61 protein-coding genes and 1 riboswitch (1 of these 62 running past the window's edge) are annotated in these 54,934 nt (G+C 56.0%); of the genes, 51 read left to right on the forward strand and 10 right to left on the reverse strand.

Annotated elements, in window-relative coordinates; translation table 11 throughout:
• From KQX66_RS17215 to KQX66_RS17230, 4 genes are all read left to right on the forward strand, one after another.
• Positions 1–12, forward strand: partial view of a J domain-containing protein gene (locus tag KQX66_RS17215; RefSeq protein ID WP_216794037.1) — the end only. Its footprint begins 1,323 nt before the window's first position; 12 of the gene's 1,335 nt are visible here — the last part of the coding sequence; its start codon lies off the left edge, out of view; it ends in the stop codon at positions 10–12.
• Between the two features lie 46 nt (positions 13–58).
• Positions 59–706: a DUF1266 domain-containing protein gene (locus tag KQX66_RS17220; RefSeq protein WP_216794038.1), complete on the forward strand. Its 648-nt coding sequence runs from the start codon at positions 59–61 to the stop codon at positions 704–706.
• Between the two features lie 144 nt (positions 707–850).
• A complete protein-coding gene (locus KQX66_RS17225) occupies positions 851–3,073 on the forward strand; it encodes a heavy metal translocating P-type ATPase (protein ID WP_216794039.1) in 2,223 nt (740 codons plus the stop codon).
• Between the two features lie 23 nt (positions 3,074–3,096).
• Positions 3,097–3,783 (forward strand): sulfite exporter TauE/SafE family protein, encoded by a 687-nt coding sequence (locus tag KQX66_RS17230; RefSeq protein WP_216794040.1) that lies wholly within the window; start codon positions 3,097–3,099, stop codon positions 3,781–3,783.
• A gap of 120 nt (positions 3,784–3,903) precedes the next feature.
• Here the strand turns inward: KQX66_RS17230 and KQX66_RS17235 are convergent, their stop codons facing one another.
• Complete coding sequence (locus KQX66_RS17235) at positions 3,904–4,332, reverse strand: FixH family protein (protein WP_216794041.1); 429 nt, start codon at positions 4,330–4,332, stop codon at positions 3,904–3,906.
• A 92-nt stretch (positions 4,333–4,424) separates the two neighbouring features.
• On the opposite strand from KQX66_RS17235, the gene KQX66_RS17240 reads away from it, so the two are divergent.
• The 7 genes from KQX66_RS17240 to hrpB all read left to right on the forward strand — a co-directional run bounded on the left by KQX66_RS17240 (position 4,425) and on the right by hrpB (position 10,135).
• Complete coding sequence (locus tag KQX66_RS17240; RefSeq protein WP_216794042.1) at positions 4,425–4,772, forward strand: c-type cytochrome; 348 nt, start codon at positions 4,425–4,427, stop codon at positions 4,770–4,772.
• Positions 4,773–4,972: 200 nt separating this feature from the next.
• Entirely contained in the window at positions 4,973–5,161 is a 189-nt protein-coding gene (locus KQX66_RS17245) for a hypothetical protein (RefSeq protein WP_036676228.1), read from the forward strand.
• Positions 5,158–5,382 (forward strand): YwbE family protein, encoded by a 225-nt coding sequence (locus KQX66_RS17250; RefSeq protein WP_216794043.1) that lies wholly within the window; start codon positions 5,158–5,160, stop codon positions 5,380–5,382. The genes KQX66_RS17245 and KQX66_RS17250 overlap by 4 nt, the downstream gene beginning before the upstream one ends.
• A 63-nt stretch (positions 5,383–5,445) precedes the next feature.
• Positions 5,446–5,844: a YmaF family protein gene (locus KQX66_RS17255; protein ID WP_216794044.1), complete on the forward strand. Its 399-nt coding sequence runs from the start codon at positions 5,446–5,448 to the stop codon at positions 5,842–5,844.
• A 274-nt stretch (positions 5,845–6,118) separates the two neighbouring features.
• Positions 6,119–6,769, forward strand: a complete 651-nt coding sequence (locus KQX66_RS17260) for a chromate transporter (protein WP_306665880.1) — start codon at positions 6,119–6,121, stop codon at positions 6,767–6,769.
• Between the two features lie 15 nt (positions 6,770–6,784).
• Positions 6,785–7,321, forward strand: coding sequence for a chromate transporter (locus KQX66_RS17265; RefSeq protein WP_216794045.1), 537 nt, complete (start codon positions 6,785–6,787; stop codon positions 7,319–7,321).
• A 330-nt stretch (positions 7,322–7,651) separates the two neighbouring features.
• On the forward strand, positions 7,652–10,135 hold the full coding sequence (gene hrpB / locus KQX66_RS17270; RefSeq protein WP_216794046.1) for an ATP-dependent helicase HrpB: 2,484 nt from the start codon (positions 7,652–7,654) through the stop codon (positions 10,133–10,135).
• Between the two features lie 106 nt (positions 10,136–10,241).
• On the opposite strand, the gene KQX66_RS17275 is transcribed toward hrpB, so the two are convergent.
• Positions 10,242–10,568, reverse strand: a complete 327-nt coding sequence (locus KQX66_RS17275) for a hypothetical protein (RefSeq protein ID WP_216794047.1) — start codon at positions 10,566–10,568, stop codon at positions 10,242–10,244.
• A 261-nt stretch (positions 10,569–10,829) separates the two neighbouring features.
• On the opposite strand from KQX66_RS17275, the gene KQX66_RS17280 reads away from it, so the two are divergent.
• From KQX66_RS17280 to KQX66_RS17295, 4 genes are all read left to right on the forward strand, one after another.
• Positions 10,830–11,981 (forward strand): nitric oxide synthase oxygenase, encoded by a 1,152-nt coding sequence (locus KQX66_RS17280; RefSeq protein WP_216794048.1) that lies wholly within the window; start codon positions 10,830–10,832, stop codon positions 11,979–11,981.
• Between the two features lie 11 nt (positions 11,982–11,992).
• Positions 11,993–12,709, forward strand: a complete 717-nt coding sequence (locus KQX66_RS17285; RefSeq protein WP_216794049.1) for a hypothetical protein — start codon at positions 11,993–11,995, stop codon at positions 12,707–12,709.
• Between the two features lie 93 nt (positions 12,710–12,802).
• A complete protein-coding gene (locus KQX66_RS17290; protein ID WP_216794050.1) occupies positions 12,803–13,357 on the forward strand; it encodes a cysteine hydrolase family protein in 555 nt (184 codons plus the stop codon).
• A gap of 21 nt (positions 13,358–13,378) precedes the next feature.
• Positions 13,379–14,821 (forward strand): nicotinate phosphoribosyltransferase, encoded by a 1,443-nt coding sequence (locus KQX66_RS17295; protein ID WP_216794051.1) that lies wholly within the window; start codon positions 13,379–13,381, stop codon positions 14,819–14,821.
• Positions 14,822–14,910: 89 nt separating this feature from the next.
• On the opposite strand, the gene KQX66_RS17300 is transcribed toward KQX66_RS17295, so the two are convergent.
• Positions 14,911–15,624 (reverse strand): hypothetical protein, encoded by a 714-nt coding sequence (locus KQX66_RS17300; RefSeq protein WP_216794052.1) that lies wholly within the window; start codon positions 15,622–15,624, stop codon positions 14,911–14,913.
• 368 nt (positions 15,625–15,992) lie between these two features.
• Between KQX66_RS17300 and KQX66_RS17305 the strand changes: the two genes are divergently transcribed.
• From KQX66_RS17305 to KQX66_RS17330, 6 genes are all read left to right on the forward strand, one after another.
• The gene (locus tag KQX66_RS17305; RefSeq protein ID WP_216794053.1) at positions 15,993–17,414 is read left to right on the forward strand and encodes a hypothetical protein; all 1,422 of its coding nucleotides are present in this window, start codon (positions 15,993–15,995) and stop codon (positions 17,412–17,414) included.
• Positions 17,415–17,691: 277 nt separating this feature from the next.
• Positions 17,692–19,278, forward strand: coding sequence for a PucR family transcriptional regulator (locus tag KQX66_RS17310; protein ID WP_216794054.1), 1,587 nt, complete (start codon positions 17,692–17,694; stop codon positions 19,276–19,278).
• Between the two features lie 209 nt (positions 19,279–19,487).
• A riboswitch (cyclic di-GMP riboswitch) is annotated at positions 19,488–19,575 on the forward strand.
• A gap of 202 nt (positions 19,576–19,777) precedes the next feature.
• Positions 19,778–20,044, forward strand: coding sequence for an HPr family phosphocarrier protein (locus tag KQX66_RS17315; protein ID WP_054975354.1), 267 nt, complete (start codon positions 19,778–19,780; stop codon positions 20,042–20,044).
• A complete protein-coding gene (locus KQX66_RS17320; protein WP_216794055.1) occupies positions 20,041–20,508 on the forward strand; it encodes an MEKHLA domain-containing protein in 468 nt (155 codons plus the stop codon). Before KQX66_RS17315 ends, KQX66_RS17320 begins: the two co-directional genes overlap by 4 nt.
• Positions 20,509–20,642: 134 nt before the next feature.
• Positions 20,643–21,317, forward strand: a complete 675-nt coding sequence (locus KQX66_RS17325; RefSeq protein ID WP_216794056.1) for a response regulator transcription factor — start codon at positions 20,643–20,645, stop codon at positions 21,315–21,317.
• Between the two features lie 53 nt (positions 21,318–21,370).
• Positions 21,371–21,775, forward strand: a complete 405-nt coding sequence (locus KQX66_RS17330) for a class I SAM-dependent methyltransferase (RefSeq protein ID WP_216794057.1) — start codon at positions 21,371–21,373, stop codon at positions 21,773–21,775.
• Positions 21,776–21,839: 64 nt separating this feature from the next.
• Here KQX66_RS17330 and KQX66_RS17335 read toward each other — a convergent pair whose 3' ends face one another.
• Positions 21,840–22,916, reverse strand: coding sequence for a helix-turn-helix transcriptional regulator (locus KQX66_RS17335; RefSeq protein ID WP_216794058.1), 1,077 nt, complete (start codon positions 22,914–22,916; stop codon positions 21,840–21,842).
• A 141-nt stretch (positions 22,917–23,057) separates the two neighbouring features.
• Between KQX66_RS17335 and KQX66_RS17340 the strand changes: the two genes are divergently transcribed.
• From KQX66_RS17340 to KQX66_RS17350, 3 genes are read left to right on the forward strand one after another with little or no spacing between them, the layout of a single operon-like run.
• Positions 23,058–23,570, forward strand: a complete 513-nt coding sequence (locus KQX66_RS17340) for a substrate-binding domain-containing protein (RefSeq protein WP_216794059.1) — start codon at positions 23,058–23,060, stop codon at positions 23,568–23,570.
• A 29-nt stretch (positions 23,571–23,599) separates the two neighbouring features.
• Complete coding sequence (locus tag KQX66_RS17345) at positions 23,600–24,325, forward strand: class I SAM-dependent methyltransferase (RefSeq protein WP_216794060.1); 726 nt, start codon at positions 23,600–23,602, stop codon at positions 24,323–24,325.
• Positions 24,326–24,343: 18 nt separating this feature from the next.
• Positions 24,344–25,435 (forward strand): saccharopine dehydrogenase family protein, encoded by a 1,092-nt coding sequence (locus KQX66_RS17350; RefSeq protein ID WP_216794061.1) that lies wholly within the window; start codon positions 24,344–24,346, stop codon positions 25,433–25,435.
• Positions 25,436–25,535: 100 nt separating this feature from the next.
• Here the strand turns inward: KQX66_RS17350 and KQX66_RS17355 are convergent, their stop codons facing one another.
• Positions 25,536–25,958 carry a TetR/AcrR family transcriptional regulator gene (locus KQX66_RS17355; RefSeq protein WP_216794062.1) on the reverse strand — a complete coding sequence of 141 codons (423 nt, stop codon included), beginning with the start codon at positions 25,956–25,958 and terminating at the stop codon, positions 25,536–25,538.
• 132 nt (positions 25,959–26,090) lie between these two features.
• On the opposite strand from KQX66_RS17355, the gene KQX66_RS17360 reads away from it, so the two are divergent.
• From KQX66_RS17360 to KQX66_RS17390, 7 genes are all read left to right on the forward strand, one after another.
• A complete protein-coding gene (locus KQX66_RS17360) occupies positions 26,091–26,825 on the forward strand; it encodes a metallophosphoesterase (protein ID WP_216794063.1) in 735 nt (244 codons plus the stop codon).
• Positions 26,822–27,685, forward strand: a complete 864-nt coding sequence (locus tag KQX66_RS17365; protein WP_216794064.1) for a GNAT family N-acetyltransferase — start codon at positions 26,822–26,824, stop codon at positions 27,683–27,685. Before KQX66_RS17360 ends, KQX66_RS17365 begins: the two co-directional genes overlap by 4 nt.
• Positions 27,686–27,917: 232 nt before the next feature.
• Entirely contained in the window at positions 27,918–29,168 is a 1,251-nt protein-coding gene (locus KQX66_RS17370; protein WP_216794065.1) for a threonine synthase, read from the forward strand.
• Position 29,169: 1 nt separating this feature from the next.
• Entirely contained in the window at positions 29,170–29,835 is a 666-nt protein-coding gene (locus KQX66_RS17375) for an amino acid ABC transporter permease (RefSeq protein WP_216794066.1), read from the forward strand.
• A complete protein-coding gene (locus KQX66_RS17380) occupies positions 29,816–30,502 on the forward strand; it encodes an amino acid ABC transporter permease (protein WP_216794067.1) in 687 nt (228 codons plus the stop codon). Before KQX66_RS17375 ends, KQX66_RS17380 begins: the two co-directional genes overlap by 20 nt.
• Positions 30,483–31,250 (forward strand): amino acid ABC transporter ATP-binding protein, encoded by a 768-nt coding sequence (locus KQX66_RS17385; RefSeq protein WP_308647245.1) that lies wholly within the window; start codon positions 30,483–30,485, stop codon positions 31,248–31,250. The genes KQX66_RS17380 and KQX66_RS17385 overlap by 20 nt, the downstream gene beginning before the upstream one ends.
• Positions 31,247–32,131 (forward strand): transporter substrate-binding domain-containing protein, encoded by an 885-nt coding sequence (locus KQX66_RS17390; RefSeq protein WP_216794068.1) that lies wholly within the window; start codon positions 31,247–31,249, stop codon positions 32,129–32,131. The genes KQX66_RS17385 and KQX66_RS17390 overlap by 4 nt, the downstream gene beginning before the upstream one ends.
• A gap of 75 nt (positions 32,132–32,206) precedes the next feature.
• Here the strand turns inward: KQX66_RS17390 and KQX66_RS17395 are convergent, their stop codons facing one another.
• Positions 32,207–33,016, reverse strand: a complete 810-nt coding sequence (locus tag KQX66_RS17395; protein ID WP_216794069.1) for an inositol monophosphatase family protein — start codon at positions 33,014–33,016, stop codon at positions 32,207–32,209.
• A gap of 348 nt (positions 33,017–33,364) precedes the next feature.
• On the opposite strand from KQX66_RS17395, the gene KQX66_RS17400 reads away from it, so the two are divergent.
• The 4 genes from KQX66_RS17400 to KQX66_RS17415 all read left to right on the forward strand — a co-directional run bounded on the left by KQX66_RS17400 (position 33,365) and on the right by KQX66_RS17415 (position 37,642).
• Entirely contained in the window at positions 33,365–34,369 is a 1,005-nt protein-coding gene (locus KQX66_RS17400; protein ID WP_216794070.1) for a 2-oxoacid:acceptor oxidoreductase family protein, read from the forward strand.
• A gap of 38 nt (positions 34,370–34,407) precedes the next feature.
• A complete protein-coding gene (locus KQX66_RS17405) occupies positions 34,408–36,711 on the forward strand; it encodes a thiamine pyrophosphate-dependent enzyme (protein ID WP_216794071.1) in 2,304 nt (767 codons plus the stop codon).
• A gap of 89 nt (positions 36,712–36,800) precedes the next feature.
• Positions 36,801–37,100, forward strand: coding sequence for a hypothetical protein (locus KQX66_RS17410; protein WP_216794072.1), 300 nt, complete (start codon positions 36,801–36,803; stop codon positions 37,098–37,100).
• A gap of 20 nt (positions 37,101–37,120) precedes the next feature.
• The gene (locus tag KQX66_RS17415) at positions 37,121–37,642 is read left to right on the forward strand and encodes a hypothetical protein (RefSeq protein ID WP_216794073.1); all 522 of its coding nucleotides are present in this window, start codon (positions 37,121–37,123) and stop codon (positions 37,640–37,642) included.
• A gap of 87 nt (positions 37,643–37,729) precedes the next feature.
• Here KQX66_RS17415 and KQX66_RS17420 read toward each other — a convergent pair whose 3' ends face one another.
• A complete protein-coding gene (locus KQX66_RS17420) occupies positions 37,730–38,209 on the reverse strand; it encodes a free L-methionine (R)-S-oxide reductase MsrC (RefSeq protein WP_216794074.1) in 480 nt (159 codons plus the stop codon).
• A gap of 134 nt (positions 38,210–38,343) precedes the next feature.
• On the opposite strand from KQX66_RS17420, the gene KQX66_RS17425 reads away from it, so the two are divergent.
• The 3 genes from KQX66_RS17425 (at position 38,344) to KQX66_RS17435 (ending at position 41,042) form a co-directional block, all read left to right on the forward strand.
• Positions 38,344–39,033, forward strand: coding sequence for a response regulator transcription factor (locus KQX66_RS17425; protein ID WP_216794075.1), 690 nt, complete (start codon positions 38,344–38,346; stop codon positions 39,031–39,033).
• A complete protein-coding gene (locus tag KQX66_RS17430) occupies positions 39,030–40,397 on the forward strand; it encodes a HAMP domain-containing sensor histidine kinase (RefSeq protein ID WP_216794076.1) in 1,368 nt (455 codons plus the stop codon). The genes KQX66_RS17425 and KQX66_RS17430 overlap by 4 nt, the downstream gene beginning before the upstream one ends.
• Positions 40,398–40,559: 162 nt before the next feature.
• Entirely contained in the window at positions 40,560–41,042 is a 483-nt protein-coding gene (locus KQX66_RS17435) for a C40 family peptidase (protein ID WP_216794077.1), read from the forward strand.
• Positions 41,043–41,110: 68 nt separating this feature from the next.
• Here KQX66_RS17435 and KQX66_RS17440 read toward each other — a convergent pair whose 3' ends face one another.
• Positions 41,111–42,028: a DMT family transporter gene (locus KQX66_RS17440; RefSeq protein ID WP_216794078.1), complete on the reverse strand. Its 918-nt coding sequence runs from the start codon at positions 42,026–42,028 to the stop codon at positions 41,111–41,113.
• 206 nt (positions 42,029–42,234) lie between these two features.
• On the opposite strand from KQX66_RS17440, the gene KQX66_RS17445 reads away from it, so the two are divergent.
• From KQX66_RS17445 to KQX66_RS17465, 5 genes are all read left to right on the forward strand, one after another.
• Complete coding sequence (locus KQX66_RS17445) at positions 42,235–42,759, forward strand: ADP-heptose synthase (protein WP_216794079.1); 525 nt, start codon at positions 42,235–42,237, stop codon at positions 42,757–42,759.
• A 176-nt stretch (positions 42,760–42,935) separates the two neighbouring features.
• Positions 42,936–43,469 carry an FAD-dependent oxidoreductase gene (locus KQX66_RS17450; RefSeq protein WP_216794080.1) on the forward strand — a complete coding sequence of 178 codons (534 nt, stop codon included), beginning with the start codon at positions 42,936–42,938 and terminating at the stop codon, positions 43,467–43,469.
• 315 nt (positions 43,470–43,784) lie between these two features.
• A complete protein-coding gene (locus KQX66_RS17455) occupies positions 43,785–44,564 on the forward strand; it encodes a (S)-benzoin forming benzil reductase (protein ID WP_216794081.1) in 780 nt (259 codons plus the stop codon).
• A gap of 27 nt (positions 44,565–44,591) precedes the next feature.
• On the forward strand, positions 44,592–45,170 hold the full coding sequence (locus KQX66_RS17460; protein WP_216794082.1) for a hypothetical protein: 579 nt from the start codon (positions 44,592–44,594) through the stop codon (positions 45,168–45,170).
• A 48-nt stretch (positions 45,171–45,218) separates the two neighbouring features.
• Positions 45,219–45,458: a YkuS family protein gene (locus KQX66_RS17465; RefSeq protein WP_216794083.1), complete on the forward strand. Its 240-nt coding sequence runs from the start codon at positions 45,219–45,221 to the stop codon at positions 45,456–45,458.
• 705 nt (positions 45,459–46,163) lie between these two features.
• On the opposite strand, the gene yxiS is transcribed toward KQX66_RS17465, so the two are convergent.
• Complete coding sequence (gene yxiS / locus KQX66_RS17470) at positions 46,164–46,472, reverse strand: protein YxiS (RefSeq protein ID WP_216794084.1); 309 nt, start codon at positions 46,470–46,472, stop codon at positions 46,164–46,166.
• A 63-nt stretch (positions 46,473–46,535) separates the two neighbouring features.
• Between yxiS and infC the strand changes: the two genes are divergently transcribed.
• The 8 genes from infC to KQX66_RS17510 all read left to right on the forward strand — a co-directional run bounded on the left by infC (position 46,536) and on the right by KQX66_RS17510 (position 53,523).
• Positions 46,536–47,015 (forward strand): translation initiation factor IF-3, encoded by a 480-nt coding sequence (infC, locus tag KQX66_RS17475; protein WP_216794085.1) that lies wholly within the window; start codon positions 46,536–46,538, stop codon positions 47,013–47,015.
• Positions 47,016–47,133: 118 nt separating this feature from the next.
• Complete coding sequence (locus KQX66_RS17480; RefSeq protein WP_216794086.1) at positions 47,134–47,946, forward strand: class I SAM-dependent methyltransferase; 813 nt, start codon at positions 47,134–47,136, stop codon at positions 47,944–47,946.
• A gap of 37 nt (positions 47,947–47,983) precedes the next feature.
• A complete protein-coding gene (locus tag KQX66_RS17485) occupies positions 47,984–48,865 on the forward strand; it encodes a phosphotransferase family protein (protein ID WP_216794087.1) in 882 nt (293 codons plus the stop codon).
• 241 nt (positions 48,866–49,106) lie between these two features.
• A complete protein-coding gene (locus tag KQX66_RS17490) occupies positions 49,107–49,835 on the forward strand; it encodes an MBL fold metallo-hydrolase (protein ID WP_216794088.1) in 729 nt (242 codons plus the stop codon).
• Positions 49,836–49,839: 4 nt separating this feature from the next.
• Positions 49,840–50,436, forward strand: a complete 597-nt coding sequence (locus tag KQX66_RS17495; protein ID WP_216794089.1) for a TetR/AcrR family transcriptional regulator — start codon at positions 49,840–49,842, stop codon at positions 50,434–50,436.
• A gap of 115 nt (positions 50,437–50,551) precedes the next feature.
• Positions 50,552–51,118 (forward strand): metal-dependent hydrolase, encoded by a 567-nt coding sequence (locus KQX66_RS17500; protein ID WP_216794090.1) that lies wholly within the window; start codon positions 50,552–50,554, stop codon positions 51,116–51,118.
• A gap of 480 nt (positions 51,119–51,598) precedes the next feature.
• Positions 51,599–52,498, forward strand: a complete 900-nt coding sequence (gene rarD / locus KQX66_RS17505) for an EamA family transporter RarD (protein WP_216794091.1) — start codon at positions 51,599–51,601, stop codon at positions 52,496–52,498.
• Between the two features lie 125 nt (positions 52,499–52,623).
• Positions 52,624–53,523, forward strand: a complete 900-nt coding sequence (locus KQX66_RS17510; RefSeq protein WP_216794092.1) for an aldo/keto reductase — start codon at positions 52,624–52,626, stop codon at positions 53,521–53,523.
• A gap of 4 nt (positions 53,524–53,527) precedes the next feature.
• Here KQX66_RS17510 and KQX66_RS17515 read toward each other — a convergent pair whose 3' ends face one another.
• Positions 53,528–54,682 carry an MFS transporter gene (locus tag KQX66_RS17515; protein ID WP_253957223.1) on the reverse strand — a complete coding sequence of 385 codons (1,155 nt, stop codon included), beginning with the start codon at positions 54,680–54,682 and terminating at the stop codon, positions 53,528–53,530.
• Positions 54,683–54,934 lie beyond the last annotated feature (252 nt).

Here is a 54,934-nt window from a genome sequence, read left to right on the forward strand (position 1 = left end):
TTGTTTCGTTAGAATTTTCCCATTAAAGAAATAAGAAAGGAGGTCCGTTTGCTTCGTCATGGATTACTACGATCCCGAGGTTCGCGCTCAATTGGCGCTGTATGGCCACGCCATGTCTTCCTTGTGCATGAAAGGACAGATGGCTTTCTCGCTGGCCAAAAATATGCAGGCGGTGTTCGAAAACAAGCGGCGTCTTCAAAGCGCGTTAGAGTTATGGGAAATTGAAGATTCCGCCGCATTGAAAGCCGAGCTTCAGTGGCTGTTCGAAACCGGGGTGCGGAAAGAGTTCGAAGCTTGCCAAATGCTGCTATCGGGTCTTGCCGACACGGAACGAAGCGGCTATTTGCAGTCGCTTCCGACGGGTGAGGTTCATACGGGCAGGCTGCACGTCGCCGCCTATTATTTATCGCGTCTGCCCGTGAAGGGGATTGCGGCATTCGATTATTCTTGGTGCGTCTATTTGTGCTGCGCCGGCTATCGTCGCGGTTATTTGTCCGAAGAAGACCAATGGAGAATCGTCGCTATGTGTGTCAGACACGCTCGTATCGCTTATGCCAGCTGGAAGGACTATATCATTGGTTTTGCGGCAGGCGCCGACTTTCATCAAGCTTCTCCTTCCTTAGACCATGTGAAAAAATACAAGGATTTTTTCATGAAGCTGCTTACGGCACCGGAAAGTCCTTTGAGGCAGGTCAACTTGAGGTAGGCTCAAAAACGATTCAGCGCGGCTGCTCTCCGTTTCTTTTCACAGGGGGCGGCCGCGTTTCTTTGTCATGAAAACCGCCGCTCGTCCATATAGATTAACGATGACCGGCTGCTGGAGCCTCGATCGGAATGGAGTGAGACGCGAATGAGCGGACAAACGGATTTGAGCCGGATTACGCTGCATGTTACCGGTATGACGTGCGCGGCTTGCGCCGGGCGTATCGAGAAGGCGGTCGGCAAACTGGAAGGCGTGGCGGAGGTCAGCGTCAATATTGCTTTGGAGCGGGCGGTCGTCTTGCTGGATGCGAAGCGGGTCCGGGCAGAGCAAATCGAAGCGCGAATCGCGCAGCTCGGATTTGGCGTCCGCCTGCTGAATTCGGACAATAGGAAGTCAGCCGCCGAAAGCGGTGAAGAAATTCGTCGCAGCCGGGCAATGTTCCTGCTTTCGCTTGCTTTTACGCTGCCTTTCTTCTGGGCGATGGTCCCGCATCATGTTGTTTCATCCTCGTCCTGGGTACCCGGGCTATTGGCGAACCCCTGGTTTCAGCTTGCGCTAGCCGTTCCGGTGCAGTTCGTTTTCGGTCTCCCTTTTTATATCCGGGCCTACGAAGCTTTGAAAAACGCAAGCGCGAATATGGATGTGCTGATAGTTCTGGGCACTTCAACCGCCTTTTTTTATAGTCATTATTTGTTGTTTCATCCTGGGCAAGCCATGATGGGGAGCGGGCACCATAGCCCGTACTATTTCGATACGAGCGCCATGATTATTACGATCGTATGGCTTGGCCGGTGGATCGAAGCGTCCGCCCGGAAGCGCACGGCGGATAGCCTCTCCCAGCTTCATGCGATGCAGACGGATACGGCCTGCATGCTGACTCCGGACGGCGAACGCCGGCTCCCGGTAAGCACGCTGAAAGAAGGCGACCTGCTCCGCGTTCGTCCCGGCGAGCGGGTGCCTCTCGACGGTATCGTCGAGCAGGGAATATCCGCGGTGGACGAATCGCTAATCACCGGGGAAAGCATGCCTGTGAACAAACGAAAAGGAGACCGCGTCATCGGCGGAACCTTGAACGGTTCCGGCGTGCTGGAAATCCGCGTCCTGCGAACCGGCGGTCAAAGCACAGTAGCCCGGATGATTCGGATGGTGGAAGAAGCACAGAATGGGAAAGCGCCGATTCAGCGCGTTGCCGACAACATTGCCGCTGTGTTTGTTCCGGTCATTGCCGTTACGGCCGTGTGCACCTTTTTGTACTGGTACGGATTAGGCGAGCCGGGTGCTGCGGGCGGGGCTTTGGAGAAGGCCATTGCCGTGCTGCTGATTGCTTGTCCATGCGCCTTGGGACTGGCGACGCCGGTATCCATTCTCGTCGCATCGGGCCGAGCGGCTCAGAAGGGGATCGTTTACAAGGGAGGGGCTGCACTGGAGCGGCTTCATCAAACGGATATTCTTCTGTTCGATAAAACGGGGACGGTGACGCTCGGGACGCCCAAGGTGACCGATGTAATTGCCGCAGAGGGCGAAACGCAGGCCACACTGCTGAGCAAGCTCGCGGGCGCGGAGCAGCTCTCCGAGCATCCGCTCTCGCGTGCGGTTGTCGAGGAGGCCGAGAGGCGGGGATTGCGGGTGCCCGAGTGCGGCAGCTTCATGGCCGTTCCTGGCTGCGGGGTTCGGGCAGAGGTGCACGGACGCGGGATTGTCGCAGGGACACGGCGTTGGCTGCAGGAGCAGGGCATCCCTTTTGCGGAAACGGAAAAGGTTGCCGGTCCGCTGCGCAGCCAAGGGAAACAGCTGATCTATGTGGCGGTGGACGGCCGTCCGGCCGGGGTCGTCGCTCTCGCCGATACGCTTCGGCCGACAGCGGCATCGGCGCTGCGGCAGCTCAAAAAGCAGGGAATGGACATCCGGCTGGTAACCGGAGATCATGATGCGGCGGCTAAAGCGGTTGCGGAGCGGCTTGGGAATGTTCGGTATTATGCGGATATGCTTCCGGACCAAAAGCTTGGGCTCGTCCGACGGCTACAGAGCCAAGGGAAGCAGGTAACCATGGTCGGTGACGGTGTAAACGACGCGCCGGCGCTCGCGGCCGCAGATATCGGCGTAGCCGTCGGTAACGGAACGGATGTGGCCAAGGCAGCCGCTGATGTGCACTTGTTAAAAAGCGATTTGAAAGCCATGGCCGACGCTATAAGGATCAGCCGAAAAACGATGGTCAATATTTACCAAAATATGGCACTTTCTTTCTGTTATAACGCTTTGGCGATTCCTGCGGCCTTAAGCGGTCATCTGGCGCCATGGATGGCCTGCACGGCAATGGCATTAAGCTCTTTGACGGTCGTTATTAACGCACTTCGGCTGAAACGGGTGTAATTGAAAAAGGCGGGGAAGAGAAGATGGCGATCGGCGTTCATGATCTCACGCTGGCTTTGGTTGCAGGGTTGCTCGGCGCGCCACACTGCATTGGAATGTGCGGCGCAACCGTCTCCGGCTTTGCACTGCAAGCGAAGGCGAGTCCGCTGCGCTCCGTTCTGGCTTACAATACCGGCCGGATTGTTACCTACGCCGCGCTGGGGGCGTTTATGGGCGCGGTCGGCTCGTTCGTCGATGGTGCGGGAAAGCTGGCGAATGTGCAGGGGACAGCGAGCTTATTAGGCGGCTGTCTTATTTTGTTATGGGCTTTACGGCGTATCGCTCTTCCGCTGCATAGACTGGACCCGCATCGGCTGCCGCTTGTCCAGGGGCTTATGGCGCGGTACCGGACGGCTGAGGAGGCCGGGGCCGCGGTCGTAAGCGGTCTGCTGCTCGGATTTCTTCCCTGCGGACTGACCTATGCCATGGAAATGAATGCGGCGGCGAGCGCCAGTCCGCTGGATGGCTTGCTGCTCATGCTGCTGTTCGGTTTGGGCACCGCACCCGCGCTGGTTTCCGTTGGGCTGTTTGCGGGCAAATTGAACAAGCGGCTCCGGAGCAAGGCCGCAAGGGCCGGCCAATTCGTAGCCGTCTGGATCGGAGTGCTGTCCGTACTGCGGGGCTTGGCTGCGGCCGGATGGATTCCCAGTGTCCATCCCTGGCTTTGGTGATGAAATTTAAGGGGTTGTCCCCAAAACCGTCATAAATCAAGTAAAAAATAGCCCGAGGGAGTCATAGGCAGACGCCGGACGATTCGATACAGTGAAAGCAGGCTAGGGAAAAACCGGAAATTAGCGGACGGCGGCAAAAGGAAACCGGACCCGGAGCGATTGGTCTCCGGCTGTCATCGACACGTCGGCAACGGACGACCCCGCCATGAGCGGAATGCCTTCGCCGACGTACCGGCCGGTTTCCGTTTCCGTCAGGGTAAAGGGGCTTTCGCCGCATAGCATTTGCGGCATCGAGATGGTGGCGGTACCTGTCGCACCGCTCACCGGCCGGCCGTCCGCGTCGCGTAGCGTGACGGTAAACGTGGTTGGCTTCAGCGCTGTGGCCGGGCTCGGGTGAAGCGCCACTTGAATGCGGTAGCCATCTACCAAAAAATCCGAGACCGGCGGGAACTGCGGGGAGGTAGCGGCGAATTGCCGGAAGCCGAACCAAGTCCCGAGGACGATTATAGCGCCGAGGCCGAAGAGGCGAAGCCAAGCGGTGTTGGGCATAGCGGCCGTATCCCTGCCTTTCCGGATCATATCGTTTCATATGTATCCCGGGTCAAGCTCCAATATTCCTCAAAACAAAGGTGGTAATGGTCATGAAACGAGCCTGGATCCCATTGGCAGCCGGATTGCTGCTGTTAGCCGGACTTGCAACAGCCTGCGGCGGGGACAAAAGCGGTGCGCCGACGAACGCCTCCTCCAAGGCGGCAGCCGGTGAAGCGTCTAACGCGGAGGCGATTTACAAGGCGAACTGCGTCTCCTGTCACGGGGCCGATCTCTCGGGCAAAGTCGGGCCCAATCTTCAGAAGACGGGGGCCAAGCTGAGCCAAGAGCAAATTACAGCCAAGATTCAGAACGGAGGCGGAGGAATGCCCTCCTACAAAAACACGCTGAAGGAGCCGGAAATTCAGGCATTGACGGAGTGGTTGTCCGCCAAGAAGTAAACGAAGGGAGCGCGTCCCGCCGAGCGGATGCCTCTCTTTTTTTTCGATCCGGAGGAGAGGAGGCGGTGTAGCAGCGGCCGCTTCATGAAATTGTCAAGGTTATCGCAGCAGCGGAGTATTTTTCTGTTGGAAATTGTGGTATTTTGGTAAGCAAACGGTTAAACTATACTGTTGATTCGAAAGGGGTTTGAACAGAAGCTATGGCAACTATCATTTTGATTGTTTGCTTGCTTGTTATGGGCACGTTTTTCAGCTTGGCGTTCGTGTGGCTGTTTCAGAAAAAAAAGGGACTTGCCATCAGCTTTACGATTCTGGGCCTCGTAAGCGCATTCGTGTTCTATTACGCTATTTTTCAGGGCTGGCTTGAGCTGCCGGAGCAGTACGGATGAGCGACGGACGCAAACGAGCGAACGTTCTCCCAGGCGCCGAGGTGCTTATCGTTCTGAAGCAAGATCAGCGGACGGGAAAGCTGACGCGCGGTATTGTGAAGGATCTGCTGACGAATTCGGCGACGCATCCGCACGGCATCAAAGTGCGTTTGACGGATGGACAAGTCGGCCGGGTCAAGGAAATCGTCAATCCGGCAGCAGCAAAGCCGGAGCAGAAATAATCGTGCCTCTCCCTGCGTATCTTGTAGCGTCTGCGATAAAAAAGCGAAGGGGAGAGCGCTTTTATGACTGTTTGTCCGCTTCCGCCGGTGCCGTACGTTCCGCAGCCGCCGACTCATGCCCACGCGTTCATAGGCTGGACCTCCGTGGCGCTTGGGCATTTCCATGGAGTCGAGATGTTCGTCTATGCCGCGAACGGAGACGGAATGGACGGGCACGTGCACAGGTATCAGGGGCATACAAAAATGGCTATGGGCCACTTTCACCGTTTCATCGGGCTGACAGGACCGCCGATTCCGCTGCCGGACGGCTCCCATTATCATGAGATCGACGGGCTGACGAACGACGAGCCGTTCGAGTTTAAGCAAAATTATTACAAGACCGTGCTATCGGTCAAAAGGCACGCGCACAAGTTTGCCGGACGGACGGGAATGGGGATCGGCTACGAGCCTCCGGGCTGGTAAAAGCCATAGAGTATCTTTTTCAGACGCGGATGTGGACGATCCGGGTCTTTTTTTGTTGGTCTTGTTTGCTCAGAAACTCAGTGTATTCGGATCGACATTATAAACATAATTCCATTGTGATTGAAACTGAGGTATTTTCGGTAAGTGTCAGCTTATTCCATAAGGTGATTTTGTTTGTATTTAGAATAATTCAAGAAAACGGATGAAAACATTATTCCAAAATGAATTAAAGTAAGGTATACTTAGAAGGACAACGAGGAACGGGGGGAGCAAGATGAAATCATGGCTTAGGAAACTAAGGCCGTTGGGTTCGATCTTTTGGACCTTCTGCAAAATCAGTCCGGTCACGTTCGGCGGCGGCTACGCGATGATCCCTGTCATGGAACGGGAGGTCGTCGGCAAACGGCGCTGGATCGAACCTGGCGAGATGAGCGGTGTCTTATCGATTGCCGGGTCGGCTCCGGGCGGTGTAGGCGTCAATGCGGCGGCGTTCATCGGTTACCGGTTGGCCGGGGTGCCGGGAGCCGCGGTGGCGGTCGGCGGAATGACGCTGCCGGCCTTTTTGATCGTTTTTTTGCTGAGCCTTGTGTTCCGGGAGATTTATGACCTGCCGAAAGTGGCTGCGGCCTTTCAAGGCATTCAAGCGGCGATTGCCGCCTTGATCATCATATCGGCGTATAACATGGGGAAAAGTTCCGTTGTGGACCGTACGACGCTGGCTACGGCGGCTTTTACGGTCGTGCTGCTGCTTGTATTTCATGTGCATCCGATGCTGGTTATTTTGATCGGACTCGTGATCGGGCATTTGCTTGTCCGCATGAAGCGAAAACTCGGTTATCGTGCGTTCGAACCTAAGGACGAGGAACCTCCGGCGGCCGGAAATGGCTATAAGTACGCGGATTACTTTATTGCGGACGGGATTTAAAACGGGGTGATGGTTATGCTATGGAGCTTGTTTGCAGTGTTTCTTAAAATCGGTCTTGTCTCGTTCGGCGGAGGGTATGCGATGATCCCGCTGATTCGGCATGAGGTGCTGCTCCACGGCTGGATGGAGGAGCTGCAGTTTACGGATACCGTCGCGTTGGCGGGGATGGCTCCGGGACCGATTGCGACGAACAGCGCCACCTTGATCGGCTACGAAGCCGCCGGCGTTCCCGGAGCGATCCTGTCGACGCTCGGCATGGTGCTGCCGTCGCTGGCGATCATCGTACTCATCGCCGCGTTCTTTTTCCGGATGCAGCAGCGGCCGTGGGTCAAAGCGACGTTCTACGGGCTGAAGCCGGTGGTGACCGGGATGATCGTTTACGCGGCGATTCATTTCAGCTTGCCGGGAAGCGGAGCCGATTGGATGAGCTGGCATACGGTCGGGATGCTGATTATTTTGGCGGTATGTCTCGGTGCTCTGATCAAATACCGTTTGCATCCACTCGCGGTGATTGTCCTCTCGGGCGTGCTCGGCATCGCCTTTTTTCAATAAATACAGACTCGTACAAGATGAGCCCCGTTATGGGGCTTAGGCTGTTGAGTAAGTGGTTTTGAATAAAAATAGAGAAACATACGGAGGTGGGGTATCTACTGGAGGAGCGATAGCGTTCGCCTTTGTCTGCGGGAAATACCCGCTGCTAAGCGGATTCCAATGAAAATTTCCTGCAGACAAGAGTGACCGTAAGTAGATACCCCACCCCCTCGTAACCTCTATAATCCCATTTGAACACTTTCACAACACTCTGCGCCCCGTTATGGGGCTTTCTTTGTGCGGTTGTGGTACAATATAAACCGAATTTGCCGTACGTTGGAGTGAACGAACATGGGAGAACCGCCGATAGATCGCGTTTTAATGCAGTTGAAGGAGAAGCTGAACGAGCACACGAATGCCGTGCTGGTAGCGCCGCCCGGCGCGGGCAAGACGACCCGCGTGCCGCTTGCGCTGCTGGACGAGCCGTGGGTGGCCGGACGCAAAATTATGATGCTGGAGCCGCGTCGGCTGGCTGCGAGAGCCGCGGCCCGGTATATGGCGTCCCGGCTCGGAGAGCAGGTCGGCGAAACGGTGGGCTACCGGGTCCGGCTGGATACGAAGGTCGGACCGAAAACGCGCATCGAAGTCATCACGGAAGGCGTGCTTACGCGCCTGCTGCAGGCCGATCCCGCGCTTGAGGACGTGGCCGCCGTTATTTTTGACGAATTTCATGAACGTAGCTTGCATGCGGATCTGGGCTTGGCGTTTGCTCTGGAGTCGCAAGCGGTGCTGCGGGACGACCTGCGCATTCTGGTCATGTCGGCTACGCTGGATGCGGCTCCGGTCGCCGCGTTGATGCGCGATGCGCCGGTTGTGGTCAGCGAGGGCCGCAGCTATCCCGTGGAGACGCGGTATTTAAGCAAGCCTGTGGAAGGGAAGCTGGAACCGGCATTGGCAGCGTGCATCCGTCAGGCGCTTGCCGCCGAGGAAGGGGATTTGTTGGCGTTTTTGCCCGGAGCGGGAGAAATTCGGCGCGTGGAACGGCTGCTGCTCGAAGCGGGACTCGGTCCGCAGGTGCGGATCGCTCCGCTGTACGGGCAGCTTGCCCAAGGGGAGCAGGACGCGGCCATTGCGCCGGGCGTGCCGGGGCAGCGCAAGGTGGTGCTCGCGACCTCCATCGCCGAATCGAGCTTAACCGTGGAAGGGGTGCGCATCGTCGTCGACGGCGGTCGGATGCGCGTGCCGCGGTTTTCCCCCCGGACGGGTATGACGCGGCTGGAGACGGTTACCGTTACACGGGATTCGGCGGACCAGCGCCGCGGGCGTGCCGGACGTACGGCTCCCGGTGTGTGCTACCGGCTCTGGACGGAGCAGGAGGACCGCCGGCTGGCGCCTCACCGGGCGCCCGAGATCATGGAAGCGGATCTGGCCGCTCTAGCGCTTGAGCTTGCCGCTTGGGGCGTCGCCGATCCGGCGCAGCTCGCTTGGCTGACGCCGCCGCCTGCAGCCGCCTATGGTCAGGCGGTCGCGCTTCTGAAGCAGCTCGGCGCGCTGGGAGACGACGGAGCGATTACCCCGCACGGCCGCCGTATGGCCGAGCTTGGCGTATCGCCCCGGCTCGCGCACATGATGCTGCGGGCGGTGCCGCTCGGGCTTGGCGGGCTGGCCTGCGAGCTGGCTGCGCTGCTAAGCGACCGCGACCTGCTGCGTTCCCGGCCGGACTCGCCCAATGCGGACCTGCGGCTGCGCGTGGAGGCACTTCGCGGAGCGGGCAACGCGCAGGCGGCAGATCCGGCGGCCCGCCGCCGAATCGTGGCGGAGGCCGAGCAGGGGAAGCGCGCGCTGGGCGTACCGCTTGAGCAAAGAGACGAAGTGAACGCCTGCGGCATGCTGCTTGCGTTCGCCTATCCCGACCGGATCGCGCAAACTAAAGGAAGTGGACGCTTCCTGCTGAGCGGAGGCAGGGGCGGTTCGTTTGCGGGTCCTCAGCCGCTCTATGGCGAGAAATATTTGGTCGTCGCGGAGCTGGATGATCAGGGGGCGGATGGCCGCATCGATCTTGCGGCCCCGATCTCGGAGGAGCAGCTGCACCGGGTGTTCGCGGACGATATCGAAACGGAGACCGCAGTCGCGTGGGACCGGGCGGCTCAAGCGGTCCGCGCCCGCAAGCGGGAGAAGCTCGGCGTGCTTACCTTGCGCGAAGCGCCGGTGGAAGCCCCGGACCCGGAGCAGGTGCTGAACGCGCTGCCTGAGGGCATCGTTGCCGAAGGCTTGTCCATGCTGCCGTGGACCAAGGCGGCGAAGCAGCTGCGCGAGCGCATCGGCTTCATGCACCAGGTAGACCCGGCTTGGCCCGATGTTTCCGACGAGGCGCTGCTTGCGGGGCTGAAGGAATGGCTCGGCCCGCATCTGTACGGGCTCAAAAGCCGGGATGACCTGCAGCGGCTCTCGATGGCCGCGATTCTGGACGGCATGCTCCCGTGGCCGCAGCGCCAGCAGCTCGACGACTTCGTACCGACGCACATTACGGTGCCGAGCGGTTCGCGCATCCCGGTCGATTACAGCGATCCGGCGTCGCCGGTGCTGGCCGTGAGGCTCCAGGAGCTGTTCGGCCTGCGGGAAACGCCGCGCATCGGGGGCGGCAAGGTGCCGCTCCTGCTGCATCTGCTTTCTCCTGCGCATCGGCCGGTACAAGTCACGCGCGATTTGGCGAGCTTTTGGCAGGACGCCTATTTTGAAGTGAAGAAGGATTTGAAGGGCCGCTATCCGAAGCACGTATGGCCGGACGATCCGCTGACGGCTTTGCCGACTAATCGCGCCAAGCCGCGCGTATAACTCGCTTTAGTTTTAGAAGGACAAAACAAAAGAGGCGGTACCATGTCCTTCCCATCCGGCTATCCTGCCGGGCGGGAGGGAGACATGGGCCGCCTCTTTCGCCGATTTATTTCCAATTCCGATACCCTTGGGACTGGCCGATTCTCACAAGGATCCAGCCGAAATAGATGACGGCTCCGGCCAGGATCAGGCTGATGAACTTCGGCAGCCAGAAGATGATGAGCGCCGCGCCCGCCAGCATGACCAGGCCGCTGCACACGCGCTTAAGCGTTGTGTCTGCCGTTCTCCACAGCCAGTAGCCGAAGGCGATCATCGCTAGAGCAAAAATATACCCGAATAATCCGCTGATGCCGCCCCAACCGATCAATCCGATAATGCCAATTCCCATCAGGACGAAGCCGCCTATCGTCTGTATGTTCCATTTCAAGTTCATCGTCGTCACCCGTCTTTCGTTCGTTTAGATCTTGTCTTTATTGTATACGAATTGCATGTCCGGTAAAACCGTCCAAAGGCGGTACGGAAGCTGGACTTTAGTCGGGGAGACGGGGCGGATGAGAGCAATCCGGCTTTTGCCACAGATTCGACACGGAATGACACGCGAAACCGGAAAAATGGCGGCTTGGACAGGCGGGCGGCGAGCTTTTTTCATGGGGCTGGGTTATAATGGAGAAAAAATGCGGCGGAAGAGGACGACATGACGACGAATCAAGCGATACAAGAAGAAGCGGCGACGTTTGTAACGTCGTGCTATGAAGAGTTGGGCAAAAGCGGGGGGGAAACGCGTCGGCGGCTTGCGGACGTTCGGGAAGAGCTTTCCCGGCGCGGAACTTACGAGCTTACCTATGAGGAGCTTGCGCATGGTGCAAGAATGGCTTGGCGAAACAGCAACCGCTGCATCGGCAGGTTATTTTGGCCGTCGCTAAACGTGTTCGACGAGAGAGGGCTGGAGCGGGAAGACGACATTGCGGAAGCGATACTCCGCCATATCGCCTACGGGACCAACGGCGGCATGATCAGGCCTTCGATCACGGTGTTTGCCGCAGAAACGGGTGAGCGGCGTATCCGCATCTGGAACCATCAGCTGATCCGCTATGCCGGGTATGAAACCGGGAACGGGATCGTCGGCGATCCGGCCTCCGTCCGGTTCACGAAGGCTTGTATGAGCCTGGGCTGGAGGGGAGCGGGCATGCCGTTCGACGTGCTGCCGCTGGTCGTCCAAGTGAACGGGCGGCAGCCCCGGTGGTATCCAATTCCCGAACATTTGGTGATGGAGGTCCCTATTCAACACCCGGAATACGATTCGTTCGCCGGGCTGGGGCTCAAATGGTACGCCGTTCCGTTTATTTCCGACATGCTGTTGGACATTGGCGGCATCCGGTATACGGCAGCACCGTTCAACGGCTGGTACATGGGAACGGAGATCGGCGCGCGCAATTTGGCCGATCCGGACCGTTACCATATGCTGCCGAAGGTGGCCGAGCTGCTGAAGCTGGATACGTCGACCAACGTATCCCTGTGGAAGGACAGAGCGCTGGTCGAGCTGAATGCGGCGGTTCTTCATTCCTTTAAGGCGGCAGGGGTCAGCATTATAGATCATCATACGGCGGCGGAGCAGTTCCGGCGGTTCGAGCAGCAGGAGGAACGGAGCGGCCGCCCGTTAACCGGGGATTGGACGTGGCTCATTCCTCCGGTTTCGCCGGCGGCGACGCATATTTTCCACCGGTCCTACGACGATCGCATCGTCAAGCCGAATTATTTTCGCCAAGCTTGCCCGTACGACATTATGGACGCCGGCGAGTCCGAGGTAAAGGCAGACCCGTCGGCCGATGTGCTGAGCAGAGGCTGAGGAGCGGTCAAATGTCCATTTCTTACAGACCGCGGCTTTTCTTATTGTCCGGCATGGCGACGGCGCCGAATTTTATGGAAACGTTCGGAGAGCAGCTGTGCCTCAGGCTGGAGGCGAAGGGGTTCCGGCCGGAGTACCGGCTGTTGTTCCCTTACGGCGACTGGAGCCGGAGAGCTGCGGCTCAGATGCTGGAAATCTACCGGGATCTGCGGTTGAGACCGCAAGCGGCCGCGCGCTCGATCGGAGGACGCAGGGCGGCGGAGGCGATCCGCAGCGCCTGTGGAGACGGCTTTCCCGTCCTGATCGGGCACAGCGGAGGCGGAGTGGCGGGCGTGCAGGCGGCCGAGCTGCTGCGTTCGGCGCTTTCCCTGCCGGGTATCCTGACGGTGCAGATCGGCTCTCCGAAATGCCCGGTAAGTCCCGCAGGTCGGGAACGGGCGCTTTACATACGCGGCATCGGCACGAAAGGCGGCGATCCGATCGCCCGGCTTGGCTCGTGGGGCGGCTGGGTAGCGGCAGGCTCCGGGTTTCGTCACCGGCTCCGGTACGACCGCTTCAAGCATGCGCCGGCGTATCGGATCAACCTGGCACTGACGGGCGGGCATCCGGACTATTTTCGCGGCCATGAGCCGTTCGTGAATTCGGACGGACGAACCAATCTGCAAATCGTCGCCGATTATACGACGGGGTGGCTGCTGGAGCGATGGGATTCGGAAAGTGGGGCTTGACATTTATTTTAAATATGTCATAATGACATTATCGAAAGGATAGAGTTGCTAGGCTATATTGAATACAGACGCATGGAAAAGGAAGGTGCCCTTATGAAAGCTCTCGTTGTGATCGATTATACGGTCGATTTCGTTACCGGCAAGCTGCCGTGCGGGCAGCCGGCGATCGATTTGGAGCAAAGAATCGCCGAATTGACGGAACGGTTTGTCGAAGGGGGCGATCTGGTCGTCATGGCCGTCGACCTTCATGAGGAAAATGACGCGTATCATCCGGAACACAAGCTGTTTCCGCCGCATAACATCCGCGGTACGGAAGGCCGCAAGCTGTACGGCAGGCTTCACGATATCTATTCGGCGCGTCAGGACCGCATGGATTGGATGGACAAAACGAGATACAGCGCCTTCTGCGGGACGGATCTGGAGCTGCGGCTGCGGGCCCGCGGCATCGACGAGGTGCACCTGATCGGCGTCTGTACGGACATTTGCGTGCTGCATACCGCCGTGGATGCCTATAATAAGGGGTATAAAATCGTTGTTCATGAGGACGCGGTCGCGAGCTTCAATCCGACCGGACACGAATGGGCACTGAATCATTTTAAGAACGTGCTGGGCGCCGAAGTCGTCCGCGCTGCAGATAAAAACGTCTAACGAAGCGAGAGGGGAACTACGATGAGCTGCGACAATTTGACGCTTCTTACGGATAAATATCAAATTAACATGATGTATGCCCACTGGTTCAACGGCTCGCTGGACCGCAAGGCAGTGTTCGAGGCTTACTTCCGCAAGCTGCCGTTCGGCAACGGATATGCCGTGTTTGCAGGCCTGCAGCGCATCGTCGAATATATTCAGCACCTGCAATTCGACGAAGCGTCGATCCGGTACTTGGCGGAGCAGGAGGAGAATTACGACCCGGCCTTTCTGGAAAAGCTGCGCCAGTTCCGTTTTACCGGTTCGTTATGGGCGGTGGAGGAAGGGTCGCTGGTGTTTCCGAACGAGCCGCTGATCCGGGTCGAAGCAAGCGTCTTTGAAGCGCAGTTGCTGGAGACGGCGATCTTGAACTTCATGAACTACCAGACGCTGATCGCGACCAAGGCGTCGCGTATCCGGCAGGTCGCACCGGACGATGTGCTGATGGAATTCGGCACGCGGCGGGCCCAGGAGGCGGATGCCGCGGTATGGGGCGCGCGGGCGACATATATCGCCGGCTTCGATGCCACTTCGAACATGAGAGCAGGCATGATGTTCGGCATTCCGACGAAGGGGACGCACGCGCACGCTTGGGTGCAGGACCACGATTCGGAGGAAGAGGCGTTCCGGAAATTCTCGGCCGCGCTGCCCGATCAGGTCACGCTGCTGGTCGACACGTACGATACGATCAAAAGCGGCGTGCCGCACGCGATTGAAACGGCAAAGTGGCTGCAAAGCCAGGGCAAACGGATGAGCGCGATCCGGCTTGACAGCGGAGACTTGGCTTATCTGTCGAAAACGGCGCGCGCAATGCTGGACGAAGCAGGGTTGCAGGATGTCAAGATCGTCGCGTCGAACGATTTGGACGAGAACATTATTTTCAACCTGAAAGCCCAAGGGGCGAGAATCGACAGCTGGGGAGTCGGCACGAAGCTGATTACGGCGGCCGACCAGCCCGCGCTGGGCGGTGTGTACAAGCTGGTCGCCCGCGAGCGGGAGGACGGCTTCGTACCGGTGATCAAAATTTCGGGCAATCCGGAAAAAGTGACGACGCCGGGGATTAAGGACGTATACCGTATCGTAAATCGCGAGACCAACAAGGCGATGGCGGACTATATCGCGTTGACCGACGAGGACGATGTGCAGCAGGGCAAGCCGCTGAAGCTGTTCGACCCGGTGCACCCGTATATTTCGAAAACGGTGGAGCAATACGAAGCGCAGCCGATGCTTCGTCCGATTTTTGCGGACGGCAAGCAGGTGTACGAGCTGCCCACGCTGGGCACCATCCGCGAGCATCACCGGAATCAGCTGACCTTATTCTGGCCGGAATATTTGCGCAAGCTGAATCCGGAAGTATATCCCGTTGACCTGAGCCCTAAAGCTTGGGACCAGAAGATGGAGCTGATCCGCCAACATAAAGGATAGGATGGCGTACGCAGCCGTTCCTTCATTGGAGCCTGAACATGTCAGGCTCCTTTTTTTATGGCTGGCTGATTCATCCCGGAAGGGCATTACTAACGGTTTACATCCACAGAATAGGTTACGATTTTTGGCAATTGAATGGTTAAATAATGAGTCGGACCAGCATCGTTAAACTCATTGTGATCAATTTTTTTGTCCACCCATACACCGAGAATCGGGACAAAATATTGAAGCGATCTGAACCAAAAATAGGTTAGCGTTATATCCAATTTGTATTCATCATAACCGACCGCAGTGTAGTATTCCCTTGTGTTGTAAGGCGATGAAGGATCAGGACCATCGTATTCCTTGGAAGTATCGTAAGTTTCGGTAATCGTATCGGAGTTTTTCCCGGTAAGGATGGAGTATATGGATGAGAGTTCAAAAGCCGAAGTCACGTTTGGCTCAATCGAGGTTATTTTTTTGGACTGCGTAAAAGGTTGGGCTAGCTTCTGTTTTTGACCTTTCGCTACGCTAATTAACTTATGTTGATCGGTTAGAGGAAGGGAATCGTATTTTTCAACTTTTTTGTTGAGTGTTTTCCAAACCCAGGGGCCTACGCATGATTTGATTCGGTCTCCGTTCGAAAGAGGCTCATACCTGCAAACTTCTTGACTGGGATCACTTGACATCGTCACTTGATCTTTCGTAATAGCGGTTGGGCTTGCATTTGGTTCCATTGGAATGCTTGAGGATTCCGCAAATGCTGAGGGGACAAGTAGAGACATCAACAGCAAAGAGATAGATATAAGCTTCAATTTTCTCACACAATTGACCTCCTAAAAATGAAAATTTGTCCGAAGATTACGAGAACCCGACGGAACAAGAAATAATAGAGGCTCAAGTCGGGTCGAGTCATTGAATTTATTTAATACCAACCAACTCCTTATATTGTAATTTATTTACTATAAAATATATTAGTATAAATTCCTTAATATGTAAAATATTTTTTGCAGCTTTAATTATGCGACTGCGAGGTTGGAGCCTGAAACATGTCAGGTTCCTTTTTGCGTTCCGGTAAAAAAAGATGGTTCGTTTCGCAATGTTATAGTATTATTATACATATAAGTTTTATTATGGATTATTTGTATTGTTTTACTCTTGTATCTACTAAAATTTTCGGGAGGAAACGGAGATGCTGTTCAAAACACAACATCGGCAAATCATCGTCATGATTATGTTAGGCTTGCTAGTCAGCACGATTTTTCCCTTCTCGGCTTCGGCCGGTGTCGAAAAAACAAAAACACCGACGATAGACGGAGACCTCTATGACAATGACCCCTATTTAAGAGGCTGGGCCGAACCGGATGCTACAGTAACGTTCCAACGGTCGGACGGGACCTACAAGGTGGGGACCGCCAAATGGGACGGCGAGTATATGATCTATCACGACTACGATAGGTGGCCATGGATACTTAAAGGCGGGGAGCAATTGGCTCTTTGGGCACAGGCTCCGGGAAAAACGGTTAGCGATACCGTATATATCCCCGTACTGCCATCGGTGCAGACGTCTAAGCCAACCGTTACTGGGAATGTCTATGCAAATGGCGGGTGGCTTAGCGGAACAACGGAACCCGGTAAGCTCGTATATCTTACACTGAAAAACAATTCCGGATACGTGGTAGGGAGCGCTTCAACGGAAACCGGCTTTTATACGATGCAAGTCAAGCCGTCCTACCCCATAACCGCCAGGGAAAAACTGCAATTGGTAGCGAAAGCCATGGGCGCCGGGATAAGGGAAAGCGACCCGGTCACGGTTACAGTCTTGCCGCTAAAAGGAAAAACGGCGGCCCCTACCGTAGCGGGGGGAGTCTATGAGCGCTCATTGAAGGGGCTTACCGAGCCTGGGTCCGTCGTAACGATCCAACGAGCCAGCGGCTTGGAGTCTCAAGTGACGTCATCCCGGGAAGACGGAACGTTTTCCGTAGACCTGAACATCGATTCTTATAAACTGGGAGAAAAGCTGAAATTAACGGCGGTAACCTATGGTAAAACGGTTAGTGATCCGGTTTACGCCATTGTTCAACCCTCACCCAAAAGCTCAGTCCCGACCGTATCGGGAAATGTTTATTCGAATGGCCCATGGATTAGCGGCAGTACGGAACCGAATACGCGCGTTTTCGTACGATTGAAAAAAGCGGACGGAACTCATATCCTAGGGGATTGGACAACTAACGGCTCGTATTCTATTAAAAGTCTACGGACCGTCCCAATGGAAAAGCTGTACGTAACGGCCATGGCCGATGGGAAAAAGGAGAGCGACCCGGTTCCGGTAACCACCATCCCGACCGTGGGGAAAACGGATGCGCCTGCGATAATCGGTCATGTAGACGCAGTAAACGGGATTCTCAACGGGAAAGCCGAACCCGGATCAGAAATAACGATTAATCGACCGAACTATCAGCTTCATAGCCAGCCCTCCAGCACCGACGGTTCCTTTTCCATAGATCTGCATTGGCATCAACTCCGCGTCGGCGAGCAGTTAACGGTTACGGCGGAAACGGTCGGGAAAGGGATCAGCGATGAGGTTCCTATTATCGTTCAGCCGGCGCCGTAAATCGCCGGGTTGGTTGGAAAGCCCGTCCCCTCACGTGGCGAACGAGTTTTAAATGATGGACTTGCTAGATTGGAGCCTGAAAAAAAGATCAGGCTCCTTTTTTAATGCTTGTCCTTCAAGTGCGGCTGCTTTGCCCAGATGCCACGATTCGTTAAATACATACACTTAAAAAACACACGTATCATGTAACCTAATCTTGATACAGCTTGTTGCATGGGATTAAGTCGGAATCAAGTCAGACCCGCCAAAAGACCATTCCAGGAGGTGAAGAAACGAAATGAACATCACCGTCGAACAAGTGTTGTCCATTTATCCGTTGTCCGAAGGAAAGCTTGTTGCCGGACAAAGCGGTGCGTCGCGCCTCGTGAAGTCGGTTAAAGTCATGGATACGCCGGATATTGCCGATTGGATCAAGGAAGGCGAGATGGTATTCACGACCGCTTATTGGATGAAAGACGTCCCGGATGATGCTATTCCTCTGCTTCGCAAGTTGAACCAGCGCCGCTCGGCTGCACTCGGAATTAAGATCGGCCGCTCTTGGGACGAGGTACCCGAGCCGATCCTTGAAGAAGCCAACCGCCTCGATTTCCCTCTGATCAAATTGCCTTACGAATGTTCTTTTTCCGACCATTTGCACGGACTGTTTCATGTCGAAATGCACTACCATACGCAAATTCTTCACACCGTGCTCGAAAAACAAAAGAGGCTGATGCAATTCGCACTAAGGCCGGATCGGATAAACCATTTTTTTCAGAAGCTTCTGGCTATCTTAGGGTATCCGATCGCCGTTGTCGGTTCCCGCGGTCAACTCGTATTCAATGCGACGTCATTCGGAGCTTCGCAGCTGCTGCACGGCTGGCCGTGGGAGAAAGAAGCGCAGTGGGCGTTTGTGGAAGAGAGTCGATGTTTTCGCGTTCCGCTTATGGAGCACGAGGAGTGTATCGGCTACATGGTCATTTTTCCGGAGAATCCCGTTCCGGTAAAGGTGGAGGAAGAGTTGTTTCTGCAAACGGCGGAGATCATTTCATATCATATGGGAGTGATCTTCAATGAGTATCGAAACCATGCGGCGCAAAACGATCTGGGGGTGCTGCTGAGCCGGTATTTGCGGGGGAGCGGTACGATTGAAGCGCTGACGGAAGAGGCGGCCCGGCGGGGCATTCCGCTGTTTCAGGGCGCATATCGGGGGCTGCTTGCCCTGGTATCGCCGGATGCGGGCGGTGTGGAGAAGGACAGGCTGCTGCGGAATATCCGTGAGGAAATGCAGTATCATCCGGAGCTCAAGGAGATGGCCATTATTCATTTTTGCATCCAGGAGGGCTTGTTCTCCGTCATCCTGGCCGATGCCCCCGGGGCCGAAGGGAAGCTGCCCGACTTGCTGCGTACGTGTCTGCGCGGGGTGCTGCAGGAGGACTGCGGCGCTCCGCTTCGGATCTGTATCAGCAATAAGAAGAACAGACCGGGTCAACTGCGGGATGCGTACAAAGAATGCCTGGAGACGGCCCGGCTGGCCGACCGGCTCGGCATTCGGGATGCCGTGGTGCAATTTGGGACAGTCGAACTCGCGTACTTGTTCCAGCATGTCCCCAAGGAGCATATGCAGACATACGTCAACGAGGTGCTCGAGATGTTGTTGAAGAAGGACCCGGAATATTCGCAGGAAATGCTGCGTACGTTGGAAACGTTCATTGAGAACGACGGGCAAGTTAACGAAACGGCCAAGCAGCTGCTGATTCACCGCAATACGGCGGCTTACCGGCTGGAGAAGATCGGCGAGCTGCTGGAAGTCGATTACAAAAAAATAAACGATCTGCTTCGCTTGAAGCTGGCGTTTACTTTTAAACAAATGCTGAAGCCGATGTAAGCCGTCTCGCCACGTCGAAAGGAAGCTATAGGAAAGCTGCCCGAACGGTTCAATCTAGTGCCCCGGCCGGATCTGATTCCGGCTGGGTGGTTGCTGTACATGCAGGAACGGGCTTCCAGAGTGTGAAGGAATTACTTGACATATTTTAGCGAGAAGGCTTACAATTTTATCAAGCGCCGCTTGCAGGGCAAGGACGCAGAAGACATCTTCACTGATAAAGGCAAACCTGTTGAAAAGCGGGGACGCAAAGCTCCGGGTCTAAGGCATAAGATATGCGATGACGGCCGAGCCGCCAAAGAGGGATGCAGCTTAAACGTACGCTCCGTTCCGTTTAAGATTGCGGGGCTATTTGTCATGCGCCGCAGGAACAAACGAGAAACATGCGTATTTCCCGGTCAGGGAAAAAATGGGCATGCAAACGTTTTCCCCTCCTTGGAATTGCAGTATAATACAGTCAACTTTATATACTCTTTCCATTAATATGTACCGGAGGCGTATCATGCGAGTTCACGAAATTGTTATTTCCGATGATCTGCGGCCCGAATATTTGCAGCAAATCGTTCAGTATGCCAATCAATATCGTTCTGATATCAAAATCCGTTTCGAGGCGGAGTGTATGCAGCTCGATGCCAAGAGCATCCTCGGGATGATGCTCATTCCGATCCGGCGCGGGACGAGATTGACGATCCAGACGAAAGGCGCCGACGAAGAGGAAGCGATCGAGATGATGAGTTCTATGCTGGAGAACAAGGAGCGTCAAGTATGATCTTGCCGAATCGAGGCATTGGGGCCGGCTCCGACCATGCGGAACGGCTCGTCCGCAGTTACCGCCGATTGACGGGAAGCGAGCTGCTTCCGGAACCGGAAAGCACCGGCAGCTTAGTCGAGCGGCTGTTCCTGTCGCCGATTGTCGTGTTGTCTCATGGGACCGAGGACGACCCGGTGTTGAACTATGGCAACCAAGCGGCGCTGCATTTGTGGGAGATGGATTGGGAGACGTTCACCCGTACCCCGTCGAGGTATACGGCGGAAGCGATGGAGCGCACGCAGCGCGAGCGGTTGTTGAAGAAGGTGCAGGAGCAAGGATATGCCGACGATTACACCGGAATCCGCATCTCCCGCAGCGGACGAAGATTTTATATTAAGAAGGCAACGGTTTGGAATATCACGGACGAGGATGGCCGCTATGCAGGGCAAGCCGCCTGCTTCTCCGAATTCGAATATTGTTGAATGATCCCCGTCCGTCCGGCGGGGATTTCTTGTGTGCAGGAACCTGTTATCGTTCATATCCAGTTTATATTTCTGTTGTATTGTAAGTCCTAGTGGAAGGAAGTTGAACATCAGAAAGGCGGTTGACGAAGCAGATGAGCAGAATCATGGTTGTCGACGACGATCCGCATATCCGCGAGCTGGTTAAAGTATGCTTGCGTCAAGAAGGCTTTACGGTGCATGAAGCCGCCCACGGTCAGGAGGCGCTCGACAAGCTGGAATCGTTCAAAGCGGATTTGGTCATTCTCGATATTATGATGCCGCATATGGACGGCTGGGAGCTGTGCCGTCAGCTTCGGCAGCTTTACGATTTGCCGCTGCTCATGCTGACGGCGATCGGCGAGACGAAGCAGAAGGTCAAGGGCTTCGAGCTCGGCACCGACGATTATCTCGTGAAACCATTTGAGCCGGCAGAGCTGATTGTCCGCGTGAAGGCGCTGCTCAAGCGGTACCGGATCGCTTCGTCGCAGACGCTGCAGGTCGGCGAACTGACGATGAACCGTCTTACATACGAGCTTTCCGTAGGGCAGGGGAATATCACGCTTCCGCTCAAGGAATTCGAATTGTTGTTCAAGCTGGCAAGCTATCCCGGCAAAACGTTCTCGCGCGATCAGCTGATCGAGGACATTTGGGGCTACGATTATGACGGAGGCGAGCGGACCGTCGACGTTCATGTGAATCGCCTTCGCGAACGGTTTCCCGAGGACCGGCATTCGTTCAAGATCAGCACGATCCGGGGGCTCGGCTACCGGCTGGAGCTGCGGGTATAGAGGAGAGGGCCGACAGAGAATAGCTTCCAATTAACAGATCGGCAGGAGGATACATGAATCCATCGGACAAAAAACTAGGCGCTCTCCGGCGCGTCATGGAAGCGCAGTTCCGGGCGAACGCAACGACGAATCTGTTCACGTTTCAAGCGGAGGATGCGGTCCTGTCGAAGGAAGCCGTCGCTGTTGCCATGCAGGGGAAAGATGGGGCTGCCGGGATGCCGCCCCCTTTGTTCGGCGATGAATCCGAGAGTCACAGTCCGGTGCTGCTCCATATCCCATGCTACGAATATACGCCCGAGCTTCAAATCGAACTGCTTGGCATCGATATCAACAAGCTGTGGACGCCGGTGCTGGACATCGGCTGCGGCATGAGCGGGCGCTTGGTGCGCCGCTTGCGGCAGCAAGGCTTCGAGGCGTACGGTCTGGATGCGTTCGCGCCGGACGGCCTAGCCGGATGAAAAAAGCGAGAAAGCAGAATGGAGGGGCGCCGCTCCGAAGTTCTGCTCTTTCCTTTTGTGGAAGTTAATGCACGCCGAACCGGGAAAACAGCTGCCAAATTAGCTCACGTCGGCTTTTTACGCCGGTTTTCTCAAAAATCGACTTCAGATGATCCTGAACCGTGTACGGGGAAATGTGAAGCGAGCGGGCTAGCTCTTTGGTAGACAAGCCTCTGACGAGCTGGTCGAGAATTTGCTTTTCCCGTTCCGACAAGCCGTACGCTTCCGCAATAAGAGGGAGTATGTCGGACGGTTTGGCCGGTTCGAACAAAACGGCCAGCTGCGCCGCAGTGGAAGAACCGCTTAGCCGGCTTGCCCGGATAGTCAAGTAGGGGCCTTGAGGCAAGCGGATGCACACTTTCGCCGGTGATGTCCTCTCTCCGGCGGCAGCAGGTTCCCACAGGGCGCGGGAGCAGACTGCCCGGATCGGCCTCGGCAACGTCCCGTCGTCGATGCGCTCCCATTGCCGCAGCTGCGCCAGCCAGCAATCCGCGGCCGTATTGGAGGAGACGTTGGCAAAACGGTCGGATAGCACTAAAATGCCCGGGCCTTCTTCCATCCAAGCGATCTTCTCGGGGGGCAGGGCGAGGCTTGTTTTTCGCAATTGAAAGGCAATCGAGGGGACGAGCGAAGAAATGAATTTGCGCTCCTCCTCCTGGAATAACGGACGGCCCGTATGACGGAACAGCGTCAAATACCCCCAACATGCCCCTTCGTATACAAGCGCGGCACGCAGTTCGTCATGAAACCCCGCAGGAAGCAGCACTTCCCGATAGCGCGCGCTTCTCTCCAGCTGGCCTTCCGTCGCTCCGCTCAAGGTAGCGACGGGATCGGCCGCATGAACCAAGCGGTCGTACGTGTTAATATCTCCGCGCGAATACTCAAATTCAAACAGTCGATGATGGATCGCCTCGACGCCTTCCTCAGTAATCGCTCCTGTGGATAGCAGGGTCTGCGGATCGACAGCGGTGCAGCAAGCGGCATCGAACGGCACGACTGCACGCAATTGCTCAATCAGCGCGGTTCTGTACTCTTGCGAAGATGAAGCGGTCTGGCCAAGTTTTGTCATCGTTTGCATAAAGCCTTCCATCTGTGTATTCATAAACGTCTCCCGATTTTATTCTTGAAAGGTCAAGGGAACAATCCCATATTTGTGGGATGGTGCTTTCGCTCCGCACTCTTATAATTGAGAATGATTCTTATTCTTAGTTTACAGGACACAGAAGGAGTTGGAAAGAACCTAATGGGCTTTTTACAGCATCGCGCATTGAAATCGATTCTAGCGGGAGTGCTCGTTTTTGCCGCCTTGGCGGGCTATGGGCTGGAGGGAAAGGTTAAGCTCGCCTACGGGACAGTGCCGGATATCATGCAGCAATTGGCCGGCGGCACAATCAAGCATGCCGTCCTGCCCGAGCCGGTATTAAGCGGCTTACGGATGAAGCTGGGGGGACGGCTGAATGGCGTCGTCGATTATCAAAAAACATGGCGGGATACGTACGGAGAAGACTTGCCTCAAGCGGGGATTTTTGTTCATAGCGGATGGGCCAAGACGCATCCGGAGGAAATCGTCCGCTTTCAGAGCTTGTATCAGGAAGCGATGCAGAAGACGGTCAAGCAGCCGGAGGAAGGGATGAAGCTGAAGGCCGGTGCGTTCGGTTTGACGGAGGCGGCGCTGCTGCAAGCGATGCCGCACATCGGTCTTACCTTCTTTTCTGCGCCGGATAAGCTAAAGCTGAAACAAGCGTCCGGCGCCTAATAACTTCCCTTTGAGGAGGAACGATGAGAATGGACGAAAAACATGTCCCGATGAGTTGGGATCACCCGGAGGTTTGCCGTTACGAAGAGACTATTGCCCTGAAAATTCCGGGCTACGCGCATATGTACGAGATGACGGACCGCCTGATCGCGGTACACTTGAATACAACTCGATCGAATGAGGAGAACCGGGCAGCGAAGCTGCTGATTGTTGGTGCCGGAGGCGGTCAAGAGCTTGTAACGTTCGGAAGCCGGCACCAGGACTGGTCGTTTGCAGGGATCGATCCTTCCGCCCGCATGCTGGAAATTGCGAAGGCGCGGGTAGAGCGGGCCGGGCTCTCGGATCGGGTATCGTTCGTTCAGGGCACGGTCGAGCAGCTCTCTCAGGGGCATGAATTTGATGCCGCCACCTGCTTGCTGGTGCTTCATTTTGTAAGCGGGCGATCGCAGAAAAAGGAGCTGCTCTGCCGGATCGCAGAGCGCCTCAAGCCCGGTGCGCCGCTTTGTCTCGCTTCGATCAACGGGGAGACGGGCACGGCCGCATTTGGGATGCAGATGCAGGCTTGGAGGAGCCACATGTTGGATAACGGCATCTCCTCGCAGGAATGGGAACGGTTTGCGGCCTCCATCGGCCGGGAATCCGATCCGGTTTCCTCTTCCAGCGTGCTGGAGCTTTTGGGCGAGGCGGGATTCATCCAGCCGATCCGTTATTTTGGGTCTTATTTTGTGGAAGCATGGTGCGCCGTCAAACAATAAAAGAAAGGTGGGAACCGCATGAAGAACAAGATCGTGGTGGTAGGCGGATACGGCCATGTGGGAACAACCATTTGCAAGCAATTGGGCGAGCGATACCCCGGCCATGTGTATGCTGCAGGAAGAAGCGCGGAGCGAGCGGAACGGCTCAGCCGGGAAACAGGCGGGAAGGTGAAGCCTCTGCCGCTGGATATCCGCAATCCAACCGATTCGGACGTTCTGAACGACGCCAAGCTGGTGATCATGTGTTTGGATCAGACGGATACCGCTTTCGTCCGATCCTGCTTCCGAAACGGGACGCATTATATCGATGTATCCGCGAACGGCGCTTTTCTTAACCAAGTGGAACTGTGGGGACGGGAGGCCGAAGCGCACGGCGCAACGGCCGTACTGAGCATCGGCCTTGCGCCGGGCTTAACGAATTTGCTTGCGCTTGAGGCAAGGAAGCTGTTGGAGCAAGTCCACGAGATCGATATTACGATCATGCTCGGGTTAGGGGATCGGCACGGCGAAGCTGCGATCGCATGGACCGTCGATAATCTGAATGCCCGTTTTGAAGTGATCCGGAACAACCGCAGCGTCGCGGTAAAAAGCTTCACGGACGGGCGGGTTGCGGATTTCGGAGCGGATTTTGGGCGCAAAAAAGCGTACCGGTTTCCTTTTTCCGACCAGCAAACGATAGCCCGGACGCTTGACGTACCGACCGTTTCCACACGGCTCTGCTTTGACTCGGGTATGGTGACCGGTTTGGCAGCTGGATTGCGGGCGACGGGAGCAGCCGGCTTCTTGAAGGCGGGCTGGGTCCGTCAGGCGGCGATCTCAGGAATCGGAACGCTGCGCTACGGAGATGAGCGCTTTGCCGTCAAGGTTGACGCGCGAGGCAGCAAGGGGAATAAAGACGCCTATGTAGAGTGCTTCCTGCAAGGAATCCGTCAGTCAGACGTGACGGCGAAGGTGGCTGTATCGATAGCTGATGCCCTTTGCCGCAAGGATTTCCCGTATGGTGTATTTCATATCGAGCAATTGTTCGAGCTAGGCGATATGCGCGATTGGTTAGCAAAGGAAGCGGCTGTCGAGATCCGCTTGGACGGAAATCTGCATTCGACGGTATGAGTTGAAATGTGCTGCGGCTACACGGGGAAGGTTGCGATTGTTGTTTAAAGAAGGGGGGAGGCATGCTTGAGTTCTACCTCAAGCTGATGGCCCTATCTCTTCATTTGCGCGTTGCCCGATCGTACATCGTAACCAGTTCTTCCGTGTAGAGGTCGATATCGAACTGATCGTTCTTGGCCAGTTGTTCGCCGGCAGCGTCAATTGCGCTTCGCAGCATTACCGCCATAAATCTTTTTGAAAAGCTTCTGAAGGTACCCTCCACCTCTTGTCCATATTGAAATATTTCTTCAAGCGGAGCATAAATGGCCTCCTCCTGCCCGGCAAAGCGCAATTCGCCTTGTTCGTTGCGATCGTTCGTCACGATTTCTATAACTGCCGCCACATGCTTTCGGTTCTCTTTGATAAAAAGTAAATTCGATACAATATAGGCTCGTAACATATCGATGGCATTGTCCGGATTCTGCATATGCTTTTCCATGAATGAGGCGGCTTTTTGATATAAATCGACAACGACTCCCGTCATCAATTCCTCTTTGTCCGAATCTCCGTGCGCCCTTACAAAGGAACACTATCCAGAGACAAACGGCTGTGATAAAATTACCTATTGTCAGAACGGCTTCGGAACAGGATACCAGAGCGGAAGGACAGATTGGCATTGAACAGAACGTTAGTCATCAGCGACATTCACGGGAGCTATGAGAGCTTCGACGCACTGCTGCGCGCTGCGGAGTATAACGCCGGTCAGGATCGGCTTATTCTGCTTGGAGATTATGTGGATCGCGGGCCAAGAAGCAAGGATGTCGTCGAACGGGTGATGACCATGGTTCGGGAGGACGGGGTCATCGCGCTGCGGGGCAATCACGATCAACGCTTTGTCGACGTTGTAACGGGCCCGTGCGAAGAGAACGAAGAGATGAAATTTTTAAAATACGGCGGGGTGCAGACGCTTGCCAGCTATTATGCCTCTTTTGAATCGAACGAAGGGACCGATCGGGAGCGTACCGAGTGCGCCAAAGAATGGGTTCGGTCGGAGTATGGGCATCATTTGGCTTTTTTAGGCAGCCTGCCTTTGTTTTACGAGGACGAGCGGTTCATTTATGTCCATGCGGGCTTGAACCCGGCGTATCCCAACTGGAAGGAACAGCCTGCCCGGGATATGATCTGGATACGCGAACCGTTTTACGGCCATCCGACCGTGGTCGAGAAAACCGTCATTTTCGGCCATACGAGAACCTCGTGCCTGCACGATTCTCCCGGCGTATGGTTCGGCGGCGACAAAATCGGTATCGACGGCGGCTGCGTCTACGGACAGCAGTTGAACTGTCTGGCTATCGACGAGAACGGAGGCTTCACGACGTATCACGTGGAAGGGACGAATTGGGAGCGATGAACGAACCTTATGTCTTGGAATCGATGGACACCGGCGACGGCGCGTATTTGCTCGCCTTGGCCCGCAGCGTCGGTTGGAACTTTTCTGAGGCGCAGCCCGATTTGTATTTGCGTACGGGCCCGGTATTCGGGCATCGGGACGGGGGAAAATGGATTTCGTGCGCGGGATTTTATGCGTACGGCCAGAAGCTCGTCTCCATCGGCCATCTTATCGTCGACCCGGCCTATCAAGGCAAAGGGCTGGGAAAACGTCTAATGCTCCATTACCTGTCGGAAGCGGAAAAGAGGGGCTCGGCGGTTACGCTCGTTTCGACAAAGTCCGGGTTTCCGCTGTATACTTCGCTCGGCTTTCAAACGGTTGGGTACGCCCACAGGTTTCAGCATGACGTCCCTTCGGAAAACTCGCAGCAGGAGCGGACTTCCGTTGACGGAGATATGGTGCCGTTGCATGAAGCCGCACTGTCTGAAGTCATCGAGCTGGACCGGGTGGCCGCAGGTGTTCCGCGCGAGCGCATGCTTCATTCCATCGATCATTATAAAATCAGCGGATGGGCTGTGCGCGATTCATTCGGCGCAATCCAAGGCTATGGATTCGCACGGGCGAAGGGGGATATCCTGGTTGTCGGACCCCTCGTTTCCGCGGACGCGGACATGGCGATCCGGCTGCTGAAGCCGCTCATGGCAGGCTGGCGGGGCCGGGTTCAGCTTGATGCTCCCGGCGTCCAAGCCTCTTTTCAAGAACGGCTCCGGGGACTCGGGTTTCGGGAGACTTCCGTTTCGCCGCAAATGCTGCTCGGGGCTTCGTCTTTGCCCGGCCGGCGCGAGCTGCTGTTCGCGCTTGCCGACCCGGCATTCGGATAGAAGGCCGGGCGGTCGTTTTCGATTAGTTCCGGTCCATTTGACCGATGTTCAAAATCATAGTTGACAAATTGGAATACTCTGTATAGTATAAAAACATCAATGGAACGAATAGCGAAGGTTGCTGACCGTACGGACGGAGGCCCTTGTTTCATTCTGCGCAAGCGGAACGAAGCAGGGGCTTTTCCTTTGTTGCGGCCGTATGCGGCATCCCGTAGAAAGGCAGGAAACAATCGTGTCCTTCAGCTATGTCTCGCATCTGTATTGTCCGAAATGCGAAGCGAAGTATTCCTCCCAAGCGGCGGTTCAATTATGCATTTGCGGTTCGCCGCTGCTCGTCCGCTACCGTCTGGAGGAATTGAAATCGTCACTGGGCCGCTCCGAGCTCACGGCAAGAACCGAACGGAGTTTGTGGCGTTACCACGAGCTGCTCCCGGTAGAACGCGCGGACAACGTAGTGACGTTGGGCGAGGGATTTACCCCGCTCCTGCGGATGCCGAAGCTCGGCAGCGGGATGGGCATCCCTCAACTGTTGATGAAAGACGAGGGGATTATTCCGACGGGCTCGTTCAAAGCCCGGGGTGCAGCCGTCGGCGTTTCCAAAGCGAAGGAGCTTGGCGTGCGCGAGCTGGCGATGCCCACGAACGGCAACGCCGGAGCGGCATGGGCGCTGTATGCGGCTAGAGCCGGCATCCGGGCAACGATCGTGATGCCCGCGGACGCTCCGGACATCACGCGCAAAGAATGCGCCGCCGCCGGGGCCCGTCTTTACTTGGTCGATGGCCTGATTAGCGACGCGGGCAAAATCGTTGCTCAGGCGATCGCGGAAGAAGGTCTGTACGATGCGTCGACGTTAAAAGAGCCGTACCGGATCGAGGGCAAAAAAACGATGGGGCTCGAAATCGCCGAGCAATTGAACTGGCGGCTGCCGGACGTCATTCTGTACCCGACCGGAGGCGGCGTCGGCTTGATCGGCATCTTTAAAGCGTTCCAGGAGCTTCAGGCGCTGGGCTGGGTTCAAGGCAAGCTGCCGAGACTGGTCGCCGTTCAAGCGGAGGGCTGCGCCCCGATTGTTCAAGCGTGGAAGGAGAAGAAAGCCGAATCGGCGTTCTGGCCCGCTTCTTCTACGGTGGCCTTCGGCATTAACGTCCCCAAGGCGCTCGGCGATTTTCTGGTGCTCGACGCGATCTATCGGACGGATGGCTGCGCGGTGGCGGTCGATGATCGGACTCTGCTGCGCGAGCAGCTCCGGATAGCCGGGGAGGAGGGAGCCTTTGTGTGCCCGGAGGGCGCTGCGGCGTTCGCGGCCGCCCGTTTGCTGCGGACCAGCGGCTGGATTCGCGAAGAGGAAACCGTCGTCGTCTTGAACACAGGCTCCGGAGTGAAATACCCGAATACGGTTCAGGCCGTCCCGCCTGTGCTGCAGCCGGGCGAGCGGTTGAACGGCCGGATGACCACAAGAGCGGACAGGAGCGATCACCGTTAACATGACACTCGATACCGCATTCATGTTCGACCATCTGCCGGACTTCGGCCATGCGGCACTCGTGACGCTTGCCGTCGCCGGAATCGCCATCGTCGCTTCGCTGCTCGTGGCTGCGCTGAACTCGGCCGTTATCTTTTTCCGGGTACGCGGGCTAACCTGGGTTATACGTGCCTACGTCGAGCTCGCGCGGAATACGCCGCTGCTGATTCAGCTGTTTTTCGTTTATTTTGCGCTGCCGTCTCTGGGTATCCATCTGTCCAATTACGCGACGGCGATACTCGCGCTGACGTTCCTCGGCGGCGGGTATTTCACGGAGGTATTCCGCGCAGGAATCGAGGCCGTATCCGGGAGCCAGAAGGAATCGGGGCTGGCGCTCGGCCTGTCCCGCTGGCAGTTGTTTCGTATTATCGTTCTGCCTCAAGCGCTGCGGATTGCGACACCGTCCTTGTTTGCGAATTTTATTTTTGTTCTGAAAGAAACGACGGTCGTTTCTGCGGTAGCCATCCCTGAAATTTTGTACACCACCACGAACTACATCGCGCTGTACTACAAAACCTACGAAATGCTTCTGTTGATGACCTTTCTGTATGTGCTGCTTTTCCTGCCGCTGTCCTTCTTGCTTTCATGGATGGAAAGGAGGTTCCGGCATGGCCAGTTCGGGATTTGATCTTTTGATCGTATCGCTTCCCCAGCTTGGCAAAGGCTTGCTCCAGACGTTAACGCTCGCGTTGTACTGCATCGTGTGCAGCACGTTCGGCGGCCTTGTGTTCGGTGTTCTTCGGGCTTCCCGCAGCCGCTGGCTGGGTGTGCTTACCCGGACGTATCTGGAGCTGTTCCGGTCGATTCCGATTTTGGTCTGGCTGTTTTTCTTTTTCTTCGGTCTGCCCATCTTCTTCGGCATCGATCTGTCCGGCTTCGCCTGCGCCGTTCTGGTGCTGTCGCTGTGGGGGATGACGGAGGTCGGCGAGGTGGTCCGCGGCGCCCTGATCTCGCTGCCCAAGGGGCAGAAGGAAGCGGGGCAATCGATTGGCCTGAGCCCGGTGCAGCTTTATGTCCACGTCCTGCTTCCGCAGGCGCTGCGCCGCATGATTCCACCTGTTATCAACGTGTATACGCGCATCGTCAAAACGACGTCGCTCGCCGTCCTGATCGGCGTTACGGAAATCATCAAGACGGGGCAGCAAATTATCGAGCGGACGGGCGAATCCGTGCTGATCTACGGCACGCTGTTCCTGCTTTATTTTGCGCTGTGCTATCCGCTGTCCGTCTTATCCAGAAAACTGGAAAATAAACTGCGAAAAGGGGGAGAGGCGGGTGTCCGGGATTTTGCTTGAACTGACGAAGGTAAGCAAAGCATTCGACGGGCATTGGGTGCTGCGAGAGATCGATCTTCAGATTGCCAAAGGCGAGGTCGTCGTCATCCTCGGGCCGAGCGGCTGCGGCAAAAGCACCTTGCTGCGGTGCTTGAACGGACTGGAGACGGCCCAAGCCGGCAGCATCCGGTTTTGCGGACAAGAGCTGACCTCGGGGAACGTCCGCTGGCAGCACATCAGACAGCAGATCGGCATGGTATTTCAGAGCTACCATCTGTTCCCGCACTTGACCGTTCTCGACAATATCCTGCTCGGTCCGCTCAAGGCCCAGCGCCGCTCCAAACGGGAAGCCGAGGCTCAGGCGGAGAAGCTGCTTGAGCGCGTCGGGCTGCTCGATAAGAAGCATGCCTACCCGAGGCAGCTTTCGGGCGGTCAGCAGCAGCGAATTGCCATTGTGCGGGCGCTGTGCATGAACCCGGAGGTTATTCTCTTCGACGAGGTCACGGCGGCGCTGGACCCCGAGATGGTCAAGGAGGTGCTGGAGGTTATGCTCGGTTTGGCCGAGCAGGGCATGACGATGGTGATCGTCACCCACGAAATGGGCTTTGCCCGGGCCGTAGCCGACCGGATCGTCTTCATGGACGAAGGGAGAATCTGCGAGACGGGCTCGCCGGACACGTTCTTTACGAAACCGAAAACGGAGCGGGCCCGGCGCTTTTTGGACAAATTTTTGCTTTTGGAGACATGGAAAGGGAGAGAGAGCGGATGATAAAAAAGAGAAACATATCCATATTGATTTTAAGCCTGCTGGCGGGTTTGCTTGCCGCCTGCGGTACGGGCGGAAAGGCGACGAACGATCCGAAGTCGGGAGCTGCTTCGGAGCCGAAACAGGCAGGCGCGCTGCAAAAAATCAAAGACCGCGGCAAGCTGATCGTCGGCGTGTTTTCGGATAAGCCTCCGTTCGGCTTTACGGACGAGAAGGGCAAGCTTGTCGGTTTCGACAACGACTTGGCGAGGCGGTTTGCCAAGGATCTCCTCGGGGATGAAAGCAAAATCGAGTTCGTGGTCGTCGAACCGTCAAGCCGCATTCCTTTCCTGCAAAGCGACAAGGTCGATCTTATCGTCGCCAACATGACAGTGACCGAGGAACGGAAGCAGGCGGTCGACTTCACCAACCCGAATTTGAAGGCGGCGACGCAGGTCATCGTGCGCGACGATAGCGGCATCAAGTCGCTGGCCGACTTGAAAGGGAAAAAAGTGATCGTCACGAAAGGAACGACCGCCGATATTTTTCTGACCAAAAACCGGCCGGACGTCGAACTGATCAAATTTGAGAAAAATACCGAGTCGCTTCAAGCGCTGAAGGACGGGCGGAGCCCCGCTTATGCCCAAGACAGCCTGATCTTGTTGAGCTGGGTGCGTAAAAATGCCGGCTTCACCGTGCTTCCCGAGAAGTTGGAGAAAGAAGCACCGATCGCTCCGGCGGTGAAAAAAGGAAACAGCGAGCTGCGGGAATGGGTCAATCAGGAGCTGGAGGCGCTCGGGAAAGAAAAATTTCTGCTCCAGCTCTATGATAAATATGTAAGGGCAGAGCTCGGTCCGGACGTCGATCCAAACGAAATTATCGTCGAAGGCGGCAAGTGGCAATAGTTTATGAAAAAGGGAACCAAGCCCAACGGCATGTTAGGGCTTGGTTTTTGATTTAGTCTCCTCTCGCGGGGCTTGTCAAACGACCTCCTCGTGTAAGGCGGCGACCAACTGCGGGTGAAGCGTACGGCTGGCGGCTGCGATTCCGCCGGGACCTTGCCCGAACGGGCGGCCTTCCGTATTCGTGACCGTGCCTCCAGCTTCCTGCACCAGCAACGCGCCGGGCAGCCAATCGAAGGTGTCGTTCCCGTGCTCCCAGTAGGCGTCCAGCCTCCCGCTTGCGACATAAGCGAGCTGTAGCGACACGGAGCCCAGCATCCGGGTGATCATCGCACGGGACATGACCCGTGAAAGCCCTTGAACCGTCTGCATCAGCGTGCCGTCTTTGGAAACCAGGGTGGGATGGGAGGTGGCGACGACGGCATGTTTCAGCTCCTGCTTTTTGCCCGCGCCAATCCGTACCCCGTTTAAATAAGCGCCTTCGCCCTGCACCGCATGAAACAGCTCGCGGTGGCACGGGTCGTATACGGCGGAAAACACCGGAACGCCGTCCCGGATCAGACAGAGCGCCGTAGACCAGAACGTGAAGCCTTGAAAAAAGTGAAACGCCCCATCCATCGGATCGCAGATCCAGTAATCGCCCGAACGCATGGCTTGGCGCTGTTCTTCCAGATCGAACTCCCCGTCGGACCAGCGGATGGCCGGGTAGTTCGTTTGCAGCGCAGAGCGGATCGCCTCCCCGGCTTGGCCGTTAAGCTGCCGAAACCGCTGTGCAAGCTCCTCGAAATCGTGCGGCGGGGTTCCTTGCGTCTCCGCAAATTTCGCATACAGGTCGTCTCCGACCTCTTTCATAAGTCCTATGCAAAACGCAATATCGATCCCAGTCATTCCGTATCCCATCCTTCGCTTTTCATAGTATTAGGCAAATTAGGCAAGCAGCTTTTCATAGTCGACTTCGATGTGCGTCATCGGCATGTTGTGACGACGGCCGGCCGGTCCGTTTCCAACAACATAAGCAATTCGATGCATACGCCATTCCACTCTCTTATAGTAGTATGAATAAATACTACTTTGAAAATCGTGTCAGGTCAAGTGCTCGAGCAATGGAAGCTTTGTTGACGAAAGCGCTTGCGACACGAAACTTTCAAGCCAAAAGCCCTATGCGAGGCAGGTATAAACTGGTATACTGAATTGTGGAAATAGTATAACTTTTCAAACATGAGGGGAGTTGAACAGATGAGAGTTCTACCGAAAACGAACGACCTCGGCTTCTTTGAAATTCGGCTCGAATCCATCGGCGGCTTGGGAGCCAACCTGGCGGGGAAAATGCTTGCGGAGGCTGGCGTCGTTGGAAGCGGGTTCAACGGCGTGAGCTTTTCTTCTTACGGTTCGGAGAAAAAAGGCTCGCCGGTTAAAGCGCATATCCGTTTTTGCGACATAAATACGAATATTCGCGATACGACCCCGGTGGAACGTCCGCATGTCGTTGGCATTTTTCATGAAAACTTGTCGAAAACGGTCAACGTGATCAGCGGAATTTACGAGGATAGTCTGGTTCTGGTCAATTCGGCCAAAAGTCCGGAAGCCCTTAAAGAAAAAATGAAGCTGATCGGCGGCACCATTGCGGTGGTCGATGCAACCGGCATTGCGCTGGAGGAGAAAAACCGCGTCAACATGGCGATGTTGGGCAGTCTGTTCCGGCTGTGCGACTTCCTCGATTTCGAACACATGAAAGGCATTATCCGCAAATCGCTGGAGAAAAAATATCCCGGCGCGGTCGAGCCTGCCCTGCGCACGTTCCAGCGCGGCTATGACGAGGTGCAATTCCAGACGTACGCGCTGCCGGAGGGCGTAGAGATGCCGCTGCCGAAACGGTGGGATATTCCGGTGTACGGTTACGAGACCCAGCCGATCGGCGGGATGGTGGCGAATCCGGGGAACAGCATCCTGAAGGACCTCAGCATATCCCGCAGCGGGATGATGCCGCATTTTGACGACGAGAAATGCATTCACTGCGCGGCCTGTGATACCGCCTGTCCCGACTTTTGCTTCGTGTGGGACGAACAGCCGGACAAAAAAGGACGCCCGCAAATGTTCTTGCAAGGAATTGATTACCAGTACTGTAAAGGCTGTCTGAAGTGCGTCGTCGCCTGTCCGACCGAAGCGCTGTCCTCTAACCGCGAGACGGAAGGCTACGCGGATGAACATCGCGTACCGCATCGTTTTAGCTTGGCCCAGTAAGATAAATACCTGTTAGCAGGGAGAGGTGAACCAAACTAATGGCTATTGAGATTAACAAAGAGGTCAGCCAAGGTACGGTCGAGCAGCGGATGGTTTATGAATCCGGCAACGAGATGGCGGCTTATGCGGCTCACCAGATTAATTACCATATTATGGGTTACTTTCCGATTTCGCCGTCGACGGAGGTCGCGCAGTTCCTCGATCTGATGAAGGCGAACGGCCAGCATGATATCAAGCTGATCCCGGCGGACGGCGAACACGGCTCGGCAGGGATTTGCTACGGGGCTTCCACCGCGGGTGGACGCGTGTTCAACGCGACCAGCGCGAACGGTTACTTGTATATGCTGGAGCAGATGCCGGTACAATCCGGGACCCGGTTCCCGATGGTCTTGAACCTCGTTTGCCGCTCGGTATCCGGGCCTCTGAACATCCACGGCGACCATTCGGACCTGTATTACGCGCTCAATACAGGCTGGCCGATCTTGATGTGCCGCGATCCGCAAGCCGTCTACGATATGAATATTATAGCCATCAAGCTGGCCGAAGATCCGGAGGTTCGCCTGCCGGTCATCGTCGCTTCCGACGGCTACTTCACTTCTCACCAAAAACGCCGCGTGCAAACGTTCGCCCACAAATCGGACGTGCATGCCTTCATCGGCGAGCAGCCGAAGCAGTTCCCTCACGTGCTTGACCGCAACAATCCGATTACGGTAGGACCTTACATGAACGAGCCGGACTACATCAACAACTGCTATCAGCAATCCGTTGCCATGTACAATGCCGGAGAAGTATTCGACCGCATCCGTCAAGAATACCAGGTGCTGACGGGCCGCGATTATCCGATTCTCGACCTGTACCGGATGGAAGACGCCGAAGTGGCGGTATTCCTGATGAACTCGGCGTCCGAGATCATTAAAGATGTCGTCGACCAACTGCGGGCCAAAGGCATCAAAGCCGGCTCGATCGCGCCGAATATGATTCGCCCGTTCCCTCAGAAGCAGATTGCCGAAGCGCTCAAAAACGTCAAAGCCGTCACGATCGGCGACCGCGCGGATTCGTACGGCGCGTACGGCGGCAACATGACGATGGAGATCAAAGCGGCGCTGTTCACGGAAGGCAACCGCGATACGATGGTCATCAGCCGGATTTACGGGCTGGGCGGCAAAGACTTTTACGCCGAGGACGGCCATCATCTGTTCGAATTGGCGATCGAAGCGGTCCAAAAAGGCCGGGTCGACGTTCCGTTCGATTATTACGGGCATACGCCGGGCGATCCCGACAAGAAGCCGCAGCGTGTCATCGAGCCGATGAAATACGAGGATCTGAAGACTGGATTGATTACGGTCGACAAAGACGAGACGACGGGTCGATTGAAGGTAAAGGTTCCGCCGATCCGCCAGCTGACCAAGAAGCCGAAGCGGCTTGCGCCGGGGCACGGGGCCTGTCCGGGCTGCGGTATTTTCTCCGGTCTTGAGCTGTTCTTCAAAGGGATCGAAGGAGATATTGTGGCGCTGTTCCATACCGGCTGCGCGATGGTCGTAACGACGGGGTATCCTTATTCTTCGCATAAAGCGACCTACATTCATAACTTGTTCCAAAGCGGCGCGGCAACGCTCTCCGGCGTCGTGGAAATGTTCTGGGAGCGCAAACGCCGCGGCGAGCTGGAGCATCTGAACCTGCCGGACGACTTCACGTTCGTCATGATCACCGGCGACGGCGGGATGGACATCGGGATGGGCCCGGCCATCGGCGCTGCGCTTCGCAATCATAAAATGATCATTCTCGAATACGATAACGAAGGCTATATGAACACCGGCGCGCAGCTGTCCTATTCGACGCCGCTCGGCCACCGGACCTCCACGTCCAACGTCGGGAAGCATCAGGGCGGCAAATTGTTCCACCATAAGGACACGCCGCAGATTATGGCCGCGACGAACATTCCTTACGTGTTCACCGGCTCCGAAGCGAACCCGCAGGATTTGCTGAAAAAAGCCGCCAAGGCGCAGTACTATGCGCAGAACGAAGGTCTGGTTTACGGCAAAATCCTTATCACCTGTCCGCTTAACTGGCTGTCCGAGGAACAAATCGGGCAATCGCTGATCGATCAAGCCGTCAACTCCTGCTTCTTCCCGCTGTACGAAGTGGAGAACGGCGTGACGACGATCACGTTCAATCCGGAAGAGAAGAACAAGCGGATTCCGGTCGGCGACTGGTTGAAAAATATGGGCAAGACGAAGCACCTGACGAAGCCCGAATATGCGGAGGCGCTGCAATCGTTCGAGAACGAAGTCGAACGCCGCTGGAGCCGTCTCAAGGCGAAGCACGAAAATCCTTACCTGTAATAAGGTAAGGCCGGCACGAACCTCAGGCGCAAACTCGTACTGTTGAGCTTGCGCCTTTTCATTTTCTGAACCGATTCGGAGGAGTTTCGATGCCTTATGTACTGAGACATGCCGATTCCGGCGAAATCGCCGCATGCCTTCAAAAAAACGTATACGATTTCGATTATTTCGGCGTCAAACAGTGGGAAGACGAGGGGCAGGCCGAGGCGGACAAGCATGCTTTTCTGGAGAGCATCGGGTATGATCACCCTGATCATTGGCATATCCTTTTGATCAAAGAGGATCGTGTCAAGCTCTGCAACGTGAAGCTGAAGAACGATCCGTCGCGCCGGGTACGCCTGAGCGAAGACGGCCAGCTAACCGTTCATTCCGCTCCCGAACGACTATAAAACGGGGAATGGTAGTTTTGATGAATACAAACCCTTTTGCCGATTTCGAAGCGGCGGGCAACGAGCAGGAGCTAGCCGCCATTCAGGAATCGATTCAACGTCAGGGCTTTACCGCCTTCCGGCTGCTGCTCGAAGGCTTCCGGGACCGGCTCAAGCAATTTTCGGACGGCGACATCGCATCCGTGAACGGACTGCTGGAGCAGGCCCGGCGGTTGTTTCCCGAGCCGGAGACATTTAGCCCATCCTGGGTTAACATATGGGACGAATTCGAGCGGATTGCCGCATACAAGCAAACGGTGCTGGAGACTATTCCGGCCAAGGAGCGCGAAGGGGAGTGGCAGGTGCTGCTCGATAACCCGTATACGAATTCAGATCTCGTATGCTATCCCGGACTCAGCTTTTTGGAGGGGGCGTATTTATACGCGTACTTCCGCAGCGATCTGAAGCAGAACGAGTATATCCGGCTGCAAAAAATTCAAAATCTTGTCATGGCCTTCGGCAGCGAGCGGCAGGAAGCTGCGAACAAAAAGAAAGAAGGTTAAATTTGGGATTATGGAGAAAACCGGGGTTCGAGCGGGAAACCGTTTCAAAATCCCGGTTTTTTCATGCAGATCAAATGCGTCCTACCGTTACATCCGTTCAGCGAGCTTTAGCGCAAACAGCTCCAAATAATGCTGATCCGTCTCGTCGAAACGATTTTTCTCCGGGCTGTCGATGTCCAGCACGCCGATCAGGCGCTCGGCATGGAGAATCGGGACGACGATCTCCGACTGCGAAGCGGCGTCACAAGCGATGTGGCCGGGAAATTGATGAACGTCCGCGACGCGGACCGTTTCCCGGAGGCTGGCTGCACGGCCGCAGACGCCCTTGTCGAGCGGAATACGTACGCAAGCGGGCAAGCCTTGGAAAGGTCCGAGCACCAGCTCCCCTTCCTCGAATAAATAAAAGCCGACCCAGTTGATCCGCTCCAGAAACTGGTTCAGCAGTGCAGCGGCGTTGGCCAGGTTGGCAATCCGGTTCGGCTCATCTTCGATAAGCGCGGACAACTGGGAAATGAGCAGCTTGTAATTTTCCTCGCGCGTTCCCGTGTAGGCTGAGGCATGAAACATATACGACGACTCCTTTTTTGGCGGCAGATTACGCTGAAATTAGCATATTTTCCATGGGACGTCAAGGCGCCGAAAAGCGGAATACGGTCCGGTTTGAATGGTTACCCTGTATACAAACGGCTGCAGGAGATCGTATGACGCAATCTATTCTGGTCATTGAAGACGAAGAACATATCGCCCGGGTGCTGACACTTGAGCTCGAACACGAGGGCTACGAGGTCGAGACGGCGCATGACGGCCGGGAAGGGGCCAGATTGGCTACTTCCAAGCCTTGGAACCTTATTTTACTGGATGTTATGCTTCCGGAATGGAACGGGCTGGAAGTGCTGCGGCGCATCCGTCAAGTCAATGTGGAAGTGCCTGTCATATTGCTGACGGCCCGCGATGCAACGCCCGATATTGTCAGCGGGTTCGATCAGGGTGCGAACGACTACATTACGAAGCCGTTCGTGATCGAGGAGCTGCTGGCGCGTGTCCGCAACTTGATCGGACTGACGAGCCGGCATAAGCCGGAGGCCGACACGCTGAGTGCGGCGGACTTGACCGTCGATCTCAAGGCGCGAAAAGTGACGCGTGCAGACAACTTGATTGAACTGACGCCCAAGGAGTTCGATCTGCTGCAATATTTGATTCAGCACAAAGGGCACGTCCTGACAAGGGAACAAATTATTTCCGACGTGTGGGGCTACGATTTTGTAGGCGACACTAACATTGTGGATGTCTATATCCGCTATTTGCGCCAGAAGGTCGACAAAGGCTATCAGCCCAAGCTGATCAAGACCGCGCGAGGCGTCGGCTACGAACTGGCGGACCCCGAGCCATGAGCCTGCGGACGCGACTGATGCTGCTGTCGTGCGTGTGGATTTTGTTGATCGTCGTCTTTTTCAACTGGTTCATTTATTACTATATTTTGAAGAAGACGACGGATAACGAAGTGCGGCAGCTGTGGAATAAAGCGCAAATCATTTTGCGCGATCCGGAGATTTATGCTCCATCCCATTGGAATTCCGGCCAATTGCAACAATATTTGGAGTCCGACACGCTCATTCGAATCGTTTCGCCCGACGGGGCCGTGCGCGCGCAAGTGTCGTCAAGCGAGGAGCTGTCGGCCCACCCGGCGACGTACCGGACGCACTATCATACCGTCGTGCAGAACGAGCTGGGCCTGCTGATTTTGTTCGTTCAAGTACCGGTCGTCGGCAAAAACCACGTGCAGATCGGGCTTCTGGAGCTCGGAAAAGGGCTGAATGTCGTCGCCGCTTTTATGGACCTTCTGGTTACGGGACTCACGGTGACGACGGGCAGCGTGCTGCTGTTTTCGCCGCTCGTCGGTTTTTTCTATACGAAGGCGCTCGTGCGTCCGATCCGCCAATTGCTGGAGACGATGCGAACAATCCGGAGCAAAGGAGATTTTATACTGCTCAGCCCCCAGTTCACGGTAAAAAAGGACGAGCTTGGCGAGCTTGGCCGAACGTTCAATGAAATGATCGTGCGTTTGCAGGAGAACGACCGGAGGCAGAAGCATTTTGTCGCGGACGCTTCGCATGAGCTGAAAACGCCGCTGACCGTCATCGAAAGCTATACGTCGCTGCTGCGCCGATGGGGAGGCCAGGACCCTGCCATCCAACAGGAGGCGCTGAATGCGATTCATTCGGAAACCGTACGCCTCAAGGGGCTCATCGACGCTCTGCTGCGGCTGGCGGAGGTGGAACGTCACGCGCAAGCGGAGCTGCACCCCGTCCGCATCGCGGAGCTCATCCGCTCGACCGCCGAGCAAATGCGCCGTGCGTTCGAAAGAGAGGTTATTGTCCGCATCGGTTCGGAGGAGATCCAGTGCATCGGCGATGAGGCAAGGCTGAAGCAACTGCTGATCATCCTTCTGGACAATGCGATCAAGTATAGTCGGAAGAACGTTCTAGTCGAATGCGACGAGGAGGAGCGTTACGTGGTTATCCGGGTGACGGATCAAGGAATGGGGATTCCGTCCGAGGAGCTTCCTTTGCTGTTCGAGCGGTTCTACCGGGTGGATAAAGCAAGAAGCCGGGGCACCGGAGGATCGGGTCTGGGCCTGGCGATCGCGAAGCAAATTGTCGAGCTGCATCAAGGCTCGATCCGCTTGGACAGCGAGGAAGGGAAGGGGACGACGGCGACAGTCAAATTGCCAAAAACATCCTTGACAGCGTTTTAATTAAGAACCTATGAGAGTTTTCTCACGGATTTCTAATAAACGGCTCTGAAGCGCCGAACGGCAGGCCTTAAGCGGAATTTGGCGAAAAAAACCACGTTTTCATCTGTGCTATAGTGGGTTACGGGCAATCAGCCAAACCTAACTTCAAGGAGGACGTTACAGATGAAACAACTGTTTGGAAAACGCTGGGGGAACATGGCACTGTCGATCGGCTTGTGTACAGCTTTTTTGTTCGGCAGCACGCTTGCGGCTCCGGCCAATAGTGCTTACGCGTATTCCGCATCTAAAGCGCAAAGCATTATTTCCACAGGGAAAAGCTACCTGCACACCCCTTACAAGTTCGGTGCGCGCGTCGGTAACACCAAAGTATTCGACTGCTCTTCTTTCACGGCGACGATCTACGGCAAATACGGTGTGAAGTTGCCGCGTACGTCTAAAGCTCAATCCAAAGTCGGCTCCTATGTGCCAAAAAGCCAATTGAAGCCGGGAGACCTGGTCTTCTTCTACTCTCCGATTCATCACGTTGCGGTTTATATAGGTAACGGGAAAATTATGCACACGTACGGTAAGCCGGGTGTTACCATCTCCGATCTGAACAGCGGCTGGTGGAGCAAGCACTATACGACGGCACGCCGCGTACTTTAATCACAGACAAAGGCGCATGAAAAAAGCCGCTGCCCCCGGTTTTCCGGGAAGCAGCGGCTTTTTGCGTATTAGGTCATCTCTGTTCTGCCGGTCTGGGCGGCGACGGCTTCCCGTTCGTTCGAGCGGAGGAACATCCATACCCCGGACAACAGGACGAAGCCGGCGGCAGCTTGCATCCACGTGATGCTCTCGCCAAGCAGCAGATAGGCCAGAATCGTTGCGCCCAGCGGCTCCCCCAGGACGCTCATCGATACGGATTCGGGACGCATATACTTAAGCAGCCAGTTGAACAAATAGTGGCCGAACAGCGTCGGAACGACGGCCAGAAGGAGAAAAATGCCCCATTCTTTCGAGTCGTAGCCGGTAAAAGGCAATCCCGCCGCCACATTATATACGGCGAGCACCAAGGCGGCAAGCACAAAGACGAAGAAACTGAAGACAAAGGCGGGAATGCGCTTCAGCATGCTTTTGGCAAGCAGGATTTGCACGGCCATCGCCGCCGTTCCGACCAGGGACAGCAGGTCGCCAAGCAGCGCCTCTCCGGTCAGCCCCCAGTCGCCCCAGCCGATCATGGCCGCTCCCAGAATCGCAACCGCCATGCTGAGCACGGCCAGCAGATTCGTCCGTTGGCCGAGGAACAGGCATGCGCCGATCAGGACAAAGACGGGCTCCAGCGAAAGGATCGCGGTCGAGCTTGCGACCGTCGTCAGCTTAAGCGATTCCATCCAGAACAAGAAATGAAGGCCGAGCGCGAGACCGGACCAGAACAAGCCCGCCCAGTCGCCTAAGCGCAGCTGAGCCACTTCGCGGCGGTACCGCAGCAGCAAAGGCAGCAAAATGGCTGCGGTCAGCAGCAGCCGGTACATCGCAATGACCGACGACGGAGCATTCGACCAGCGGACAAAAATGGCTGAAAAGGAAATCGCGACGATGCCGATCACGAGCAGCAGCGGCAAAGGAACGGGAAAACGTTTCACAGCATTCATCAGGTTAACTCTCCATTTCATAACGTTCGGTTACAGGCACATTGCTTTATTATAGCACTGGATTCCCGACTCTTACAGAGCCAGAATTGAAAAGCCGGCAAAGCGTGAGAAAGTCTGCAAAGTTGGACTTTTATTCCCAATTGTGATATGAAAGAATGTAGGCCGGACTTAGGAACGGACGCATCACAATAGGGGGGAAATGGAATATGTCCCGGCGTTTTGTTATCGAGGCGGTGCTTGTGGCTGTATACGGCGAACTCATGGCGCCAAGCCGCCCGGTGGAATATTTGATTCCGTATTCGACGATATTGGAGTTATACGAAATGAAAGACAGCCCCGAGCCGGTCATGCCGGACGCGGATGACGACGCTCATGTCAAAGGGAAAATCGGGGAGCTCATCGCCTTCTTCGACGACTCGTTCAATAAGAAGAAGCTCGAGCGCGCGCTTGCCGCCCCATGGCGCCCAAGCCCGCCGCTGCCGATCAACGAGAATGTGACGTTCACGGTCATCAATGCCGTGGATAATGCCCAATACGGGGAGTCGTTTGATCCGATCGAAACCGAGGTTGTACTGACCTCCCTGCGGGAGAAAGCGCCTATATTGACGGACCAGCTTGAATTGATGGAGAAAATCATTCAGGCAGAAGTTCCCGTTCAAGTGTATGACGTTTATGATTTTGAATTCGCTGTCGAAGACGGGATAACCGCAGAGGATTTGATGAAGCCGTAACCGCCGCGTCGCGCTCAGTAGCCCAATGCATGCCGGAATCCCGACCGAGGGATGCCACCGGCGACAAGTCAACCGGGTATGCCCGGTTGGCTTTTTTGCATTTTTTTCGCGCAGGCTGTCACAAACAGGCCATTCCGTTCGCCATAAGGATAAAAGACGCGAGAGGGTGGATCACCATGGAAAGCAAAACAATCCTTATCGTCGGCGGAGGCTACGCCGGTCTGAATGTGATCCGGGCGTTACAAAAGCAATATGCCCATGCGAAACAAAAGGTTCGGCTGATCCTGATTGATAAGGAGCCGTACCACTTGCGAAAGGTGCTGCTGTTTAAGGCGGCTGCCGGGGAGCCGAAGCTTCGGGTACCGTTCTCCTGCTATTTTGACGATGAGGTGACCTGCATTACCGCTGCGTTAACCTCCGTGAAGGCGAGCCACCATACGATTCAAGTGGCTTATCCGGATGGTACGGCCGGCGCGCGGCTGGTCCTTGCGCTGGGCAGCGTCGTCGTCTCGCCTCCGCCCGAACAGGGAGGCATCCCGTTGACGAGCGTTGCGGCCGCCGAACAAATCCGAAATGAGCTGAAGCGAAAAGTGGAGCAGCCGCGGATGGAGCGGGAGCCTGCGCGGCAAAAAAGCCTGCTGTCCGCCGCGGTCGTCGACAGCAGCATCACGGGGATGGAGGCTTCGGCGGAAATCGCTTATTGGTTGTAACGGGAGGCGGAGAAGGGCGGGCTCGGTCCCGAGGACGGATTGTTCTGGATGCGCTAATGGGGGATGAACCTGATTTTGACCGGAAAGGCGGGATTGTTCGTCCGAAATGAGACATGGGATTCGGCAAGCTTGATCGGCGGAGATCTCCGGCACAAGCTGGCAGACCTGCATACAGCAAAAGCTGAAATTTAATCCAATCGATGGTACAATAGAAATAGGACCATAGCGAGGTTCCCCTTCAGGTTAACGTACTTTTGCTGCGATGCGGCATCATGTCGGGCTGGAAGGGGAGTTTTTTGTGGAAGGAGAACCTAGATGAAAGGTTATGTAGTGACCGGCGCTTCCAAAGGGTTAGGACTGGCTCTGACCCGCCGCTTGCTCGCTGCCGGGCACCGCGTCATCGGAATTTCACGGACCGCTGCGGATACGACGGTTTCCGGCGACCGTGCGGACGGAGCTGCAGCTCAGAGGAAGGTCGAGCATTATGCATACGATCTGAAACGCGTGGACGGGATAGAGACACTGATCGCGACTATCGTCCGATCGCTGGAAAAGGAGCCGCTCGATTCCCTCACGCTGATCAATAACGCAGGCATGCTGGAGCCGATCATACCGCTGGAGCAGGCCGATAGTCTCACGCTGACGGAGCAGATGAACGTTAATCTTCTGGCCCCGATGCTGCTGATCTCCGCTTTTATCCGGGCGACGAAGGATTGGCCCACCTCGACGGCCAGAACGATCGTCAATATTTCCTCCGGCGCGGGGAAAAAGCCGTATTCCGGCTGGAGCGGCTACTGCGTCACCAAGGCCGGGCTGGATATGCTGACGCGCTGCGTCGGGCTGGAGCAAGGCGACGGGCCGCAGGCGGTGAAGGTCGTTTCGATCGCGCCCGGTGTCGTGGATACGGGCATGCAGGAGCTGATCCGCGGGACGGAGCCGGACCGGTTCCCGGAGGTGGAGCGCTTCGTAGGGCTGAAGCAGACGGGCGGACTGTATACGCCCGATGAGGCGGCGGAGCGAATCATAAACGTGGTGGAGGGCGGACGGTTCGCTCAGGGAGACGTGCTGGATATCCGCCATTTGCCGCAGGCGTAAAGCCATGCAGCGAAAGGGGAAGTTACCTTGTTTGACCCGACGATTTTCGATAATTTAAAAGTAGTGCTTGAAGGACATTTGTATGATTTGGATGCGGAGCAAACGATCCGGGTCATCGGCCGGGAAGATTTCATTGACCTGGCCAGCATGAAACGGATATTCAGCATGCGCATCCGACGCGACGAAGGCTGCTGCCAAGCGGAAATCAGCATGACCAGCGTGCTGTCCGACTTCGCCGGGGAACGGTTCCGGCTCGTCGAACCCGGCGAGCGGCCCGGCGCCAAGCTGACGCTCCGACTGGACATGCCGCTCAGCCACTGCGAGCACGCGGCCGAGCTCCACCGGGCCATGACGGACCGGTGGGCGGAGGAAGCCCGGATCCGCCACGAAAGGTCGGCGGAATTCGTTCCGGACGACGGCCCCGGACTTTCGGGAGGCGGGCTTTTGGATGAAAAAGGCGTTTACCGGATACATATCGAGTTTATCCGTAAAATCGATGAAAGCCATATCGGCGATATGGAAAGTCTGCTTGCCCATCTAGTCGATAGCTTGGTCGATGCGGACGAGGTTGGCGAGCGGAAGGGCAGGGCCCGCGACAGCGAATAAAAGCGGCCGGAGCTCGGCATACTACAATCTGGATAAGGAGGGAAGATCATGGCGAGAATTGCAGTGGAAAACAGCTTGCAGGATGTAAAGGACGCGCTGCAGCAAAGCGGGCACGAAGTCGTCTCCGTCGATAACGCGAATTTGCAAAATTGCGATTGCTGCGTTATATCCGGACAGGACAAGGACGTGCTGGGCATCGCGGAAACCACAACGAAAGCTTCCGTTATCAATGCTCAAGGCATGACATCCGACCAGATTGTCGAACGAGTGAACCAAAGCTTAAGCTGATTCGCCTTCGCTCCGCCAGCCATCGGCGGACAGCCGAAAGGACCGGATTCCATTGAAGCCGATCTTTTTTGTATGTAAAGAAGAATGCATTGGTGGGGCTGCAATTGCGATAGGTGTGGGGTTTCGAGGCGTATGGATAGGTTGGATTTTCGGGTTGTGCGGATTCGCTAAGTGGGTGGGGCAGGCAAGTGTTTGTGGCTAATGGTAGGTGCAGTAGACAAGTGCGTGCAGTAGACAAGTGCGTGCGGCCGATAATGAGTGCAACTGACAACAACATGAAGCTGAAAAATAAAGGAACTGCGATGCGTTAAGCGGAACGTTGGATCGTTCGTCGGGGGTTAGAGGAAGCAGGATGACTTATTCGTGTCGAAAAATGTTCATGTTCCGCGGAATGAGGGTGTTAGCGAACGTCAGTTCCTCTAGTTACGCTGAGAGCAGCGAAATGGATGATATAAGGCATGGTAGTTCCTCTATCGTGGGCGGCGAGCGATTGGAATTGGTTGACCAAAGGAGGGGATCGTTCCTCTGGTATTGTCGGGAGCATTGGAGCACGTTTCCACTAATGGGAGTACTGTCCGTTGTTCCGGTCGCTTAGAGAGTGGGCTTTACGACGAGGGTTCGATGTCAGGCAGGAGCGGAATGCGCCGGGCGGGAGCCTGCGAGCTGCAGGCCCAAGCTGTGACTCCGGCTCCGGTGATGCCGGGCTTAGCGTCTGGACTTTTGACGCTTTGCGATTTCTTGCGTAACAACAAAGGCCAGATCTTCGTTGCCGAACATAGACAGCACGCCGAGCAGCGTATCGTCCGGCACTTCCCCGGCTTCCTCCTTCGGCACGGTTAGCTCCAGCGCTTGCTGAAGCGCGGCGTTCGCTTCCTGCTGCGGATAGGCGCGCTCATACAGCGCGACGGGATCGAGGCCGTGGTTGATGCACCACTGGGCGAACGCGAGAATCATAATATTTTCGTCCCGCTGATAATTGCGGATGACTTGCTCTTCGATTTCTTTGCGGTTCATTGAAAAATCTCCTTCTAAGCGGTAAGATGGGTTCATTATATCGAAAGTTCAGGTGGGTTCACAATGATTCTTAACGAAAAAATTAAAGCGTCCGAAGTTCATTTAACCGGAGTCGACGGTGAAGATTTCGGCATCGTCCCTACTGCCGAAGCGCTGGCGATGGCCCGGAAGCTCAAGGTCGACTTGGTCTGCACGTCGCTCATGAGCAGTCCCCCTCCGTGCAAGCTGGTCCGCGCAGGGGCGGCGAAACAGGAAGCGCAGCAAGCCCGCAAGCACGAACGGGCGCCGAAGCTGAAGGAAATTCGTCTGACGCCGCAGATCGAGGAGCACGATTACGAGACGAAGAAGCAGCAGGCGGAGCGGATTTTGAAATCCGGGGACGCCGTCCAGTTTGTTGTGCGGATTCAAGGCAAGGAAGGGGCCCAAGCCAAAGAGCTGCTCGAATCGCTGCTGAACGATTTGGCTGGGAGCGGACGCAAGAAGACGGGCATCCAGCTTAGCGGGAAGCAAGCGGCCGTTCAAGTCGATCCGCTGACCGACTAGGGCTGCGGGGAGCGTTTGCTGCCGCGGATTTTTTAACTTCAACCAATTTTGGGTATTTACACCTGTCTTCGGATTGCGATAGGATGGAAGGGATCGTAATCTGGAAGGAGATTTCCATATGGAATACGGAATGAACAAGAATCGGGACAATTGGAACGACCGGGCGCCGGTGCATGAGCAATCCGAATTTTACGACGTGGCATCGTTTCTGGCGGGCCGTTCGTCTCTCTTGTCGGTTGAACTGGAAGAATTGGGCGACGTGGCGGGGAAGTCGATGCTGCATCTGCAGTGTCATTTCGGGCAGGACAGTTTGTCTTGGGCCAGGCTCGGAGCGCGGGTGACCGGGGTCGATTTTTCCGAGGAGGCGGTCAAGCTGGCGCGTTCGCTCAACGACAAGCTGGGGCTGGACGCCCGGTTCGTATGTGCGAATGTATATGATGTGCCTCAGGCGCTGCCGGAGGAGACGTTTGACATTGTGTTCACGTCTTACGGCGTTCTGTGCTGGCTGCCGGACTTGACGCGGTGGGCGGAAATCATCTATGAGAAGCTGAAGCCCGGCGGCACTTTTTATATTGCCGAAGGTCATCCGCTTGCTGATATTTTCGAACTGGTGGACGGAGAGCTGCGCATGGTTTATTCGTATTTCGAAGGCGAAGCGATCGTACTCGATCTCGAGGGCACGTATGCCGACCGGAACGCCAAGATCAACAATACCGTCACCTACGAATGGGCGCATTCGCTGGGCTCCATCGTGACCGCGCTGATTCAAGCCGGCCTGCGGATCGAATTCGTGCATGAGTTTCCCTTCTGTATGTACGAGAAGTTCCCGGGGCTGATGGAGAAAGGCGAGGACGGCTGGTGGAGAATGAAAGGGAAGGAGTATTTCCCGATGCTGTTCTCGATTCGGGCGACGAAGCCGGCAGAAGCTTAAACGGCTGCAGCGTCCCGGTACGGGGGAGTAGATGCGTATGGAACATAAAGCTTTGTACATGGAATCGCTCAGGCACTATTGTCCTGAGCTGCGGTTGCGTGAGGTTGAGGCTATCGAGTCCGGTCAAAACAACGATGTGCTGCTGGTCAATGGCGAGTGGATTTTCCGATTTCCCAAATATGCGGAAGGAATCGAGCGGCTTCGCTACGAAGTCCGTCTTCTGAATACCGTGAAGGAGCGGGTGTCGATCCCGGTCCCGGCCCCGGCGAAGTGGAATCTCCAATCCGAACGGATCGGAAGCGTGTTTGTCGGCTACCCGAGAATTCCCGGGGAACCGTTACTGGACGGGCAGTGGGGGGAGTTGGAGAGCGCAGGTGTCGCCATGGTTCGTAGGATTGCCCGGCAGCTTACCGCCTTTTTGAACGAATTGCACAGCGTGCCTGCCGATGCATTGGGAGAGTCCGCGCCGGAGTATGACGGTTACCGCGAATGGTCGGACCTGTTCGAGCGCATCCGGGCGAAGCTGTATCCTCACATGAACCGGGAAGCGCAGCAATGGACGGAGCGGCACTTTGTGGGCTTTCTCGGCAATGAGGCTAATTTTCGAATAACGCCGATGCTCGTTCACGGCGATTTCGGGGGCTCGAACATTCTTTACGATCCGGAGCGGCGCGAAATTAGCGGCATCCTCGATTTCGGTTCGTCCGGTCCGGGGGACCCGGCGGTGGATTATGCGGGGCTGCTCGCTTCTTATGGAGAGCCGTTTTTGCAGCATATGATCGAGCTTGATCCGGATATGGAAGGGCTGCTGGAGCGGGTGAAATTTTATCAAGGGACGTTCGCGCTGCAGGAAGCGTTATTCGGTTTGGAGAACGACGACCCCGAAGCGTTTCGCGACGGGATCGAAGCTTATAGGTAAGCGGCACTGGGCTTCATGAGGCGCCGAGCTATGACACGGGCAACCGGGCTGATCGGCCGCGGCGCGCAAAAGTTCAGCTTGCTTCAAGTTTGGTCCATAAGGAAACAGAAACAGTTATCTTCAAAGGTAACTGTTTTTTTGTTTTTACATCCGCCGAAAAAAAATAGGCTTGCAAAAACTAATGTCATTAGTTATTATAAAACTAACGATATTAGTTATTTAACTAAGGGGCGATATTACGATGCAAATCAAACAAGAACTGACCGTTTACCAACTGACGTTTATGCCGCGGATTTTTCCGGTAAATTGTTACTTTGTCGAAGAGGACGACGGCTTGACATTGATCGATGCGGCACTGCCGTATAGTGACAGGGGTATTCTTCAAGCGGCACAAACGATCGGGAAGCCGATTACGCGGATTGTCTTGACCCACGCGCACGACGATCATGTCGGCGCGCTCGATAAGCTGAAGCAAACGCTGCCCGGCGTTCCGGTGTATATTTCCGCCCGGGATGCGCGGCTGCTGGCAGGCGACGTCACGCTGGACCCGGGCGAGCCGGATACTACGATCCGCGGCGGCGTGCCGAAGAACGTGCAGACACGCGCAGACGTGCTGCTTCAGGACGGCGACCGGATCGGATCGCTGCTGGCTGTAGCGGCCCCGGGACATACGCCTGGCTCGATGGCTTTCCTGGACACCCGTAACTGTGCGTTGATCGCAGGCGACGCGTTTCAGACAAGAGGCGGCATCGCCGTATCGGGTCAAGTCCGGCCTTGGTTTCCGTTCCCGGCCATGGCAACCTGGAGTAAGGAGCTTGCGCTGGAGAGCGCCCGCAAGCTTCGGGAGCACCGGCCCTCGCTGCTCGCCGCAGGGCACGGGAGCATGCTCAGCCGTCCCGAAGAAGCGATCAGCCGCGCTATTGCCGATGCCGAGCGCAATCTGCCGCTCACCGCGAAAAGGAGCGTGTAAAACGATGTCGCCAAGAATCGGTCTCGATCTGCCTACGATCCTGCAAGCCGCGGTTGAAATTGCTGATACCCGCGGTCTGGAAGAGGTCACGCTGGCTTCGCTCGCTCAGAAGCTGGACGTTCGGTCTCCTTCCCTCTATAACCATGTGAACGGATTAAGCGGGCTGCGCAGCAAGCTGGCCGTCTACGGCCTGGAGCAGCTTCTGCACGTCATGACGCAAGCCGTAGTCGGCCGCTCGGGTGACGATGCGGTACGCGAGTTGGGCAAAGCCTATGTAACGTTTGCCCGCGCGCATCCGGGCCTGTACGATGCGACGCTTCGCGCTCCCGACCCGCAGGACGAGGAGGTGCGGCGATTGGCCGGCGAAACGGTCGATCTCGTGATCCGGGCGCTGCAGGCGTACGAGCTGAAGGACGATGCGGCGCTGCATGCCGTACGCGGACTGCGCAGCCTTCTGCACGGCTTTTCATCGCTTGAGCAGCGCGGCGGATTCGGGCTGCCGCTCGATCTCGACGTCAGCTTCCGCCTGCTGCTCGACACCTTTCTTGCGGGTCTGCACGAGATGAAGCGGTGGGCGAAGGCGGAGTCAAAGCCGACTTGAGAGGGAGGAAAACGGCATGAGCTTTATCGTCTTTGTGCTTTTATTCACGGTTGGGTGCGGGTGGCTGGATGCCAAAGCTAAAGCAAGCTCGTACCTGCAAAAGGAGGGCTAGGTCATGTTCGCAGGTCATTTCGGACTAGCCGCGGCAGTGAAGGCCAAGACCCCGAACGTTCCGCTATGGGCACTGATGCTGAGTACGCAGCTGTTGGACGTTGTTTTCGTGCCTTTACTGCTGTCGGGTGCGGAGACGCTGGAGCCTGTCGCGGGCGAAGGCTACGGAGGAAGCCTGATTCACGCGGATTACACGCACTCCCTGATCGGAGCCTTGCTGCTTGCCTTTCTTGCCGGTTGGGGAGCCGGAAAGCTGTGGGGGAGACGAGGAGGTGTGGCGGTCGGTTCGGTCGTATTCAGTCACTGGCTGCTCGATCTGCTCGTACACCGGGCCGATATGCCTCTTTTTCCGGGGAATGCAGGAGGCTTGCCTTTGCTCGGCTTTGGCTTGTGGCAGGTCCCGGCGGTCAGCATCGTGCTGGAATCCGCTTTGGTCTTGCTCGGTGCCGTGCTGTATTTTCGGTCGGTTACGGCGGTGGCGGAACGACCCCGTCGAGGATGGGCCATTGCGGCGGGCGGTATCATGGGCTTGTTGTTAACCCTTTCGCTTGTAACAGATGTGTTTGGTTAAAGGAAGGAAGAGGAGGCTTGCATCTCATGTTGGCAGGAGATGGGAAGTCTCCTTATTCCTTGTTTCCAATAACTTGAATTTCCGTTATAATCACATCCATAGGCACCTCAAAAGATAAGGGATTACCAGGTGATCGAAGAACCACCTACCCCGGGGATACGGACCGCTGGTATATCATGAGCAAGCGGTTAGTGCCGATACCGGAACCTAAACAGAAAAAGGAGCTGATGAGATGATTGCAACTTTCATTCACACGATAGCCGGATTTTTATCCATGGATTTATACGGGGCGGTTCTTCCCTTGTTAGCGGTCGCTTTCGTCTTCGTTACTTTATGTTATTTTATCGATAAAGGTATCCGCAGACAGTCCCGATAAAAGCGCATCATTCGTCAAGTCGTGCTTGCCGGAGATCCGGATCGGGAGTATAATGGGTTCTTTAGTCATTCCGATTATATAGAAATAGAGAAGGAGAGAGAACCGTGAATGCTGGGATCGGTTACGGGCTGCTGGCTTACCTTGCCTGGGGCCTCTTGCCGTTGTTTTGGAAAACCTTTATTTCCGTATCCTCGGGAGAAATATTAGGTCACCGCGTCGTGTGGTCCTTCGTATTCGTTGGGCTGCTGCTGATGATCGGCGGCCGTTGGAAGGCTTTGAAAAGCGCTTTTTCCGAGCGCAAAAATGTTTTGCCGATGGTAGGGTGCTCCCTGCTGATCAGCCTTAACTGGCTTATTTACATCTGGGCCGTCAACCATGACCGCGTGGTCGAAACGAGCCTGGGCTATTACATCAATCCGCTGATCAGCGTACTGCTTGGGGTCTGTTTCTTGGGCGAAAGACTTCGCGCGGTACAATGGACGGCCATGGCGCTTGCTACGGTCGGGGTAACCGTTCTGACCTTTAGCTACGGATCGGTTCCTTGGGTATCGCTGGCTCTGGCGATGAGCTTCGGAGTGTACGGGCTCGTCAAAAAGAAAATGCATCTGGAACCAATGGTTGGCCTCGCCGGAGAAACGATCGTCGTGCTGCCTGTAGCCGCCGTTTATTTACTTGTTGTGGGGATGACAGGCCAATCGACGACATCGTCGTTAAGCGCAGGCTATCAGCTACTGCTGGCAACGTCAGGAGTGGCCACGGCGATGCCGCTGCTGTGGTTCGCCAAGGCAGCTCAAAGGCTGTCGCTGACGACCGTCGGATTCCTGCAATATTTGGCTCCGACCATCAGCCTTATCCTGGGTGTCACTTTGTACGACGAGCCGTTCACGACCGTGCACCTGATCAGCTTCTGCCTGATCTGGAGCGCGCTGCTGCTGTTCACGCTGAGCTCGCTGAAAGGCAGGCTCGCGATGCGTGCGGCGGGCACCGGAGTGCAGAAGGGATGAGCTTCATGGAAGTCGGTTCGACCGATTGGGTCGGCCGGCTTTTTGTTATCCTGACCGCTTGCGGCTTACAAAGGAGTAAATATTTGTTAAGATAATGTTAATCCGAAACGAAGGGGTGACAAGCTATGGAAAGACGTCAGTTAGGAAATACGGATATGCAGGTCAGTATGCTTGGATTCGGCGGAGCGGAGATCGGGTTTGAAGGCGCTTCTATATCAACCGTAGAGCGATTGCTCGATTCGGCGCTGGATGCGGGGTTGAATATGATCGATACGGCGGAATGCTATAAAGGCAGCGAGGAGCTGATCGGACAAGCGGTCGGTCACCGCCGGAAGGACTACTATTTGTTCACGAAATGCGGACATGCCTCCGGCTTTGCCATTCCGGATTGGGACCCGGACCTGCTCGCCCAAAGCATCGACCGCAGCTTGAAGCGGCTGAAGACGGATTATATCGACTTGATTCAGCTTCACAGCTGTTCGGAAGAGCTGTTGAAGCAAGGGGACGTCATTGAGGTGCTTCAGCGGGCGCGCGAAGCGGGAAAAGCACGCTATATCGGCTACAGCGGCGACCGCGAGGCGGCGCTCTATGCTATCCGCTGCGGGGCGTTCGATACGCTGCAGACGTCGGTCAACATTGCGGATCAGGAAGCCGTAGAGCTTACAATACCGGAAGCCGTCCAGCGGGGGATGGGCGTCATTGCCAAGAGACCGCTCGCGAATGTGGCCTGGCGGACCGGCGAGAAGCCCGTTTCGGCTTACCATGAGCCGTATTGGGAGCGGTTACAGCGGCTTCGTTACGATTTTTTGCAAGAGGACTTGGAGCAGTCGGTCGAGATCGCGCTGCGGTTCACGCTGAGTATTCCGGGCGTGAGCACGGCCATTGTCGGCACGGCGAACCCGAACCGCTGGGTACAGAACGCAGAGCTGGCGGGGAAAGGCGTCCTGCCGGAAGCACAGCTGCAATCGATTCGCAGCCGTTGGCACGAAACGGCGTCCGGGCAGGACTGGAGAGGGCAAGGGTAATTCGTCAGGCGTCAAGCGCCCGCTCCGAGCGGGTCTGCCTGAGGGTGATGATGACGATCGCTGCGGCGCAGGCGGCGGCGACCCAGCCGTTGAACATAAAGACGTTCCGCATGCCGTACGCTTCGCTTGCGTAGCCGCCCAAGAAGCTGCCGATGATCCGGGCAAGGCCGAGATTCAGCAGTCCGTTCAGCGTCTGGCCGCTCGCCTTGAGCTCCTTTGGCACTTCCTGGTTGATATACATCGCCATGGTCACGGTCAGCACGATAAAGATGAGCCCGTGCAGCAGCTGCGTGGGGAGCACCCAATACGGGTTGTCCGTGAACGAGAAGATGAACCATCGGGCCATGGCCGCCAGACTCGATAAAAGCAAAATATGCGTCATACGAACGCGCTTCATAATCTTCGAGGCGAACAGCAGAAACGGGATTTCGCTCAGGGACGAGATAACCATCGACCAGCCGAGCAGCACGCTGTCGCCGCCCATTTCTTTGTAGTACACCGGGAAAAACGTGTAATAATACCCCATCGTAATTTGCAGCACCAGATTAATCGCCAGGTAGGTAACGAGCTTGCGGTTTTTGAACAGCACCCATACCTGCATCTTGTTGCCGGCCGACTGGTATCCCGATACCTGGGGGAACTTGGCCAGCAGAAGCAGCGACACCAGCATGACCAAGGCGTATGCGTAAAACAAATAGCCGATATGGTCCTTGGCGATCCAGCCGAAGGTGATGGACATGACCGCGAAGCCGATCGTGCCGCCGAGCCGGATCGGCCCGAACGACCAGCGCTTGTGCTTCTCCAATTCCTCCAGCGTGATGGCGTCGCTCAAAGCGAAGATGGACGTTTGAAAAAACGTAAACAAGCATACGACGACAAGCAAATACAGGAACGCTTCGGAGAAGGGGAACAGCAGAATCATTGCCCCGCTGCCTGCGATCAGCCAGCCGAGGACTGCATTTTTCGTTTTGGCCCGGTCCCCGACGGCGCCCCACAACGGCTGTGCCAGTACGGCGATAAACGGACCGACGCTGAGCAGCGCCCCAATCTGGGTCGGCGTTGCGCCGATCGATTGAAAATAAACGGGAATGTACGTCCCGTAAATGGCATTGCCCATGTAAATGATGAAGTAGAACAACAAAAAATACGACATAGCCATCGTGCGATCCCGCGCTTTCGTCAGCAAAATGAGGAATGACCATAATTATCTCATTCCTCCGGCGGATTGACAATGAAAATCGGGCCTGCGAACGATGCGCAGCCAGCGTATGAACTCGGTGAACGAGCTCGTACGCTTTTTTTTGTTGCCGTCCGGCTGAGGGGAAATTCTCTGTTGCTATTTTACGCGTCAATGGATATAATTACAGTCAACTGCCTATGTTACAGTAAACTGTAACATAAACACTGAACT

The organism is Paenibacillus oleatilyticus, from assembly GCF_018998565.1.
Taxonomy (GTDB): domain Bacteria; phylum Bacillota; class Bacilli; order Paenibacillales; family NBRC-103111; genus Paenibacillus_G; species Paenibacillus_G oleatilyticus.

Coding starts and splice junctions, on each gene's coding strand:
- KQX66_RS17220 (WP_216794038.1), top strand. CDS start 59: ATGGATTACTACGATCCCGAGGTTCGCGCTCAATTGGCGCTGTATGGC.
- KQX66_RS17225 (WP_216794039.1), top strand. CDS start 851: ATGAGCGGACAAACGGATTTGAGCCGGATTACGCTGCATGTTACCGGT.
- KQX66_RS17230 (WP_216794040.1), top strand. CDS start 3,097: ATGGCGATCGGCGTTCATGATCTCACGCTGGCTTTGGTTGCAGGGTTG.
- KQX66_RS17235 (WP_216794041.1), bottom strand. CDS start 4,332: ATGCCCAACACCGCTTGGCTTCGCCTCTTCGGCCTCGGCGCTATAATC.
- KQX66_RS17240 (WP_216794042.1), top strand. CDS start 4,425: ATGAAACGAGCCTGGATCCCATTGGCAGCCGGATTGCTGCTGTTAGCC.
- KQX66_RS17245 (WP_036676228.1), top strand. CDS start 4,973: ATGGCAACTATCATTTTGATTGTTTGCTTGCTTGTTATGGGCACGTTT.
- KQX66_RS17250 (WP_216794043.1), top strand. CDS start 5,158: ATGAGCGACGGACGCAAACGAGCGAACGTTCTCCCAGGCGCCGAGGTG.
- KQX66_RS17255 (WP_216794044.1), top strand. CDS start 5,446: ATGACTGTTTGTCCGCTTCCGCCGGTGCCGTACGTTCCGCAGCCGCCG.
- KQX66_RS17260 (WP_306665880.1), top strand. CDS start 6,119: ATGAAATCATGGCTTAGGAAACTAAGGCCGTTGGGTTCGATCTTTTGG.
- KQX66_RS17265 (WP_216794045.1), top strand. CDS start 6,785: ATGCTATGGAGCTTGTTTGCAGTGTTTCTTAAAATCGGTCTTGTCTCG.
- hrpB (WP_216794046.1), top strand. CDS start 7,652: ATGGGAGAACCGCCGATAGATCGCGTTTTAATGCAGTTGAAGGAGAAG.
- KQX66_RS17275 (WP_216794047.1), bottom strand. CDS start 10,568: ATGAACTTGAAATGGAACATACAGACGATAGGCGGCTTCGTCCTGATG.
- KQX66_RS17280 (WP_216794048.1), top strand. CDS start 10,830: ATGACGACGAATCAAGCGATACAAGAAGAAGCGGCGACGTTTGTAACG.
- KQX66_RS17285 (WP_216794049.1), top strand. CDS start 11,993: ATGTCCATTTCTTACAGACCGCGGCTTTTCTTATTGTCCGGCATGGCG.
- KQX66_RS17290 (WP_216794050.1), top strand. CDS start 12,803: ATGAAAGCTCTCGTTGTGATCGATTATACGGTCGATTTCGTTACCGGC.
- KQX66_RS17295 (WP_216794051.1), top strand. CDS start 13,379: ATGAGCTGCGACAATTTGACGCTTCTTACGGATAAATATCAAATTAAC.
- KQX66_RS17305 (WP_216794053.1), top strand. CDS start 15,993: ATGCTGTTCAAAACACAACATCGGCAAATCATCGTCATGATTATGTTA.
- KQX66_RS17310 (WP_216794054.1), top strand. CDS start 17,692: ATGAACATCACCGTCGAACAAGTGTTGTCCATTTATCCGTTGTCCGAA.
- KQX66_RS17315 (WP_054975354.1), top strand. CDS start 19,778: ATGCGAGTTCACGAAATTGTTATTTCCGATGATCTGCGGCCCGAATAT.
- KQX66_RS17320 (WP_216794055.1), top strand. CDS start 20,041: ATGATCTTGCCGAATCGAGGCATTGGGGCCGGCTCCGACCATGCGGAA.
- KQX66_RS17325 (WP_216794056.1), top strand. CDS start 20,643: ATGAGCAGAATCATGGTTGTCGACGACGATCCGCATATCCGCGAGCTG.
- KQX66_RS17330 (WP_216794057.1), top strand. CDS start 21,371: ATGAATCCATCGGACAAAAAACTAGGCGCTCTCCGGCGCGTCATGGAA.
- KQX66_RS17335 (WP_216794058.1), bottom strand. CDS start 22,916: ATGAATACACAGATGGAAGGCTTTATGCAAACGATGACAAAACTTGGC.
- KQX66_RS17340 (WP_216794059.1), top strand. CDS start 23,058: ATGGGCTTTTTACAGCATCGCGCATTGAAATCGATTCTAGCGGGAGTG.
- KQX66_RS17345 (WP_216794060.1), top strand. CDS start 23,600: ATGGACGAAAAACATGTCCCGATGAGTTGGGATCACCCGGAGGTTTGC.
- KQX66_RS17350 (WP_216794061.1), top strand. CDS start 24,344: ATGAAGAACAAGATCGTGGTGGTAGGCGGATACGGCCATGTGGGAACA.
- KQX66_RS17355 (WP_216794062.1), bottom strand. CDS start 25,958: ATGACGGGAGTCGTTGTCGATTTATATCAAAAAGCCGCCTCATTCATG.
- KQX66_RS17365 (WP_216794064.1), top strand. CDS start 26,822: ATGAACGAACCTTATGTCTTGGAATCGATGGACACCGGCGACGGCGCG.
- KQX66_RS17375 (WP_216794066.1), top strand. CDS start 29,170: ATGACACTCGATACCGCATTCATGTTCGACCATCTGCCGGACTTCGGC.
- KQX66_RS17380 (WP_216794067.1), top strand. CDS start 29,816: ATGGCCAGTTCGGGATTTGATCTTTTGATCGTATCGCTTCCCCAGCTT.
- KQX66_RS17390 (WP_216794068.1), top strand. CDS start 31,247: ATGATAAAAAAGAGAAACATATCCATATTGATTTTAAGCCTGCTGGCG.
- KQX66_RS17395 (WP_216794069.1), bottom strand. CDS start 33,016: ATGACTGGGATCGATATTGCGTTTTGCATAGGACTTATGAAAGAGGTC.
- KQX66_RS17400 (WP_216794070.1), top strand. CDS start 33,365: ATGAGAGTTCTACCGAAAACGAACGACCTCGGCTTCTTTGAAATTCGG.
- KQX66_RS17405 (WP_216794071.1), top strand. CDS start 34,408: ATGGCTATTGAGATTAACAAAGAGGTCAGCCAAGGTACGGTCGAGCAG.
- KQX66_RS17410 (WP_216794072.1), top strand. CDS start 36,801: ATGCCTTATGTACTGAGACATGCCGATTCCGGCGAAATCGCCGCATGC.
- KQX66_RS17415 (WP_216794073.1), top strand. CDS start 37,121: ATGAATACAAACCCTTTTGCCGATTTCGAAGCGGCGGGCAACGAGCAG.
- KQX66_RS17420 (WP_216794074.1), bottom strand. CDS start 38,209: ATGTTTCATGCCTCAGCCTACACGGGAACGCGCGAGGAAAATTACAAG.
- KQX66_RS17425 (WP_216794075.1), top strand. CDS start 38,344: ATGACGCAATCTATTCTGGTCATTGAAGACGAAGAACATATCGCCCGG.
- KQX66_RS17430 (WP_216794076.1), top strand. CDS start 39,030: ATGAGCCTGCGGACGCGACTGATGCTGCTGTCGTGCGTGTGGATTTTG.
- KQX66_RS17435 (WP_216794077.1), top strand. CDS start 40,560: ATGAAACAACTGTTTGGAAAACGCTGGGGGAACATGGCACTGTCGATC.
- KQX66_RS17440 (WP_216794078.1), bottom strand. CDS start 42,028: ATGAATGCTGTGAAACGTTTTCCCGTTCCTTTGCCGCTGCTGCTCGTG.
- KQX66_RS17445 (WP_216794079.1), top strand. CDS start 42,235: ATGTCCCGGCGTTTTGTTATCGAGGCGGTGCTTGTGGCTGTATACGGC.
- KQX66_RS17450 (WP_216794080.1), top strand. CDS start 42,936: ATGGAAAGCAAAACAATCCTTATCGTCGGCGGAGGCTACGCCGGTCTG.
- KQX66_RS17455 (WP_216794081.1), top strand. CDS start 43,785: ATGAAAGGTTATGTAGTGACCGGCGCTTCCAAAGGGTTAGGACTGGCT.
- KQX66_RS17465 (WP_216794083.1), top strand. CDS start 45,219: ATGGCGAGAATTGCAGTGGAAAACAGCTTGCAGGATGTAAAGGACGCG.
- yxiS (WP_216794084.1), bottom strand. CDS start 46,472: ATGAACCGCAAAGAAATCGAAGAGCAAGTCATCCGCAATTATCAGCGG.
- infC (WP_216794085.1), top strand. CDS start 46,536: ATGATTCTTAACGAAAAAATTAAAGCGTCCGAAGTTCATTTAACCGGA.
- KQX66_RS17480 (WP_216794086.1), top strand. CDS start 47,134: ATGGAATACGGAATGAACAAGAATCGGGACAATTGGAACGACCGGGCG.
- KQX66_RS17485 (WP_216794087.1), top strand. CDS start 47,984: ATGGAACATAAAGCTTTGTACATGGAATCGCTCAGGCACTATTGTCCT.
- KQX66_RS17490 (WP_216794088.1), top strand. CDS start 49,107: ATGCAAATCAAACAAGAACTGACCGTTTACCAACTGACGTTTATGCCG.
- KQX66_RS17495 (WP_216794089.1), top strand. CDS start 49,840: ATGTCGCCAAGAATCGGTCTCGATCTGCCTACGATCCTGCAAGCCGCG.
- KQX66_RS17500 (WP_216794090.1), top strand. CDS start 50,552: ATGTTCGCAGGTCATTTCGGACTAGCCGCGGCAGTGAAGGCCAAGACC.
- KQX66_RS17510 (WP_216794092.1), top strand. CDS start 52,624: ATGGAAAGACGTCAGTTAGGAAATACGGATATGCAGGTCAGTATGCTT.
- KQX66_RS17515 (WP_253957223.1), bottom strand. CDS start 54,682: ATGGCTATGTCGTATTTTTTGTTGTTCTACTTCATCATTTACATGGGC.